Consider the following 57,671-nt stretch of genomic DNA (forward strand, 5'->3'; position numbering starts at 1 on the left):
TCCGACCCGGTGATGGTGGCGCTGGCGGACACGGCCCGGCGCTTCCCGATCCCGATGGAGGCGTTCATCGAGCTCGCCGACGGGTGCGAGAGCGACGTCCGGGGCGCCACCTACGAGACCTTCGAGGATCTGGTCGGCTACTGCCGGCTGGTCGCCGGCACGATCGGGCGGCTCTCGCTGGGCATCTTCGGGGTGGACGGCTCGGCCGGCGACGCCCGCTCGGCCGAGATCGCCGACGCGCTCGGTGTCGCGCTGCAGCAGACGAACATCCTGCGGGACGTCCGTGAGGACCTGCTCAACGGGCGGACGTACCTGCCGTCGACGGAGCTGGAGAAGGCCGGCGTCGTCCTTTCGGTGAACGCGGCCGGGCGCCTCGGCGGCCCGGAGGAGGCGCTCGTCGACTACCTGCGTGACTGCGCCGCCCGCGCCGACGAGTGGTATACCCGCGGCCTGGCCCTGCTCGGCCTGCTGGACCGGCGCAGTGCCGCCTGCTGCGGTGCCATGGCGGGCATCTACCTGCGTCTGAACCGGCGCATCCGCCACGACCCGACCGCGGTCCTCGAGCGCCGGCTTTCGCTGCCGGGCTGGGAGAAGGCCGTCGTGGCCGCCCGCAGCCTCGCCGGCAGATCGGAGTCCAGGGCGGCATGAGCGCACGGGGGGACACAACTACTCGGGACGGCGTGGCCGCCGCCGGCGGCCGGGGGAGGGTCGTCGTCATCGGCGGGGGACTCGCGGGCATCGCCGCGGCGCTCGTCGCCGCGGACGAGGGCGCCGAGCCGGTGCTGCTGGAGGCGCGTCCGCGGCTCGGGGGCCAGACGACGTCGTTCCAGCGGTCGTTCCAGGGCGGCTCGCTGTGGATCGACACCGGCCAGCATGTCTTCATGCGGTGCTGCACCGCCTACCGCGGCCTTCTCGCCCGCCTCGGCGTGACGCACCTGACCACCCTGCAGCCGAGGCTCGACGTCGAGGTCCTGATCGCGGGCTCGCTGACCCGGACCCGACTGCGCCGGACCCGGCTGCCGCTGCCCGCGCCGCTGCACCTGGCACCGGCACTGCTGGGCTATCGCGCACTGCCGCTCGTCGACCGGCTCCGGGCAGCGCTGGCCGCGTTCCAGATCGGTCGGCTGGACCAGCGCGACCCGAACGTCGACGGCGACTCCTTCGGCGGCTGGCTCGAGCGGCACGGCCAGAGCGCCGCCGCCACCGAGGCGCTGTGGGAGCTGCTCACCGTCGCCACCATCAACGCCCCGGCGTCCGAGGCCTCGCTCGGCCTGGCCGCCAAGGTGGTCCGCACCGGCCTGCTGGACGGGGCCGATGCGGGTGACCTGGGCTGGCCCGAGGCGCCGTTGCAGGAGCTTCACGGTGACGCGGCGGTGCGGGCGCTGACCGCCGCGGGTGGCACGGTCCGGACCGGCACCAAGGCCAGAGCCGTCGTCCGGACGTCCACCGGCTGGGAGGTCACCCTCGACGGGGGAGAGGTCCTCACCGCCGACGGTGTCGTGCTCGCGGTACCGCCGCCGGCCGCCGCCGGCCTGCTGCCGGAGGGCTCCGGGATCGACCCGGCGAAACTGCGCGCGCTGGGTGTCTCACCCATCATCAACGTGCACATGATCTACGACCGGCCGGTGCTGGACGTGCCGATGCTCGCCGTGGTGGGCTCACCCGTTCAGTGGATCTTCGACCGTACGGTCTCCTCCGGGCTGGCGAAGGTGGGGCCGCCCGGAGCGCAGTACCTCGCGCTGTCGCAGTCGGCGGCCGAGGAGTGGGTCGACCAGCCCGCCAACAGCCTGCGGGCGCTTTTCGTCGACGAGATGCGCCGGTTGTTCCCCGCGGCCAGGGATGCCGAGCTGCTCGAGGTGTTCGTGACCAGGGAGCGCACCGCGACCTTCCGCCAGGCGCCCGGCTCGCTCGGGTTGCGGCCGGTTCAGGCGACCGGTCTGCCCGGGTTCGCGCTGGCCGGCACCTGGACGGACACCGGGTGGCCAGCAACCATGGAAGGTGCTGTGCGTAGCGGGATTGCTGCTGCCCGTGAGACGCTCGCCACCATGGGGGTATCCGGGAGCACGCTGTCAACGACTGATGGCGGTCCGCCTGGGAAGCTCGGAGAGTCGCTGGGCGGCCTGCCGATCCAGTCGGCGGCGAGCCAGCCAGCACCGAGCCAGCCAGCACCGAGCCAGCCAGCACCGAGCCAGCCGCCGGCGGGTGAGCCAGCACCGGCCCAGCCACCGGCGGGCCAGCCGGCGGCGGCGCGGCCAGTGTCGGCCCAGACAGTGACCACCCAGACAGAGACGTCCAAGTCCACGGGGGGATTCCCGGTATGACCACAACGGTTCCGGAAGCGATCGAGCGCGGGCGCGACCTGACGGTGCCCGCCTTGCGCGCCACGGTGGACCGGCTCCACCCCCGGCTGCGCCATGTCGTCGCCTACCACCGCGGCTGGGTTGACGCGGCGGGTGAGCCCCTCTCCGGTAGCGGCGGCAAGCTCGTCCGGCCCGCGCTCGCCCTGCTGTCGGCGCAGGCCGCCGGCGCCCCGGCCGAGGTCGGGCTGCCCGCCGCCGTCGCCGTCGAGCTGGTGCACGACTTCTCACTGCTGCACGACGACCTGATGGACGGCGACACCGAGCGCCGCCACCGGGCGACCGCCTGGACCGTGTTCGGGGCCGACGGCGCCATCCTCGCCGGCGACGCGCTGCTGGGCCTTGCCACCCAGGTCCTGCTCGAGGTCGAGGGCGAGCCGGGCCGCCGCGCCGCGGTGATCCTCGGCGCCGGCGTCCAGGACCTCGTCCGCGGCCAGGCGGAGGACCTGCTGTTCGAGAGCCGCTCGGACGTCTCGGTCGCGGAGACCCTGCACATGGAGGACGGCAAGACCGGCGCGCTGCTGGCCTGCTCCGCCTCTCTCGGCGCGGTCCTCGCCGGCGCCCCCGACGCGGTCGTGGACGGGCTCGCCGAGTACGGCTCCCGGCTCGGCACCGCCTTCCAGCTCATCGACGATCTTCTGGGTATCTGGGGCGATCCGGCGGTCACCGGGAAGCCCGTGCTCAACGACCTGCGTTCCCGCAAGAAGTCGGTGCCGGTGGTCGTGGCCCTCGAGGCCGGCGGCAGCGACGCCGACGAGCTGCGGGCCTTCCTCACCGCCGAGGGCGAGGCGTCCGAGGCCGAGCTGACGCACATCGCCGCGCTGGTCGAGCGGGCCGGCGGACGCGACTGGACCACGGCCGAGGCGGACCGGCAGCTCAAGGCGTGCGAGAACGCGCTGCGGTCGATCTCGATCCCCGCGTCGGCCGAGGCGGAGCTGCTGGCGATGGCGCGGTTCGTGACCGAACGAGATCGCTGAGGGGGAGCGAGGTGGCAGTACCCGCCCGCCGGCCTCCCGGCGGTCATCAGCACGACCTGAACCTGCATCTGTATGACGAGGGGAGTCGTCGATGAGCCTGACTTCGGACCAGTCCTCGGCTGCCCCGACGGCCGCGCATCCGAGCCCGCAGGTTCCGGCCCCGTCGGGGGCGGCACCGGTCGAGGGCAGCACAGCGTTCGAGGCCGGCGCCGCAGTGCTGACCGGCGTACCGCAGCCACAGCCACAGCCACACCAGCAGCCACACCCGCCTGCGCAGCCACACCCGCATGCGCATTCGGCGTCCGCCACGGCGACCACGACCCCCGCGCAGTCCGCACCGGTGGCACAGCCGGCTGTGACCCACGCCGATCCGGTGGTGGACACCCTGTGGCGTGGGCGTGACCACCTGCTCGCCCTGCAGGCCGAGGACGGCTGGTGGAAGGGGGAGCTGGAGACCAACGTCACGATGGACGCCGAGGATCTCATGCTCCGGCAGTTCCTCGGCATCCTCTCGCCGGAGACGGCGGCCCAGACCGGCCGGTGGATCCGCTCCCAGCAGCAGTCCGACGGCGGCTGGGCGACGTTCTACGGCGGCCCGTCCGACATCTCGACGACCATCGAGGCCTACATCGCGCTCCGGCTCGCCGGTGACGATCGGCAGGCCCCGCACATGCGGTCCGCCGCGGAGCTGGTGCGGTCCTCGGGCGGGATCGCAGCCTCCCGGGTCTTCACCCGGATCTGGCTGGCGCTGTTCGGCGAGTGGTCCTGGGAGGACGTCCCGGTCCTGCCCGCGGAGCTGTCGTTCCTGCCGCCGTGGTTCCCGCTGAACATCTACGACTTCGCCTGCTGGGCCCGCCAGACCGTGGTGGCGCTGACGATCGTCGGCTCGCTGCGGCCGGTCCGCTCGTTCGGCTTCACCCTGGACGAGCTGCGGGTTCCCGCGCCGAAGCCGCAGAAGTCCCCGCTGCGCAGCTGGGCCGGCGCGTTCGAGCGGCTCGACACGGTGCTGCACCGCTACGAGAAGCGCCCGTTCCAGCCGCTGCGCCGGCTCGCGCTGCGCCGCGCCGCCGAGTGGGTGATCGCCCGGCAGGAGGCGGACGGCTGCTGGGGCGGCATCCAGCCGCCGATGGTCTACTCGATCATGGCTCTGCACCTCATGGGCTACCCGCTCAACCATCCGGTGATCTCGCAGGCGTTCCGCGCCCTCGACCGGTTCACGATCCGAGAGCAGACACCGGACGGGATGGTGCGCCGGATCGAGGCCTGCCAGTCGCCGGTGTGGGACACCGCGCTCGCGGTCGTCGCGCTGTCGGACGCGGGCCTGGGCGGCGATCACCCGGCGATGGTCCGGGCCGGTCAGTGGCTCGCCGACGAGGAGGTCCGGGTCGCCGGTGACTGGGCGGTGCGCCGCCCCACCCTGGCGCCGGGCGGCTGGGCGTTCGAGTTCGACAACGACTTCTACCCGGACGTCGACGACACCGCCGAGGTGGTCATCGCCATCCACCGCCTGCTCGGTGACGGGCACGGCCCGGTGGACCACTCCGACGGCTCCGGCCCCGGCTCGGCGGTGGCCGCTGCGGCGGCAGCCGTGTCGTCGGCCGGCGGCGCGGGCACGATCGCCGCGGCGAACCCGGAGCTCGCGCGCCAGCTGCGCGCCGCGGCGGAACGGGGCGTCGACTGGTCGGTCGGGATGCGCTCGTCCAGTGGCGCCTGGGGCGCCTTCGACGCCGACAACGTCCGCACCCTGGTCACGAAGATCCCGTTCTGTGACTTCGGCGAGGTGGTGGACCCGCCGTCGGCGGACGTCACCGCGCACATGGTCGAGATGCTGGCGCTGCTCGGGCGGTCGGATCACCCGATCACCCAGCGGGCGGTCCGGTGGCTGCTGGACAACCAGGAGGCGGGCGGCTCGTGGTTCGGCCGCTGGGGTGTCAACCACGTGTACGGGACGGGCGCGGTGGTGCCCGCACTGATCTCCGCGGGGGTCAGCGCCCGGCATCCGGCGATCCTCTCCGCCCTGCACTGGCTGGTCGAACACCAGACGGCGGATGGCGGCTGGGGCGAGGACCTGCGCTCCTACCGCGACGACGCCTGGATCGGCCGCGGTGAGCCGACCGCCTCGCAGACAGCCTGGGCGCTGCTGGCGCTGCTGGCCGCCGAACCGGAGCGGGGGAGCATTGAGTGGGAGTCGATCGAACGCGGCGTGCGGTGGCTGTGTGACACGCAGCGGCCGGACGGCACCTGGGACGAGCCCCAGTTCACCGGAACCGGCTTCCCATGGGACTTCTCCATCAACTATCACCTGTACCGGCTGGTCTTCCCGGTGACGGCCCTCGGTCGGTATGCGAGCCTCACCGGCAGGTCGGTCCGATGAGCATTCCGGCAGCAGACAACGGAGGAGCCACCGAGCACGGTGGCCCGTCCTCCTCCGCGCCGCGCGACGGTGCGACGGCCACCGGCCCGGCGGCGGGTACAGCCGCCGTCGGCACGGGCCCGCGCGCCTCGATCCCCGAGCAGGCCGGCGCAGTCCCGCCGGCCGGTGGGCCGTCACGCGCCGGCAGCGCCTCGCCGCTGGCGCTGGCCCGCTGGGCCGGCGGTGCCACCCGACCGGGCGCTGTCCCGGTCCAGGTGGCGGACGCCGACGCCCGGCCGGCCGCGGTGACCGGTCTGGCCGGTCTGACCGGTACCAGGGGCTCGTCGGTCCAGCCGGCGCCTCGCACCCCGCGGCTCGTGGTCGCGGCGGCGCTGCGTCTCGAGGCCTTCGCGATCGGCCGCGCGGACCTGCCGCCCGGCACCGTGTTCGTGCGCACCGGGATGGGCCCCGACCGGGCCCACCGGGCGAACCGGGCGGTGCGGGAGGCGCGGCCGGACGCGCTGGCGATCGTCGGCCTCGCGGGCGGGCTGTCGCCCGAGACCCGACCCGGCGACATCGTCGTCGCCAGCGAGCTGCGGCTGGCCGACGGCACGGTGGTCACCACCTGCCCGACCGCCCCGCTGCTCGCCGGTGAGCTGCGGCGGGCCGGCCTGCGGGTGCACGTCGGCCCGATGGTCTCCGTCGCCAAGGTCGCCCACGGCGCCGCCCGGGCCGAACTGGCCGCCACCGGCGCCATCGCGGTGGACATGGAGTCCGCCGCACTCGCGCCCGGGGCGGGCAACCGGCCGCTGGCCGCCGTCCGGGTCATCGTGGACACCTCCGAGGAGCCGCTCGGGCGGCTGGATCTGATTCGGCGCGGCGTCACCAGCCTGCGCACGATCAGCACACTTGGCCCGGCCCTCCGCACCTGGGTGGAGACGGTGAGCAACCGTCGCCTGCTGCTCGCCGAGCCCCGCGCGTTCTGCGCCGGGGTCGAGCGGGCCATCGAGGTGGTGGAGCGCGCGCTGGAGATCCACGGCGCGCCGGTCTACGTGCGCAAGCAGATCGTGCATAACACCCACGTCGTCGCCGACCTGGCGAGCCGCGGCGCGGTCTTCGTCGAGGAGCTGGACGAGGTCCCGCCCGGCGCGACCGTGGTCTTCTCCGCGCACGGCGTGGCCCCCTCGGTCTGGGACCAGGCCGGCGGCCGCGGGCTGGACGTCATCGACGCCACCTGCCCGCTGGTGGAGAAGGTGCACGCCGAGGCCCGGCGCTTCACCGCGCGGGGTGACACGGTGCTGCTCATCGGCCACTCCGGCCACGAGGAGGTCGAGGGCACTCTCGGTGAGGCCCCCGGCCAGATCCAGCTGGTCGAGTCGCCCGAGGCGGTCAAGGACCTCGCGGTCAGCGACCCCGACCGGATCACCTACCTCATGCAGACGACGCTGGCCGTGGACGAGGCGGAAGAGGTGGTGGACGCGCTGCGCGACCGCTTCCCGGCCGTCGTCGGCCCGGGCTCGGCCGACATCTGCTATGCCACCTCCAACCGGCAGAACGCGGTGCGCCGGGTCGCGGCCGAGGCCGATCTCGTCCTCGTCGTCGGCTCGGGGAACAGCTCGAACTCGCGCCGACTGGTGGAGGTCAGCGAACGCGAGGGGGCCGCGGCCTACCTCGTGGAGAGTGTCAGCGACGTCCAGCTCGAGTGGCTCCGGAACGCGCGGACGATCGGTATCTCCGCGGGTGCGTCGGCCCCGCCCCTGCTCGTCGAGGAGCTCACGACGGCGCTGTCGGGGCTCGGCTCGGCGTCGGTGGCGGTCCGTTCGGTGGGGACGGAGTCCATCTCCTTCCACCTGCCGAAGGAAGTCCGCCGGCCGTTGTCAGAACGGAAGTGAGGCGGCGCGCGGGCGTTCTCGTCCCGCGCGTCCCCTGCACCGGTGCCACCTGTGGCCCTACTGAGTCGCGTCGTCGGCGGCCCGGGCTCGAAGCAGAGCCCGGGCCGCCGACGTGTTCCCCGCCCGTTCGTGGAAAAAGCGCCGGGCCGGGCCGCTGTCGCGAATATGTCAGCTGCCCGGTCGGTGGTTCCGTGCCCGCCCGGCCCTGAATCGCGCAGGGTGACGAACGTGATTCAGAACGCCCGATCATGGCTACCGCCGGTAACGTGCTCGCCGTCCCGGGTTCTCCGGAGACGGGCCCGTGGGGCACCCACAGCATTGACGCAGTGGTCCCGCGTGGCTGCGGCAGCTTTTGACCGCGATGTGTGCCAGGACTCATTCTCTGATCGACATGCAGCCTGTACGTACACACTGTATGGTCGTTCCATAGACCTGGGTCGCCCCGTGAAGCGGCCGATGAAAGGGGGGCGTGAGCCGTGGCTGTCGCCTGGCGGTACTCACTCCGCGTTGGAACGTATCTGGCGAAGCAGAAGCTGCTCCGCCGGAAGCACTTCCCGCTCGTTCTGGAGCTCGAACCACTGTTCGCCTGCAACCTGTCCTGCACGGGTTGCGGCAAGATCCAGCACCCCGCATCCGTCCTGAAGCAGCGCATGAGCGTCGAGGACGCACTTGCCGCTGTCGAGGAGTGCGGTGCCCCGGTCGTCGCCATCGCCGGTGGCGAGCCTCTGATGCACCCGCAGATCCACGACATCGTCAACGCGCTCGTGAAGCGCAAGAAGTTCGTCATCCTCTGCACCAACGGGCTCCTGCTCCGTAAGAAGCTGAAGAACTTCACGCCTTCGCCCTACTTCACCTTCGTGCTGCACATCGACGGCCTGAAGGAGCGTCACGACGCGATCGTCGAGAAGCCTGGCACCTTCGACGAGTGCATCGAGGCCTTCCGGGCCGCGAAGGCGGCCGGCTTCCAGGTCGGCAGCAACTCGACCTTCTTCAACAACGACAGTCCGCAGGACGTCATCGACGTCATCAACTTCCTGAACGACGACCTCAAGGTCGACCAGATCCAGCTCTCGCCGGGCTACGCCTACGAGAAGGCTCCTGACCAGGAGCACTTCCTGGCGGTCGAGGAGACCCGGCAGATGTTCGCCAAGGTCTTCGGTGACGGCCGGCGCAAGCGGTGGCGTCTGAACCACTCGCCGGTCTTCCTGGACTTCCTCGAGGGCAAGAAGGAACTGTCCTGCACCGCGTGGGGCATCCCCAGCTACTCGCTGTTCGGCTGGCAGAAGCCCTGCTACCTCATGTCGGACGGTTACGTGACGTCCTACAAGGAGCTCGTCGAGACGACCGACTGGGACTCCTACGGCCGGGGCAAGGACCCGCGCTGCGCCAACTGCATGGCGCACTGCGGGTACGAGACCTCTGCCGTGCTGGCCACCATGGGCTCGCTGAAGGAGTCGATCCGGGCCGCCCGGATGGGCGCCTGAGCCTCCTGAGGCCCTCAGCTCGCTGAGGTCTTCGGCCTGCCGAGTTCCACGGCCTGCCGAGTTCCACCCGCACCACCACTGACGCCGCTCCGACCCGTTGGGTCGGGGCGGCGTTGGTGCTTTCCGGGAACTGGTGCTTTCCGGGAAGCCGCCGGGGAGACGGGTCCGGGGGCCCTGCCCGCTGCCGTTCGGGCGCCGCCGGAGCGGGTGCCTGACGGCAGCGGGCAGAGCCCGTGCTGTGGGGCCGTGGTCCCTGGGTCGTCGGGTCGTCGGGTCGGTTGGTTGGTCGGTCGATGGATGGATGTGGTGGAGGGTGCTGGCCGGCCCTGACGGGCCGGTCAGACGCCGTCGGAGGGGCGGGGTGCACCGGCGCTGACCGCCGGCTGGTCGGCCAGGTCGCCGCCGCGGCGGCCGAGGCCTCGCAGCAGGCGGTCCAGCACGATGCCGACTTCGGTGCGGGCCCGGTCAGGATCCGCCGCGCGTGCGGTGTAGAGGCTGGCCTCGGACAGCAGCGCGGCGACGAGCCGGGTCAGCGGAGCGACCGGCAGCGGGTCGATGCGCCCTTCGGCGGCGGCCCGCTCGAGCCACTCCGAGAGCAGCCGGTAGCCGTGCTGCTCGACCAACTGGTCCCAGGCGTCGTTGCCGAGGACAGCCGGGCCGTCGATGAGCACGATGCGCTGGAAGTCGCTGTCGGTCGTGGAGATGTCGAGCAGCGACTGGAAGCCGGTGCGCAGCTGCGTCCAGGCGTCGCTCGGCAGCTCGGCACCGCGGGCGAGCTCACCTGCGACGAGCTGCTCGGCGACCTCCATCGCGACCTGTTCCATCACTGTCCGGAACAGGTCCGCCTTGTCCCGGAAGTGGTGGTACAGCGCTCCTCGGGTGACCCGCGCGTCCGCGACGATCTCTTCGGTGCCGGTGGCGGCATAGCCCTGTTCGGCGAACCTGCGCCGTGCCGCGGCCAGCAGTACCTGACGGGTATCGGCCGTCTGTTCGGGCCGACGGCTGCGTGTCACCCCTTGATTATGGTGCAGGTTCGGCTGACGCACCGGCGGTCGTCCGCCACGCGGTCAGTTCCACGTTCTCGTCGAGATCGTCCCTGGTCCGGGCGGGGGCGGGCTGTTTCGTCATTACACGTTCGGAGGCCGTGACCCCCGCCGCCGTCTTCAGCGGGATCTCCGGAACGAACAGGATCGCGAGGAGCGCGAACAGGGCGAGCGGCACGCTGGTGAGGAAGACGTCGGCCACCCCCATCCCGTAGGCGTGGTGCACGACTTCGGCCACCGGGCCGGGCAGCGTTGACGGATCGGGTACGGAGCGTCCGTCCCCGAGGGTGTCGGCCGGCAGCCCACCGGCGCTGAGCCCGGTGACTGTCGCCCCGCTCACGCGGTGGGCGAGCAGCGCGCCGAGGGCGGCGACACCGGCCGAGCCGCCGAGGCTGCGGAAGAACGCGACGGTGGAGCTGGCCGTACCCAGATCGTCGGCGGAGGCCGAGTTCTGGGCGGCGAGGACGAGGTTCTGCTGGGTGGTGCCCAGCCCGGCGCCCAGCACGCAGGCGAACAGCGACACGGCGACCAGGCTGGTGCGGTCGGTGACCGTGCTGAGCAGGCCCAGCCCGGTGCCGATCAGAATCGTGCCCAGAATCAGGATGTGCTTCCACCGGCCGGTCCGCGAGATGATCCGACCCGAGACCATCGAGGCGATCGCCAGACCGGTCACCATCGGGATCGTGAGCACTCCGGACAGTGTCGGGCTCTCGCCCCGTCCCAGCTGGTAGTACTGGCTGAACAACAGGTTCGTGCTGAACATGACGGTGCCGACGCAGGCGCTGGCGATGATCGTCAGAACAATGGTGCGGTTGCGGAACAGCCGGAGCGGCACGATCGGCTCACGGGCCCGCGCCTCGACGGCGACCGCGATGCCGAGCACGGCCAGCCCGCTCCCGAGCAGGATCGCGGACTCGGCCGACATCCAGCCGAAGCTGTCGCCCGCCAGGGACGTCCAGATGAGCACGCAGCTCACCCCGGCGGCGATCAGGGTCGCGCCGAGGTAGTCGATGGAGACCTCACGGCGCACGACCGGCAGCCGCAGGGTGCGCTGGAGCACCACGAAGGCGACCAGGGCGATCGGCAGGCCGAGGTAGAAGCAGGCACGCCAGCCCAGGCCGGGGATGTCGACGATCACGCCGCCGATCAGTGGGCCGCTGACCGTGGCGACGGCGAACGTCGCACCGAGGTAGCCGTTGTAGCGCCCGCGCTCGCGGGGCGCGATCATCGCGGCCATCGCGATCTGAACCAGCGCGGACAGCCCGCCGACACCGATGCCCTGCACCACGCGGAAGGCGATGAGCATGCCCGTGGACGTCGCGAGGCCGGCGAGCGCGGAGCCGACGACATAGATCCCGAGGGCGGTCTGGACCAGCACCTTGCGGTTGAACAGGTCCGCGAGCTTGCCCCAGATCGGGGTGGTCGCGGTCATCGCGAGCAGCGTCGCGGTGACCATCCAGGTGTAGCTGGTGGAGCTGCCGTGCAGATCAGAAATGATCTTCGGTAGTGCGTTCGTGACCACCGTGGAGGAGATCATCGAGACGAACAGGGCGAGCAGCAGGCCGGTGAGCGCCAGCCCGGTCTCCCGCCTGGTCAGGCCGGCGGGGCTGGCGAGGCGCTGACGCTGCTCCTCGGACGCCGACGTGCGTGACGTCGACGTGCGTGACGCCGACGGGGGCTGGGGTGCAGACGGGGGCTGGGGTGCAGACGGGGGCTGGGGCGCAGACGGGGCGCGGGCGGTGCTGCCGGATGCGTGGCCGCCGGTCGGATCGGACGGCGGCGTCGTCGGGGTCGACGTGGGAAGCCTCCCTCGGTCGAAGGCCTTTGGTTGGTTGTTACAACTAAATTTTAGTCATAGAGGGCCCTGCTTGGCGAGATTGCTGAGCGAAAATCACCGCCGGACGGGTGTGACGTTGGGCTCCCACAACCCGCCCCGGGCGGGACGAGGCCTGCCGGGCCGGGCCGGGGGCGGCGTGCGGCGGGGCGGGGAACCGGCGTCCAGGGGCTGGTCGGGGCAGGTGGGCACCAGCCCGGACGGGTAGGCCGCGATCGGCTTTCGCGGGCCCGCGGGGGGTGCGCCTGTGGCATCCTCCCTGGCGTGCTCCCACTGCTGGTGATCGGGCTGATCTCGCTCGCGTCGTGGATCTTTCTGGCGCTGTTCCGAGGTTTCTTCTGGCGGACGGACCAACGGCTGCCCCGCGTCGACGGGTCGCGGCCGCCGGCACGGTGGCCTTCCGTCGTCGCGGTGGTCCCCGCCCGGGACGAGGCCGAGGTGCTGCCGGTGACGCTGCCCTCGCTGCTCGCCCAGGACTACCCCGGCTCGCTGAGCGTCGTCCTGGTGGACGACTCCAGCACCGACGGGACAGGCGATCTGGCCCGGAAGCTGGCAGCCCGGGCCGCGGCGGCCCGGCCGGGGCAGGCCGTGCCGTTGACGGTCATCGGCTCCAGCGCGCCGCCCGCCGGCTGGACGGGCAAGCTCTGGGCACTGCGCCACGGCATCGCCGCGGCGGGTCCGGCGGACTTCCTGCTGCTCACCGATGCCGACATCGCGCACGAGCCGGGCTCGGTGCGGGCGCTGGTCTCATCCGCCACCGGGCACCGGCTGGATCTGGTCTCCCAGATGGCCCGGCTGCGGGTCAGCACCGGCTGGGAGCGGCTCATCGTGCCGGCCTTCGTCTATTTCTTTGCGATGCTCTATCCGTTCCGGTGGTCGAACAGTCCGCGGTCCCGGGTGGCGGCCGCTGCCGGCGGGTGCTCGCTCGTGCGCCGGCAGGTACTGGCCTCGGCGGGGGGGATCGACGCGATCCGGGCCGCGGTGATCGACGACGTGGCGCTGGCCCGGATCGTCAAGAAGTCCGGCGGCCGAACGTGGCTCGGTCTCGCCGACCACGTCGCCAGCTGCCGGCCCTACCCGCGCCTGGCGGACCTGTGGGACATGGTCGCGCGGACCGCCTACGCGCAGTTGTTCTGGTCGCCGCTGCTCCTGGCCGGCACCGTGCTCGGCCTCGGTGTGGTCTTCGTGGCGCCCGTGGTGGCGACTGTCGCCGGGGTCGGCACCGGCAACGTCGCGGTGGCCGCCGCCGGCCTTCTCGCCTGGTCGATCATGATCAGTACCTTCACGCCGATGCTGCGGTACTACCGCCAGCCGGTCGGGGTCGCGCTGACGCTGCCGTTCACCGCCGCGCTCTACCTGGCCATGACGATGGACTCCGCCCGCCGGCACCGGGCCGGCCGCGGCGCGGCCTGGAAGGGCCGGACCTACGCGGCTCCCGAGGGCCGGCGTTCAGTGGCCGAAGGACAACGCTCCGGTCAGGGCGTCGAGCCGTCGGCGCAGGGTGAGACCGTCGTCCGCCAGCGCGGACACGAGGACGCCCGGCCCGCTCAGCGGCATGAGGGCGACACCGTTCCCTACCGGGCTGGCGAGCGCATCGAGGCCGGTCAGCGGACCGGCGAGGAGGACTGACCCGACCGCGCGGGCACCGGCGAGCACCGCCGGGCCGTGCACGCCGGGGACCTCCGGGCCCAGCCGGAGCTCCTGGCGCAGCAACGCCCGCCGCCGACCGGGCCCGGTCGCGTCGGCAGGGACGTCCACATCCACGTGGAGGGAGGTCGTCAGGTTGCCGCCCGGCTCGCCGAAGCGGCCCAGCAGGATCTCCTCGCGGTAGCGCAGCCGTGCACCCGCCGCGAGCGTGATCCGTGAGATCAGGCGGTGCCGGGCGCCGCGGGCGACGATCGTGGGCTCCGGCAGGAAGGCCAGCTCGCCGCCTGCCCCGACCTCGGCCCGCACGGTGAAGGTGGACGGCCCGGCGCCCCGCCCGGGCAGCGCCACGGTCGCCGCGACCGAGCCCACCACGAGGACGGCGCCCGCGCCCACAGCGATGTCGAGGCCCAGATCATCCCCGGCCAGCGGGCCGCCGGCGCCGCCGACGAGGTGGATCTCCACGACGTTCCCGGACCCGCCGGTGCGCCTGATCAGGACCGGGGTGGCCGAGCGGAGCTCGGTGACCCGCGCGGTGCCGCCACTGTCCAGCCCGACCCGCAGTCGCGCCCGCGCCCGCACCGAGGCGCGTGCCGGTGCCGGGCCCGCGGGTGGCGCTGGGGGCGGAGCCGTGTCTGTCGGTCGTGCGGAGCTGCCGGATGGCCGGGCGCTGGCGTCATGGGCGTGCGGGGGAGGACCCGGAACCATCGCGGAGAGGCTGCCGATCAGACCGGACCGGCTGGACTGACCGGTGCGGGCAGCTGGGCGAGGACCCAGTCGACCACCGCCGCCGCGCCGCCCTCGGAGCGCAGGTCGGTGAACAGGACCGGCCGCCCCGCCTGGCCGCCCCGCATGGCGGCGGCGTCTCGTGCCATCACACCCAGGTCGGCGCCGACCATCGGCGCGAGGTCGGTCTTGTTGACGACCAGCAGATCGCTGCTGGCGACGCCGGGCCCGCCCTTGCGGGGGACCTTGTCACCCCCTGCCACGTCGATGACGAAGATCTGCCGGTCGACCAGGCCGTAGCTGAAGGTCGCCGTGAGGTTGTCGCCGCCGCTCTCGACCAGGACGAGGTCGAGCCGCCCCAGCTCGGCCTCAAGGTCCTCGACGGCGTCGAGGTTGGCGGTGATGTCGTCCCGGATCGCGGTGTGCGGGCAGCATCCCGTCTCGACGGCACGGATCCGGGCCGGGTCGAGGACCCCGGCGGCGCGCAGGAAGTCGGCATCCTCGGTCGTGTAGATGTCGTTTGTCACGACGGCGAGCCTGATCCGCCCGGCCAGGGCGCGGCACAGCGCGGCGACCAGGGCGGTCTTGCCGCTGCCGACCGGCCCGCCGACGCCGACGCGCAGCGCGCGGCCGGCCGGCGCCCCCGCGGCCGGCCGGCCCGGGGGGCTCTGCCAGCGAGGAGCCCCCGCCGGGCCCTCTCCGCCCGAGGCCATCGCACCGCCACCGCCGGCCAGGGCCCCGTTCAGTGCCGGGCCACCGCCCAGGTGGACCTGATCGTGATCAATGTGCACTGATCGCTCCCTGTCTCCGCCTGCTCCCCATCTCCGCCTGCTCCCCATCTCCGCCCGCCGCGGTGAGCGTAACTCCGGGCACCGACATGTCCGCCTCCTGCCGGCCTGCCGGGTGGGTCGACGGCCGCACTGTGATCCCGTCAGGAGGTGAACATGCGGACCTGGGCCGTACGGTGCCGTTCGGCGAGCAGGTCCAGATGCGGCGCGCTGCCGGCGGGAAGGTCGGCGGCAGGGCCGAGCGCCGCGGCGTCCGCCGCGGCGGCGGTGCGGTCCACCGCGGCCGCGATCTCGGCCAGCACACCGGTGACCGCCAGCGGGTCGAGACCGAGCAGCCGGACGGCGGCAGCCGCGGGACCGTTCACCGAGGCGTGCGCGGCCGCGAGAGCGCCGTCGCGCGGTTCGAGCCCGGCGGCGGCGGCCACCACGCCGAGTGCCACGCAGTGGTGCGGAGCGGCCGGCGCCGAGGGCGGCACCGGCCAGGCCACCCGTGCCACCCGCATCAGCGCCCGGCCCTGCGCCCGGCTCGCGTCCCGCTGGGCCGGGGAGGGCGTGCGGGCGTCGACCTCCGCGTCGAACACCGCGAGGACATCCGGCAGCCGGGTCGCCTGGTCGGCGTCCGCGGCGGTCGCGCGCACCACCCGGCAGACGGCGGCCGCGAAGGCGGCGGCGAGCAGCCCCGCGGTCGCCAGCCGGCCGCGCAGGAACTCGGCCAGACTGTCCAGCCCGGTGATGGCACCACTGACGACCGCCGCCTCCACCCCACCGGAGTGCGCGTGCCCGCCGGCGGGCAGTCGGCCGTCTGCCAGGAGCAACAACGCGGCTCGAGCTTCCACGTGACCTGGCGTCTCTACCGCATCCATCCGCCCATCCTTTCCCACCGCCCGGGTCCCGCCGAGGACGGGCCCTGCCCCCGCCGGGGTGCGGCCCCGGTCGCATCAGCGACAGGGCGGAAACGGTCGGCATCCGGCTGTGGCACTGTCGACGCGCGTTGCCGGTCCGAGTAGAAGGCGGTTTACCGTGCGCGATTCCGGGTGGTCTCCCAGGCCGGCGGGCTGGGTCCCGCCGCTGATCGTGAGCGGGGAGTACTGCGTCGTGCGGCGCGGCCCGGTGTAACACTGCTTTTCTAGGCTGTGCGGGGCGCCATGAGACCGGGCGCCGAGGCACTGCTGGAGGCAGAGATGGCATTGTCCGTGGTCACACCGTTCGCCGAACCGGGGGTGTTCCGGCCGGGTGCCGGCCCCGGCTCCGGCCCCGGCTCCGGCTCCGCCGCCGGCGTGGCCATGGACCTCGACGAGATCGAGGCGTTCTACCGGCGGTACGGCTTCGTGGTCCTCCGCGACCTGCTCGGGGAGGACCTGGTCGGCCGGCTGGAGCGGGAGTGCGCGGCCGCCCAGGCGGGGGTCCTCGGAGGCGAGCTGCCGGCCCGCCACGGCTCGACCCAGTACCTCGACACCCGGTACCTCGACGACGCGGAGAGGGCCGGCGGTTTCGTCAACTACGTCGAGCACATCGAGGAGCTCGCGCCCGCCGTGCCGGAGACGACCGGCCACCCGGCAGTGATCGCGGTGGTGCGCCGCCTCATCGGAGACCGGGCCTGGCTCAGCGGCGAGGACAAGACCGGCGTCGTCTACCAGGACGCCCGGCCAGGCCGCGAATCGAGCTACACCCGCATCGGCTGGCACACCGACTGGCAGGGAATGCCCAGCCTGGACGTCTGGCCTGGCCTGGCGTTCACCGTCCACATCGACCCCACCAGCCCGGCGAACGGTTTTCTGCGTCTCGTCCCCGGCAGCCACCTGTGGGCGACACCGGCGCCGTACCGCAATGTCAACGGGGTGCGGGTCCCGGATGACGCCCGTCCCGCCGGCGGGTACACCGACGTGGCGCCGCCGTTCGAGATGCCCCTGGGGTTCGAGCGGGTGCCCGGTGAGGTCGTCCTCTACGCCGAACGCGGGGACCTCCTGCTGCACGACGGTTACCTGTGGCACTCGGCCGCGCGGGCGACCGATGACACCGCGGTGCGCCGGCACGTGCGCGGGTCGTTCTTCGGCGGGGACGAGTCGTCCTACCGCAGGCAGTTCATCAAGAACGCCGCACGCTGATGCCGGGGGCGGGCAGCTCGCGGCGGGCCAGGTAGCGCTCGCGCAGGTGGTGGATGTCCTCCGCGGGCAGCTCCACCCCGGCGGGCACCAGCAGATAGGCGTGCGGGGCGATCCGCTCGATGTGCCCGGAGAGGGCGTAGACGGCGCCGGCCGCGAAGTCCAGGAACCGGCGCTCCAACGTCTCGCCGCCGTGGTCGAGGTCGACCAGCATGGGAATCCCGTCGCAGAGCCGGTCGACCGGCTGGCGGAGCTCGTCGTAGGTCGTCGGAGCGACGGCCGGGACGGTGGCCCGGGCCCGGGCTTTTCGGGGCATGGTCGGGTCCATCGGAGCGCCTCTCGTGAGCCGGGCCATGGCGAACGCCCATGATTTCCGACAGAAGGGGCGTCCGGACAGCGACACGCCGGAGCGGGACCACTACCGGCAGCATCTGGTCCCACCCGGCGTACCCGGCGCGACAGCGGTGGGACGAGCCGTCCGGCCGCGAGGAGATCGGAACAGTCCGCGACGAGCTCAGAACAGGAAGTACCGCTGCGCCATCGGGAGCTCGGTGGCCGGCTCCGGTTCGATCACCTCGCCCTCGACGCGGACGGTGAAGGTGTCCGGCTCGACCTCGATGCGCGGTGTCGCGGTGTTCTCCGGCAGGTCGGCCTTGCCGCGCCGCCGCACGTCGGCGGTGGCGACCATCGGCGTGGCCAGGCCGAGCCGGGCGTCGAGGCCGTCCTCCAGCGCCGCCGGGGCGACGAACATCAGCGAGCCCGCCGCCGCCGGCCCGGGGGCCGCGCCGAACATGGGCCGGGGCAGCACCGGCTGCGGGGTCGGGATCGACGCGTTCGCGTCGCCCATCGCCGCCCAGGTGATGAACCCGCCCTTGATGACCAGCGACGGCCGCACCCCGAAGAACGCCGGGTCGTAGAGCACCAGGTCGGCGAGCTTGCCCGGCTCGACCGAGCCGATCTCGGCGTCCAGGCCGTGCGCCACCGCCGGGCAGATCGTGTACTTCGCGACGTAGCGCCGGGCCCGGTTGTTGTCGGCGGCGCCGTCGCCGGGCAGCGGGCCGCGGCGGCGCTTCATGACGTGTGCCGTCTGCCAGGTGCGGGTGACGACCTCGCCGATGCGCCCCATCGCCTGCGAGTCCGAGCCGATCATCGAGATCGCGCCCAGGTCGTGCAGGACGTCCTCCGCGGCGATCGTGGACGGCCGGATCCGGCTCTCGGCGAACGCGAGGTCCTCGGGCACCGCCGGGTTCAGGTGGTGGCAGACCATCAGCATGTCGAGGTGCTCGTCGAGGGTGTTGACCGTGTGCGGGCGGGTCGGGTTCGTCGACGAGGGCAGGATGTTGGAGCGCGAGGCGACCGTGATGATGTCCGGTGCGTGCCCGCCGCCGGCACCCTCGGTGTGGTACGCGTGGATGGCCCGGCCGGCGATGGCGGCGAGCGTGTCCTCGACGAACCCGGCCTCGTTGAGGGTGTCCGAGTGCAGCGCGACCTGGACGCCGGCCGCGTCCGCGACGCGCAGGCAGGCGTCGATGGCCGCCGGGGTGGTGCCCCAGTCCTCGTGCAGCTTGAAGCCGGCGGCGCCGGCCCGCAGCTGCTCCCACATCGCCTCGTCGCTGACCGTGTTGCCCTTGCCGAGCAGGGCGACGTTGACCGGCCAGCCGTCCATCGACGACATCATCCGCGCCAGGTTCCACGGTGACGCGGTCACCGTGGTCGCCTTCGTGCCCTCCGCCGGCCCGGTGCCGCCGCCGATCAGGGTGGTGATGCCCACGCCGAGAGCCTCGGGGACCTGCTGCGGGCAGATGAAGTGCACATGGGTGTCTACCGCGCCGGCGGTGAGGATCTTCCCGTTCCCGGCGATGATCTCGGTACTCGGCCCGATCACCAGATCCGGGTGGACGCCGTCCATGATGTCGGGGTTGCCGGCCTTGCCGAGGGCGGCGATGCGGCCGTCGCGGATGCCGACATCCGCCTTCACCACACCCCAGTGGTCCAGGACGATCACCCCGGTGATCACCACGTCGGGTGCGCCCTGGGCCCGGGTGGCGCGGGCCTGGCCCATCGACTCGCGGATGACCTTGCCGCCGCCGAACACCGCCTCGTCGCCGGTCCCCGCGTGGCCGGGGCCGCGGCTGAGATCCTCGGTCACCTCGATGAACAGGTCGGTGTCGGCCAGGCGCACCCGGTCGCCGACGGTCGGGCCGTACAACGTGGCGTAACGGAAACGGGTCAGCTCGCTCACGGGCGCTCCGTTCTCGTTACGCCGCTGTCTGCCCTCGTGCCACCGCTGTCTGCGTCCGGCTGGTCGAGCGGGCCGGCCCACTCCGGGCGCAGGCCGGGCACCACCCGGGCCCCGGCCAGCGCCACCAGCTCGACCTCGCGCTCGGCACCCGGCTCGAACCGCACCGCGGTGCCCGCGGGGACAGCCAGCCGGTGCCCCCAGGCGGCCTCCCGGTCGAAGTCGAGAGCCGGGTTCGCCGCCGCGAAGTGGTAGTGCGACCCGACCTGTACGGGCCGGTCACCGGTGTTGCGCACCACCAGGGTGCGGACCGGCCGCCCCGGGTTCAGCGGGACCGACCCGGCGGCGGTCACCACCTCGCCGGGAATCACGGAATCGGCTCGTGGACGGTGACCAGCTTCGTGCCGTCCGGGAAGGTGGCCTCGACCTGCACCTCGGCCAGCATCTCCGGGACGCCGTCCATCACGTCCTCGCGGCTCAGAACCGTGCGCCCGGCGGCCATGAGATCGGCGACGGTTCGGCCGTCCCGTGCACCTTCCAGCAGGTAGGAGGTGATCAGGGCCGTGGCTTCGGGATAGTTGAGGCGCAGGCCCCGTGCTCGGCGCTCCCGGGCCAGGCCGGCGGCCACGTGGATGAGCAGGCGTTCCTGTTCATGCGGGCTGAGCAGCACGAGCGCGGAGCCTACACCCACCCTCTGCCCGGCCCGCCGCCAGCCACGTGACGCACCGGCGGCCACCCGGTCGCGCGCTGTCGGCGGTGGCCCGTTGGTGGGTGGCCCGTCGGTGCCTTTCCCGGCCGGAATCCCGCCGCCGGCGGGTCCCCCTTCTCCACGCCGGGACCGGCCCCGCTGCGGTCCGCCGGTGGAGCTGGTTACTGATATTTCACCTGACGGCGACGGCGGCGATACCACTGTTTTCTAGCGTCCGTGGAGCTGTTCGGAAGATCTCGGTCTGGATCGGTCTGGATGAGGCGGAGCAGGTTCTGGAAAGCAGGGGCCTGAACGAGCTGGTCCGGGCCGTGCCCATCCGGGTGGACGGCCTGTTCACGATCACCGGCGAGCTGATAGAGGAGAACATCAGGGCGCTCGGGATCGCCGGCGTCCACGTCACGGCCGAGGAGCTGTTCGACCTGTCCCTCACCAACGAGGCCCACGAGGCGAGGTCGGATCTCCTATGACGACATCGGCCACGCCGGTGGCGGGCCGCGATCTCGGCGCCGCCCCTGATCCTTCCTCCGCCTCTGCCTCCGCCTCTGCCTCCGCCTCTGCCTCCGCTCCCGCCCCCACCCGGGCGCCCGACGGGTCGGGAGTGAGCGTGGCCGGGCTCCGCAAGGAGTTCCGCCTGCGCCGCGGCCGGGTCATCGCCCTCGACGACGTCACCCTGTCGATACCCGAGGGCTCGTTCCTGACGCTGATCGGGCCGCCGGGCTGCGGCAAGTCCACCCTGCTGCGCATCCTGGCGGATCTGGAGGCGCCGACGTCCGGCCGCGTGCTGGTGCGCGGCGAAGCGCCTTCGGTCGCCCGGCGCGCGCACCACCTGGGCCTCGCGTTCCAGGACGCGGCCCTGCTGCCGTGGCGGTCGGTCGAGGCGAACATCCGGCTGCCGCTGGAGGTCGGTGGCATGAAGGCCGAGCGCGGAGTGATCAGTGATCTGATCGCGCTCGTCGGGCTGACCGGGTTCGAGCGCGCCCGGCCCGCGCAGCTCTCCGGCGGGATGCGGCAGCGGGTGGCGATCGCCCGCGCCCTCGTCGTCGAACCGAGGGTGCTGCTGCTGGACGAGCCCTTCGGGGCGCTGGACGACATGACCCGCCAGCGCCTGAACTTCGAGCTGCTGCGGATCTGGCGCGAGCGGGCGACCACCACTGTCATGGTGACCCACTCGATCCCCGAGGCGGTGATCTTCTCCGACGCGGTGGCGGTGATGAGCGCCCGGCCGGGACGGATCACCGCCCGCGTGCCCATCGACCTGCCCCGGCCGCGCACGCCGGAGATGCTGCGCACCGCGCGGTTCCACGAGCTGCACGACCTGCTCTCCACCGTGCTGTTCGCGGGCACGGGGCCCGTCGAACCGGCCCCCACCGGGCGGAGAGCGCCGGGATGACCGACCCGAGTGCCACGCCCACCTCACCCGCGTCCTGGGTGTCGGTGTCGGTACCGGGCGCGCTTACCGAGCCGCTGCCCATCGTCGCTGCCGCCACCGCCACCGCCACCGCCACCGCTACTGCCGCTGTGGCCGGTTCCGCCCGCTCGGGCTCCGCTGCTGCCACGGCCACCGTCACGGCCGTCGTCCCCGTCGTCCCCGTCGTCCCCGTCGCGCCCGTCGCGCCCCGGGCGTCCGGTGCGTCCGCGGCCGCTCGGCGGCCCGTACGGGTGAGACGGGCGCAGCCGGCCCGGACCGGTGGAGTGGCCGGGGTCGTCGGGCTGGTCGCCGGCTGGTGGCTGCTCGCGGTCACCCTGCTCGACCGCGGCGGTGTCGTTCCCACCCCGTGGGAGGTGGCCCGGGCACTGTGGGACGACCACGAGCTGCTGTGGCACTCGGCGCGGGCGACGACGTCGGCCGCCGCACAGGGCTGGCTCATCGGCAACGGCCTGGCGATCGGCCTCGCGATCATGTTCGTGGGCGTCCCCGTCATCGAGCGGGCGTTCCTGCGGATCGGGGTCGCCTCGTCCTGTCTGCCGATCATCGCGGTCGGCCTGATCCTGACCACCGTTCTCGACGGCACCACCCCGCAGAAGGCCCTGGCCGGGATCTCGGTGTTCTTCACCACCCTCGTCGGGACCCTGCTCGGCCTGCGAGCACCTGACCAGGCGACGTTGGACGTCGTCCGGGCCAGTGGCGGCGGCGTCCTCACCCGGCTGCGGTACGTCCGGCTGCGTGCCGCGTTGCCGAGCACGTTCGCCGCGCTGCAGATCGCGGCCCCGGCCGCCGTCCTCGGCGCGATCATCGGGGAGTTCCTCAGCGCCGACCGGGAGCTCAGCGCCGACCGGGAGCTCAGCGCCGGCCGGGGGCTCGGCATCGCCATGATGCAGGCTGAGCAGGCTCTGGATGCTCCCAGCACCTGGGCGCTTGCCCTCGTCACGTCAGCCGCCGCAGGCCTCGGCCACACCGTGATCGGTCTCCTCGCGCGGCTGCTCGTGCCCTCGGCACCTCAGTGGCAACCTGGACGGCGTCCGATGAGCCACGCCGCCGTCGCCGCCGTCGCCGGCGGCCGTCCGCCGGCCGGGGCGGTCGCCACCCGGATCGGGCGGACGCTGCTGTCGGTGGTCGCGTCCACCGCCGTGATCGTCGGCCTCTGGTACGCCCTCATCGAGGCCTTCGGACTGAACAGGCTGGTCGCCAAGGATCCGCAGGCGGTCTGGCGGTACCTGTTCTCCGGGCCGGACGCCGCCGAGAACCGGGATCTGATCCTCGCTGCCCTGGGGCGCACCCTCGGTGACGCGGCCCTCGGCTACACCGCCGGAACGGTCGCCGCGCTCGGGGTCGCCATCGCCGTCGTGCTGAGCCGCCCGGTGGAACAGGCCCTGATGCCGGTGGCGATGATGCTGCGGCCGGTGCCACTGGTGGCGGTGACCCCGCTGCTCATCCTCGTCCTCGGACGTGGCCCGCTGGCCGTCGCCGCGATCGCGGGCATCGTCGTGTTCTTCCCGTCGGTGGTGAACCTGGTCGCCGGGCTGCGGTCGGCACCGGCCGCGGCCGCCGATCTGGTGATCGCCCACGGCGGGGGGCCGTTCACGGTGCTGCGCCGGATCGCGCTGCCCAGCGCACTGCCCGCCCTGCTCGTCTCGGCCCGTACCTCGGTGCCGGGCGCGATGGCCGGGGTGCTGCTCGCCGAGTGGCTGGCAGCCGGTGCGGGCCTCGGTCACCTCATGCAACGAGCGCAGCAGGCCCTCGACTACGGCGCGGTGTGGGCCTCGGTGGTCGTGATCACCGCGGCGAGCGCGGTGATCTACGCGGTGGTCGGGCTGGTGGAGGCGATCGTCCTTGCCCGCTATGGCCCGGCGCCGTCCCGGCGCGGCTGAACCGAACCGCGAAGGAGGACGGTGTACCCGCGGGCTGCTTTCCAACGGCAGTCACCTGAAGCGACCGGGCGCCGGCCTTTTCGGTCACCTGCTGTGATGTGGCGGACGTGGCACTGCTTGCTTTTGGATACCTGCCTACGCGAAGTCCGGTTCTCGTACGAGAATGCGGAAATACAGCAGTGCGTCAGAACGTGCCTGGGTGGTGGCGTCACGGCGTGGTCAGGGTCGACCCGTCACAACGAAGGCTCAGCGCGTGAATGTGTGACCGGGTGGCCGGCGGGGTCGACACCGGTGAGTTCCGGAGGACGTCATGACCGCTGAGCGGGACGTCGACCCCACGGTCGACGCCTTCTACTCCAGCGCGGCGCCCGTCGGCGCGGCACCCGCGAGCATTGTCTCCGGTGGCCTGGCGCCCGGGTCTCCCGCACCGCTGGCCGTCTCCACACCAAGCACTGCCCCCACGTCGGTGGCCGTGCCCGCACCCGCGACGGTGCCGGTGACGGCGCCCACGGTGGGGCGCGGGCGGTCGCCGTCCGGGCCGCTGCGCGGGCTGCCACCGCTCGCGGCCCCCGCGGCGCCACGGGGGCCGGCCCGCCGCCGTCCGGTGCCCAGGGACGGTCGCCCCGGAGGCACCACCGTGGGCCGCCCACACCGCCCGGGACAGGCGGCCGCGCCGGGTGCCGACATGCTCGCTCCCACCCCGGCGGAGATCGACCGGTTGCGGAGCATCGCGATGGGGCAGGCGGACGCGGACTTCGCCATCCGCGGCGGCGTCGTGCTCGTCGTCCAGACCGGTGAGCTGCTGCGGCGCGACGTGCTCATCGCCGGCCGGTACATCGCCGCGGTGACCCGGCCGGGGCTGGTCGGCGCCCGCCGGAGCCTCGACGCGGCCGGCCGGTTCGTCCTGCCGGCCTATGTGGACGCCCGCACCTCGGTGGAGCGAACCCTCCTCACACCGGGCGAGCTGGCCCGTCTGGTCGTTCCCCGCGGGACGGTGACGGTGCTGACCGACCCGGCGCAGATCGAGCAGATCTACGGCCCGCAGGGCCGGGCGCTGGTCCTGCGCACCGAGACTCCCGTCCGAGTGCTGCCCCGCGAACCCGGCGCGCCCTTCGACCTTCCTCCGGGCCTCCCGCTGGACGTTCCGCCGGCCGGGGCGGCTCCGGAGATCGGTGTCGAAGGGCTGACGGTGTCGCAGGCCGTGCCACGGCAGGCCGGCCCCTCCGGCCCGTCGCCGGAGGTACCCGGCCTGCCGGCGCTGCCCGCAGCACCGGTGCCGCCAGCAGTGCCGCCAGCAGTGCCGCCGGCAGTGCCGGCGTCGGGTGCGTCCGCCGCCCGGCTTCCGGGGCAGCATCTCCCCGATGCTCATCCGGATGCCGGGGTGTCTCCGCAGGACGGCGGGATCGTCTTCACCCATCTCGACGACCAGGTCCGGGAGGCGATCAGGGCCGGTGGCAACGTGGCGGACGCTGTCCGGGCCGCCACCCTGGCCCCGGCGCGGGCCTTCGGGCTTGACCAGGTGCTGGGCCTGGTCGCCCCTGCCCGCCTCGCCGACCTGCAGATCGTGCGGGACCTGACCGCGAGCGTCCCGCCGGACGTGGTCATCGCCGGCGGCCGGATCGCCGCCGAGCGCGGCCGGGCACTGTTCGACAACCTCGACGAGACACCGCGGTGGTCGCAGTCATCCGTGCGGCTGCCGGCGGGGCTCTACACCGGGTCCTTCACGTCACCGTGCATGCACTGGGGCGGTCGGCGGGACACCCAGCTCGGCATCGTCGACGTCACCGCCGTGGGGGCCGCCGCCGAACGGCCGCGGATCACCCGCACCCGGGTCGAACCGACCCTGCGCGACGGCATCGTGGTCACGGATCCGTCCCGTGACCTGCTCAAGACCACGGTGCTCGACCGCAGCGGGCGCGCTGATCGGGTGCGGGTCGGCATGGTCCGCGGGATCGGGCTCGTCCGGGGCGCGATCGGGGCGACCGCCGTGTCCGCCGCCGGTGACATGGTGATCGTCGGTGCCGGCGACGCTGACATGCTCACCGCCGCCCGCGCGCTGGAGGGCATGGGCGGCGGCTTCGTGGTCGTCGAACGCGGCTGGGTGCTGGCGGCCTGCCCGCTGCCCGTGGCCGGCCTGATGAGCGACGCCCCCTGGGAGGCGGTACTCGGCCAGCTGGCCGCGGTCGAGAACGCGGCACGCGAGCTCGGCTGCCACCTCGCCGCCCCGATGCGCACGATCTCCCAGCTCGGCCGGGAACTGTACGTCCGCCCCTGAGGGGAACGTGCCCGGGGCCGGGGTTTGTCGGACGGAGGCCGCGGCCAGGCCTGGCGGTCAGCTCCGGCGGGGTCAGCGCCGGTGGAGACAGCTCCGGCGGGGTCAGCCCGGTGAGGCGGCGCGTGGCTCCGGATCGGGTCCCTGTGGCTCCCGATCCGCCGGGCCCGGGCCGGGGCGAGGGGCCGGCGGCGCGGGTCTGGCCCGGAGCTGGGCGGTCGCCTCGCGCAGCGCGCGCCGCACCTGGGCCGAGGGGAGCCAGACCCGGGTGCCGCGGTCGCCGCCGATCTCCATCAGGCCGCGGGTGAGCATGCCGGACAGGTGCTGGCGGGCCCGGTCCTTGTCGCAGCCGAACAGGGTGGCGACCTCCGCGGTCCGCAGCGCGCGGTCGCGCAGCGCGGTGCTCAGCACGATCAGGTCGGGCAGCTCCAACGGGCTCCCCGCAGCTGCTCGGCCGAGAGTGAACAGGGCGAAGGTGAGATCCGCGGGCTGGGTGGGCAACACGGCGACCACACCGTCCGCCGTCGAACGGCGCAGGTCCGGCGCTGCCAGCCCGGAGCGGAGCTGGGCGGCGTGCGCCCGGCGGATTCCCCGCCCGGACCGGTCGGTGATCCCGGCGCGGCGGAACGCGTCCGCCAGCAGCGGGCTGCGCGGCACGGGTGGCGGCGAGAGCAGCCCCGGCGAGGCCGTGCGGCTCGCCAGCGGATCGCCGGGTGAACCCGAGCCCGAGCCCGAGCCGGAGCCCGAGCCGGCGAAGCCGCCCGGGCTGGAGATCTCGATGCCCTCGCTGGTCCACTGCACATGGACGGCCCCGGCGATCCCGTAGTCGCGGTGGACGAGGGCGTTCGCGAGCAGCTCGCGGAAGGCCTGCTCGGAGTGGGCGGGCACGCCCGCGCGGACCAGCTCGTAGCGGATCTCCCGCTCCGGATTGCGCGCACGGAACCGGGCCAGCAGCTCCTCGGCGAGCCGGAGCAGCGGCCAGTGGAAGAAGTCGTTCATCTCCGTGCCGGGATCGCCCGTCTCCGGACCGATGACCTGGATCGCGGCCTCGTGGTTCGGGACATGCCGGCGCAGGGCGTCCGGGCGCCCGAACAGCAGCACCGCACCCGCGAGGACGCGCGTGCGCCCGCCCTCGGTCACGACCACGCCCAGCGAACGGGCGATCTCCTCGTCCGACATGGCCGCGAGCGTGCTGTCGCCGCGGCCGCCGGTGGCCCCGACGAGCCGGCGGAGCCGGTCGAACTCGCGCGGGTCGAGATCCCGGAGGTCGGCGGACGTCCGGCGCGCCATCAGGTCAGCGCTGTGCGGCGGCTCCGACGGCGGCCCTGCCGGCCCCGTCGCCGCCGGGGAACCGGCGAACGCGCAGGCGTGAGGCGGAACGGGTGCCCCGAGGGGGAGATCCCTCCGTGGAAGCGTGTTGTCGGCCTCTGCCGTCAGCTCGGCGCTGTCGCGCACCAGGCACCACCTTCCGGACCGCCCGCCCCCTGGTCGGGTCACCCGGTTCCGTGGCCAGACCAGCCGGATCACATGGTAGATCCCGGCTCCGCGCGGACGTGGCCGGTTCGGTGTCGGATATCCGCCGTGGGCGTGAGACGGGCCGCGGCGGAGCGCACGACCAGGGCGGCCAGCACCCGCCGCAGCGCCACGCCCGCGGCGTCCGCGCGGATGCTCACCTCCTCCGGCACCGCCCCGCCGCCGGAGGTGAGGCCGCCGCCCGGCCCGCCGTCGGTGTGCAGCGGCAGGCCGTCGAGGGTGAACTGCTCCTGCAGCGCGAGGTCCTCGTCGAGCACAGCCTGCTCGAAGCCTGCGGCCTCGGCCAGCCGGGTGGGATCACCGCCGAGGTCGTCCCGCATGATCCGGGTGTACACGGCCGTCGCGTCGACGTCCTCCGGCTGCAGGCAGAAGAGAATCGTGTTGGTCATACCGGCGGCGGGGTAGTCGAGCCGCAGCCGCAGCATGAACGGCGGCCGGTAGACGTACGTCGAGACCCGGCGCTGGACGAGCGGGCGCAGCCCCGCCGCCACACCGGGATCCTCCGGGTTCGAGACATCCTGCTCCAGGCGGACGACGAACCCGGCACCGTCCGCCTGCACGCGGTACGGCCCGACGACGGCCCCCTCCCCGGCGCCGATGGTGGCGGCGTGGACGAACGGCAGGTGCGCGGCGTCGAGGAAGTTGTCGGCGAGCAGCCCGGCGCAGGCCGTCGTGCGCGTGGTGGGGAGCCAGGCGCTGTCGAAGCCGGGCTCGTCCGCCTCGGGCAGCTCGACGATGTCGGAGCACGGCTCCTCCGGCGCCAGCCACACCAGGCCGTGGCGCTCGGCGACCCCCCAGGGGGTGACAGCCCGGGCCCGCCGCGGAGCGGGCACCCCCGGCCCGAGCGCGGGCACCGCGGTGCACTCCCCGGAGGCCGCGAACCGCCAGCCGTGGTAGCCGCAGACGAGCTCGCCGCCGTCCACCCGGCCCGCCGACAGCGGGGCGAGGCGGTGCGGGCACCGGTCCACGAACGCGGTGAGGCGCCCGTCGAGACGGGCCAGCACCCAGTGCTCGCCGAGCAGACGAACACCCAGCGGCGCGTCGGTGATCCCGGACGAACGCGCGACCGGGTGCCAGCCGTGCCGCAGCGCCGGATCGACGTTCGTCAGGCGACCGGTCAACACGCTCCCCTTCCAGGTATTTCACCACCGAAACGATTCGGTGTTTCCGAAAGGCGTCCATCATGTAACGGCACACCATTGTCGGTGGTGCTGTGTCGGTGGTGATGCGGGTGGTCCGCCCGGCGTGGCTCAGCTCGCTTTCTTCCGGCCGCGGCCGCGCGGTTCCCGGCCGGCTGTGGGTTGAACACCGCCGTAACGTCGCGCCACTATCGTCGGCTCCATGACGACGCCCGGTGGTCCGTCGACCGTTCTGCACCGGCCCGGGACGGTCGGCGAGGCTGTCGCCTCCCTCACCGCCGAGGTGGAGGCCGGCCGGGACGTGCGGTTGCTGGCCGGCGGCACGGACCTCGTCCCCGCGCTGCGCGCCGGGGGCCGCGGGCCGGCGGCGATCGTCGCGCTGCGCCGGGTGCTCGAGCTGCGGGTGCGCGGCGCCAGCGCGGACGCCCTCACCGTCGGTGCCGGTGTCACCTACGCCGACCTGGCGGGCTGGTCGCTCGCGCCGGGCCTGGCCGCCGCGTCCCGGGTCGTCGGTTCGGTGCAGATCCGCAACTGCGGAACCGTCGGTGGCGCGCTCGGCTCCGCCAACCCGCGTGGTGATCTGCTGACGTTCCTCGCCGCCGCCGAGGCGGAGATCCTGCTCGCCTCGGCACGCGGCGCCCGCACGACGGACGTCGGCGGCTTCCTGCGGGACGGGCCCGCGCCCGGGGAGCTGGTCACCGCGGTGCGGGTGGCCCGCCCGAGCGGTCCGCAGACCTATCTGAAGATCGGCGGCCGGCAGGCGGCGTTCCCCGCGCTGGTTTCCTGCGCGCTCCTGGTCGACCGGGTGCGTGAGCGGGTCTGCTGCGCCGTCAGCGGCGTGGCCACCGGCCCGTGGCGGGTCGCGGCGGCCGAGCGGCTGGCCGGCGACGAGGTGGACTGGTCGACCGGGACGGCGCCGCTCGCGCTCGCCCGGCGGTTCGGCGAGCTGGCCGCCGGCGGCCTGCGCGCCGCGCCGCCGCTGCCGGAGGACCCGCGGCATCCGGCGGACTACCGCGTCCACGCCGCCGGCGTGCTCGCGGCACGCGCCTTCGCCCGCTGCCTGGCCGGCGTCCGCCGCGGGGACCCGGCGTGAGCGCTGGCCCCGCCGGTCCGGTGGACGGCGCAGAGGGAGACGACACCGAGGGCGACGACGGCTGGGAACCTCTCCAGTACCACCTCAACGTCGACGGAACCCGGCGTGTCGTCTCCGGTGCCCGGCTGGAGGAGTCGCTGCTGACGGTGCTGCGGGAAAGGCTCGGCGTCACCTCGGTGAAGGACGCCTGCGAGCAGGGCCGGTGTGGTGCCTGCTCCGTGCTGCTCGACGACCGGCTGGTGACGGCCTGCACGGTCCTGGCCGCCGACGCCGTGGACGCCCGCGTGCTGACCGTCGCCGGGCTCGGTGCGAGCGGCCCGGCGGCCCGGATCCAGGCCGCGTTCCTCGCCCATGGCGCGGTCCAGTGCGGGTTCTGCACACCGGGCCTGGTTGTGGCCGTCACCGACCTGCTCGGACGCCGTCCCGCCGCCGGAGAGCAGGAGATCCGGGAGGCGCTGGCGGGGAACATCTGCCGGTGTACCGGCTACGGCCGGATCCTCGCGGCGGTGCGGGACGTCCAGGCCGGCCGGCGGGCTCCCGGTGACAGCGGGGCGCCCGGTGCCAACGGGGCGCACAGGGCGGGTGGGGCATGACGGGGCGTGCGGGAGTGGTCGGCGGGAACCGCGGAGTCGGGTCCTCGGAGCTCCGCCCGGACGGGGCGGCCAAGGCCGGCGGGGTCTTCGCCTATGCCGGTGATCTCCAGGTTCCCGGCATGCTGCACGCCCGGACGCTGCGCTCGCCGCACCCGCGGGCGCGGATCGGGCAGGTCGACACCGCCGCGGCCCGCCGGCTCGCCGGTGTCCTCGCCGTCGTCACCGCGGCGGACGTCCCTGGAGTCGCCACCTACGGGTTGATCAGCGCGGACCAGCCGGTGTTCGCCGCCACCGAGGCGCGCTACGCGGGCGAGCCCGTGGCCGCGGTGGCCGCGGTCGACGCGGCGACGGCGCGGCGCGCCCTGGCGGCCATCCGGGTCGCGTACGAGCCGCTCCCGCCGCTCGTCGATCCCGGCCTGGCCGCCGGGCCGGGCGCCGAGCCGGTCCATCCGGACGGCAACATCTACCGGGAGATCACGCTGACCCACGGGGACCCGTCAGCCGAGGGGCCGGTCGCCGTCGAGGACAGCTATCTCGTCGGCATGCAGGACCAGGCCTTCCTGGCGCCGGAGGCGGCGCTCGTCGTCCCGGCCGCCGACGGCGGGCTCGACCTGCGGGTGGCCACCCAGTGGCTGCACTCCGACCGGGAGCAGATCGCCGCCTGTCTGGGGCTGCCCGAAGCACTGGTCAGGCTCGAGCTGGCCGGTGTCGGCGGCGCGTTCGGCGGGCGTGAGGACGTCACCCTGCAGATCCACGGCGCGCTGCTCGCCCTCGCCACCGGCCGGCCGGTACGGATCGCCTACGACCGGGTCGAGTCGTTCCTGGGGCATCCGCACCGCCACCCGGCGCGGATGTGGTTCCGGCACACCGCCACCACGGCGGGCGACCTGGTCAGCGTGCACGCACGGATCCTCATGGACGGCGGGGCGTACACGTCGTCGTCGCCCGCGGTGCTCGCGAACGCCGTCACCCACGCTGCCGGGCCGTACCGGGTGCCGAACGCGCGGCTCGACGGCACCGTCGTCCGGACGAACAACCCGCCGTGCGGCGCGATGCGGGGGTTCGGTGTGCCGCAGGTCGCGTTCGGCCACGAGGCGCAGATGGACCGGCTGGCCGATCTGCTGGGCCTGCACCCGGTAGCGCTGCGCACCCGCAACGCCCTGCGGCCGGGGGATGTGCTGCCGACCGGGCAGATCCTCGGCGCGCCGCTGCCCGTCCGGGAGGCGATCGAGGCGGTGGCGGCGCGTCCGCTGCCCCCGCCGCTCACCGCCGCGGCCCCGGAGACCGCCCTGCCCGGCGGCCGGGCGACCGCCGCGACCCACAGCCGCGTCCGCCGCGGCGTCGGCTTCGCGCTCGGCTACAAGAACCTGCTCTTCTCCGAGGGCTTCGACGACGCGTCCACGGCGCGGGCCCGGCTCGCCCTCGACGGCGACGGTGTTCCGTTCGGGACCGTTCACAGCGCGTGCTCGGAGGTGGGGCAGGGGTTCGTCACCGTCGCCGGGCAGATCGCGCGTACCGAGCTCGGCGTGGAGCGGATCGAGCTGTCGCCGGCGGACACCGGCATCGGCAGCGCCGGCTCGACCAGCGCCTCCCGGCAGACCTGGATGAGCGGCGGCGCGGTTCGCGGGGCCTGCGTGGCCGTGGTCGACCGGCTGCTCGCCCGGGTGGCTCGTTCGCTGGGTCTGCCGCCGGAGGTGGTCGAGTCGCCCCGGCGGTCGCTGGTGATCGACGGCGGCGAGATCATCGGCACCGAGACGGGCACCCGGCTCCCGCTGGCCGAGGCTCTCGCCGCCGGCGGGCCGGTGGAGGCCGAGTACACCTTTCACCACCGGCGCACGACCGCACTGGACGAGCGCGGCCAAGGCGATCCGCATGTGGCCTTCGCGGCCGCGGCGCACCGCGCGGTGGTCGACGTCGATCTCGATCTCGGCCTGGTCCGGGTCGTCGCGATGGCGCTGGCGCAGGACTGCGGCACGGTGATCAATCCGCTGTCCCTGCGCGGCCAGGTGGAGGGCGGCACCGCCCAGGGGCTGGGTCTGGCGGTGATGGAGGAACTGGTCACCGTGGGGGGTGTGGTGACCAACCCGACCCTGCACGACTACCTGCTTCCGACCGCCGCCGACGTGCCCGCCCTCGACTTCGTCGCGCTGACCTACCCGCAGCCGGACGCCCCCTACGGCGTGAAGGGCGTCGGAGAGGCCCCCACCTGCACGGCGACCGCCGCGGTCGTCGCCGCGATCCGCGACGCCGTCGGCCGCGACCTGCGCCGCGTACCGGTCCGCCCGGTGGACCTGGTCGACCTGTGAGCGGGCTGCCTCCGGAGCTGCCGGAGCTGCCCGAGTCGCTTCAGGTGATCCGTTCGAGCCGGGTCGTGCTGCCGGACGGGGAGCGCCCGGCAGCGGTCCACGTCGCTGCCGGGCGGGTCACCGCCGTCACCGGGCCTGCCGACATCCCGCCGGGCCGCCTGGTCACCGATCTCGGCAGCCTGGTGCTGATGCCCGGCGTCGTGGACACGCACGTCCACGTCAACGAGCCGGGGCGCACCGACTGGGAGGGCTTCGCCACCGCGACCCGGGCCGCCGCCGCCGGCGGCGTCACCACCATCATCGACATGCCGCTGAACGCCATCCCGCCGACCACCTCGGTGCGGGCACTGACTGCCAAGCGGGCGGCGGCGGCCGGCCAGGTGGCGGTCGACGTCGGCTTCTGGGGCGGCATCATCGGCGCCGACGCCCGTCGCCTCGACGACCTCGCCGCGCTGCACGACAACGGGGTGTTCGGTTTCAAGGCGTTCCTCGCCCCGTCCGGTGTCGAGGAGTTCCCCCACGTCAGCCTGGACGTCCTGGCCGCCGCGTCCCGGCACACCGCCCGGATGGGCGCCCTCACGGTGGTCCACGCGGAGTCGCCGTCCGTCCTCGCCGGTGCACCCCCCGCCGCGGGCCGTGCGTTCGCGAGCTGGCTGCGGTCCCGGCCACCGGCGGCGGAGCGGGCCGCGGTTGCCGCGCTGGCCGCGCTCGCCGCCTCGACCGGGGCCCGGCTGCACGTGCTGCACCTGGCGGCCGCCGAGGCGCTCGGGGACATCCTGTCTGCCCGCGAGGCGGGGCTGCCGCTGACCGCGGAGACCTGCCCGCACTACCTGACCTTCGTCGCGGAGGAGGTGCCCGACGGCGCGACCGCCTTCAAGTGCGCGCCGCCGATCCGCGAGCGCCCGAACCTGGACCTGCTGTGGGACGGCCTGGCCGAGGGCCTGCTCGCCGGCGTCGTCACCGACCACTCGCCGTCCACGCCCGCGCTGAAGTCGCTGGACACGGGTGACTTCGGGACGGCCTGGGGCGGTATCGCGTCCGTCCAGCTCGGGCTGTCGGCGGTGTGGACCCAGGCGCGGCGGCGCGGCCACGGCGTCGCGGACGTCGTGCGGTGGATGTGCGCGGGTCCGGCGGACCTCGCCGGTCTGGGCGCGCCCGGCCTCGGCACGGAGGGCGCGGGGGCGGCACCCCGCGGATCCAAGGGACGGATCGCCGTCGGCGCGGACGCGGACCTGGTCGTCTTCGACCCGGACGGAAGCTTCCTCGTCGAACCGTCCCTGTTGCGCCACCGTCATCCGTTGACCCCATACGCTGGGCGAACGCTGGATGGCCTGGTGCTCGCGACCTACCTGCGAGGGCACCGGGCGGACGGCGACCGGCCGGTCCGCGGCCGGCTGCTCGAACGACCGTAGGGCCCACCCGCCGCCGCAGCCGAAGGAGCCCCACAGTGACCGACGCACCCGATCTGACGAATCTCGTCGACCTCGCCGCCGCCCGGTTCGGCGGGTCCGTCGTGGCGGTGAACGACGAGTTCTTCGCCCTCGCCGAACGGATGCTGCTTCCCGAGGCGCCGGTGACCCGCCCCGGCGTGTTCACCGAGCGGGGCCAGTGGACCGACGGCTGGGAGACCCGGCGCCGCCGGGACGTCCCGCCCGGATCGGACTGGGCGATCATCCGTCTCGGGTCGCCCGGCATCGTGCACGCGGTCACCGTCGACACCACCCACTTCACCGGCAACGCGCCGGAGGCGGTCGAGCTGCACGGCGCCACGCTGGCCGGCTACCCGTCCGCGGAGGAGGTCGCCGAGGACTCGGTCACCTGGGTGCCGCTGGTGGGCCGCACGCCCGTCGCCGCTGACGCGGCCAACGTGCTGGTCGTTCCGGAGGAGGCCAGGTTCCGCATCAGCCACCTGCGGCTGACCATCCATCCCGACGGCGGGGTGGCCCGGTTGCGGGTGCACGGGGTGGTCGTCCCGGACCCGCGTCTCCTCGACCGGGTCACCTCGGATCTCGCCGCCGCCTATCTGGGCGGTGTGGTGGTCGCGGCCAGCGACATGCACTACGGTGACCGGCACAACCTGAACGCCTCCGGCGACGCCCGCGTCATGGGCGAGGGGTGGGAGACCCGGCGCCGGCGCGGGGAGGGGCACGACTGGGCCGTGATCCGCCTGGCGACGGAGGGCACTGTCGTGCGGGCGGAGGTCGACACCCGGCACTTCCGCGGCAACGCCCCGCGCGCCGTCGCCCTGTGGGCAGCCAACGCCCCCGAGACCGGCGACGACGCGCTGGCCGCGGACGGGTTCGCGGCGATCACGGGCTGGCGCCCCCTGTTGCCCCGTACCAGGGTGCAGCCGAACACCCGGCACCTGTTCGACCTGGAGGTCCCGGTCGAGGCCACCCACGTCCGTGTCGACGCCGTCCCGGACGGCGGCCTGGCCCGGCTGAGGCTGCTCGGCGCCCCGACCGCGGCGGGTCGGGAGGCGCTGGCCATGCGCTGGTTCGACTCGCTGGCCCCGGCCGCGGCCCGCGAGGAGCTGCTGGCCTGCTGCGGCTCCGAGGACTGGGCCGACGCCGTCACCGCCCGCCGGCCCTTCGGCCGGCTCGCCGCGCTCCTGCCCGCCGCCGAGCAGGAGTGGTGGAACCTGCCGGAGTCGGCCTGGCTCGAGGCGTTCACCGCCCACCCCCGGATCGGGGAGCGGCCAGGACCCGCGCCGACTCCGCCCACCTCCTCGCGGGCCACCGTGGTCACGATCGACGCCCCGCGACGGGAGCAGGCCGCGCTCGAGCAGGCGAGCGAGGAGATACGGGCCGCGTTCACCGAGGGGAACGCCTCCTACGAAGATCGTTTTGGTTTCATCTTCCTGGTCCGTGCCGCCGGGCGTGGCGCGGAGGAGATGTTGGCCCTGTTGCGGGAGAGGATGGCCAACGACCCGGCCGCGGAACTTCGCGTGGCCGCCGGTCAGCAGGCCGAGATCACGGCGCTGCGGCTCAGCCACCTGATCACCGGCGGCTGACGGCCCGGCGCCCTGCTCCCGGCTCCGGAACGAGGGCGCCGCGGGCGGGCGTGCCGGGCGGCGGCCGGAGATGGTGGTGTGCGTGAGCCTGTCAACCCATGTCCTGGACACCGGCTCGGGCCGGCCGGCGGTTGACGTCCCGGTCCGGCTCGAACGGGCCGTGCTGACCCTTGACGGTGCGGTGAAGGGCTGGCGCCCGGTCGCCGAGACGGTCACCGACGGGGACGGCCGGGCAACGGACCTGCCCGCCGACAGCACCGGCACCTGGCGGCTGATCTTCGACACCGCGCACCACTCGGAGTTCCACCCCGAGGTCGCGATCGTCTTCGTGATCAGGGACGCGTCCGAGCACCACCACGTTCCGCTGTTGCTGGCGCCCTACGGTTACACCACCTACCGCGGCAGCTGAAACCGAGGCCGGCCCCGTGCCGGCTGGTCAGGGGCCTGGCTGGTCCTGGTCAGGGGCCCGGCTGGGCGGTGGCGCCGGCGGTTGCGGTAGGGGTGGCGGTTGCGGTCGTGCCGAAGGCGCCGGTCGTGCCGGTGCGGCCGCCCAGCCGGGCCACGGTCGCCAGGTCCAACCCGGCGGCGCGCAGGCCGGGCTCGTCGAGCAGCCGGGCGTCCAGGGCCCGCAGAGCATGCCCTGCCAGCGCCCGCGCTGTCGCGGGCTCATCCGCCACCGATCCGCGGGAACGAGCCGCCGCGTAGTCCGCGAGCCGGCGCAGGGCGTCCGGCAGGCCCGTGAGCAGGCAGCCCGCGACAGCGGCATGCCGGCTGACCAGCTGCGCCGGATGCAGGTCCCAGCCCTGGTACAGCCCGCGCGACCAGGCACGGCGGATCAGCCCGGCATGCCGGCGCCAGCCGGCGTGGACCTCCGCGGCCGGCCCGACGGGCAGCAGGTTGCACGAGCCGTCGGCCACCCGCAGGCCGGTTCCCGCCGCGGTGAGCTGCATCAGCGCGGTGGCCAGCTCGACCGCCGGATGGTCGCTGGCCTGGTTGGCCGCACTGACGCCGAGCGCGGCCGAGTAGTCGTAGGTGCCGACGTGCAGCGCGGCCAGCCGCCCGGGCGCGGCGGCGGCCAGCGCCGGCAGGGCCAGGACCGCGGCCGGGGTCTCGATCTGCACCTCCAGCGGAATCGGCGCGATCCCGAGCCGCTGTTCGAGCGCCGCCAGGACGTCGCCGAACACCGCGACCTGCTCTGGCGCGCTCACCTTGGGCAGAGTCACCACCAGACCCGGGGGCGGGCCGTCGGTGCCGGCGAGGGCGGTGAGGAACAGGTCGAGGGTGCGCAGGCCGCGCCGGCGCACGGCCGCGTCGAGCGATTTCGGGCGCAGCCCGTAGACGGCCGGCAGCGTCCCCGCCGACGCCGCGGCACGCAGTGCCCGGGCAGCCGCGATGGCGTGCGCGTCCTCGACGGCGTCCGGCCGGATGCCGTAACCGTCCTCGAAGTCGACCCGCAGATCCTGGACCGGCTCGATGGCCAGGGTGCGCACGACGTGGGTGTGGATGTCCTCGGCGCTCGGCGCCGCGGCGGCGCCGAGCGTGACCTCCGCGAGCAGGCCCGGGTCGGGCGCGTGCCGCGCCAGCGCCTCCCGGGCCGCCCGGCCCCACGCGGGAACGACGTCCGGCGTGAGCTGGTCGGCGGGCAGGTAACAGGTGTGGACGGGCTGGCGGGTCCCCGGATCGCCCGGGAAGCGCGCGGCCAGGACGGCATCGACGCGGGCGAGGCTCCCGGTGAGTGCGGCAAGCACCTCGTCGGGCAGGGTCACGTCGGTTCCGTCCCCGTCACCGCCGGGGCTCACAGCTGCTGGCATCGGGCGAAGGACGGACAGCTGGCGTAGGAACAGCTGGCGTAGGAGAGGAGTACGCCGCCGCCGGCGCTTTCTGCGCCGATCGGGGGATTCGGCGGGCGGCGCCGACGGCGGCTGCCTGGGGCGCGATCCGTGCGCGGCCCGACGCAGGTCGGCTGCTGAGCTGCACGTTTCCGTCTACAGGATACTGCGCCGCAGTACTCCTGCCCAACCTGGGCCAATGCGGTCGAGTCGCTCGAGGTCACGGGGTGGCACCGGCCTTCTCGAACGCGCCCTGGACCCCGCGGGAGATCTCCCGGTGGCGGCGGAGCATCTCTGTCAGATCGGGGTGCACCGGCATTCCGTTCTCCACCACGAGGCGCCCGGCCACGACCGTGTGCCTGGCCGCTGTGGGCCCGCACCGCAGCCAGGCGTCGACCGGGTCTGACAGCGCCCCGGCGAACGCGACCCCGTCCATCGGCCAGACCACGAGGTCGCCGGCCGCGCCGACGGAGAGCTCGCCGATCTCCCCCGTCCGGCCGAGGCAGGCGGCCCCGCCGCGGGTGGCCATCTCCAGCGCGTCGCGGGCGGACATCGCGCCGGCTCCGTGCCGGAGCCGGCCGAGCAGCATCGCGGTTCGGGCCTCCAGCCAGAGCGAGGCCGCGTCGGCCGAGGCGGAGCCGTCGCAGCCCAGGCCGACCGGCACCCCGGCCGCGCGGAACTCGGCGATCGGCGCGAGCCCGCCACCGAGGATCATGTTGCTGCTCGGGCAGTGGGCCACCCCGGTTCCCCAGGAGCCGAGGCGCACGATCTCGTCGGCGTCGGGGCAGATGCAGTGCGCGACCCAGGCCCGGTCGCTGCCCCAGCCGACCTCGGCGAACTGGTCGATCGGCCGCCGCCCGAACACCGCCAGGCAGTAGTCGTCCTCCTCGGGATCCTCGGCCAGATGGGTGTGCAGGCGCACGTCGAGCGTCTCCGCCAGCTCCGCGGTGGCCTTCATCAGCTCGGGGCTCACCGAGAACGGGGAGCACGGCGCGAGTGCCACCCGGATCATCGCCCCGTGGGAGGGGTCGTGATGCCTGGCCACGAGCCGGGCGGAGTCGGCCAGAATCTCGTCCGGGTCCTGCACGACGGAGTCGGGGGGAAGACCGCCGTCCTTCGCCGAAAGCGACATCGAACCGCGGGTCGGGTGGAACCGCATCCCGAGCAGGCGCGCCGCCGCGATCTCGGCCGAAACGAGATCGCCGCCGCCGCGCGGGTGGACGTAGAGATGGTCCGTGGACGTCGTACAGCCACCCAGCGCCAGTTCCGTCAGGCCCACGTAGGCGGAGGTGTGCACCGCCTCCTCGTCCAGCCGGGACCAGAGCGGGTAGAGCGTTTTCAACCAGGTGAAAAGCGTCCCGCCCAGCGCCGGGGCGAAGGAACGGGTGAGGTTCTGGTAGATGTGGTGATGCGTGTTCACCAGCCCCGGTGTGACCAGGGCGCCGTCGGCTCGCAGCGTGCGGGTCGCGGCGGGCGGCGGCTCGGCGGGGCCGCCGATCGCGGCTACGAGACCGTCGGTGATCGCCACCCAGCCACCTGGAATCTCGCGGCGGGCGGCGTCGACGGTCGCGACCAGTTCCGCGCCCGTCACCAGGAGATCGGCGACGGGGCTGGCAACGGGGGAGCCCACAGCCGGGCCGGGTGCGGTCATGGGCCCGATTCTGCTGGTACGGAGTTTCGTGGGGGTGACACCGGTACCGGGGTGAGAGCAGGAGCGGGAGCAGGGGTGGCAGTGGAGCAGGGCAGCAGGTTCATCGTCATCGACGATCCGGCGGACCCGCGCGTCGCGGACTATGTCGCGCTGACCGACGTGGCGCTGCGCCGGCGCAGGGAGCCGGCCGAGGGTCTGTTCATCGCCGAGGGCGAGCGGGTGATCGAGCGGGCGCTGCGCGCCGGCTACCGACCACGGTCGGTGCTGGTGTCCCCGGCGCGCCTCGCCGGGGTTCCGGAGCGGATCTGGGCGGAGCCGGCCGCCGGCGACCCGCCGCCCGTGTTCGTCGCCGGGCCGCCCGTACTCGAGGCGATCACCGGTTTCGAGGTCCATCGCGGGGCGTTGGCGTCGATGTGTCGGCGCCCCGCGCTCGCCCCCGCCCAGGTTCTCGCCGCCGCCCGTCGGGTGCTCGTCTGCGAGGACCTGGTCAGCCACACCAACCTCGGCGCGATCTTCAGATCGGCGGCGGGCCTGGGCATGGACGCCGTCCTGCTGAGCCCGCGGTGCGCCGACCCGCTGTACCGCCGGTCGGTGCGGGTCTCCATGGGGGAGGTCTTCGCCGTGCCCTACGCCCGGCTCGACCCATGGCCCGGCGCACTGGATCTGGTGCGCGCCGCGGGTTTCGAGGTGGTGGCGCTGACCCCCGCCTCCGACGCCGAGGAGCTGACACCGGCCTGGGGAGCGGCGGCGGACCGGGTGGCGCTGCTGCTGGGGACGGAAGGCGCCGGGCTCAGCGAGGCGACGCAGGCGGCAGCGACGAGGAGGGCACGGATCCCGATGGCCCACGGCGTGGACTCGCTCAACGTCGCCGCCACCGCCGCGATCGCCTGCTACCTGCTGGGCATCCGGTCCCGCTGACTGCCGGGCACCCGTTGCCGCTGGCCGTCCGTTCGGCTCGCGCTGGCCGTCCCGTTCTGCGCGCCGGCGCCCCGCGCAGCATGCTGGCAGCATGACCTCCGACGGTGGCCCGGTCGCGGACGAGGATCCCGGGCCGGACGCGCCGGGCTATGCCGGGCTGGCGACGTTCGCCGGCCTGCCCTGGATGCCCGGCCTCGGTGAGCTGCGCGAGCGCCGGCCCGACATGGCCGTCGTCGGCGCGCCGTTCGACATCGCGACCACCCACCGACCGGGTGCCCGGTTCGGCCCGCGGGCACTGCGCGCCCAGGCGTACAACCCCGGCACCTACCACCTCGACCTCGGAGTCGAGATCTTCGACTGGCTGGACGTCGTCGACGCCGGTGACGCGCACTGCCCGCACGGCCTCACGGAGGCCTCCCACCGCAACATCCGGACGAAGGTCCGGCAGATCGCGGAGCTCGGCATCAGGCCGCTGATCCTCGGAGGTGACCACTCGATCACCTGGCCGGCGGCGAGCGGGGTCGCCGAGGCGGTCGGGTGGGGCGAGATCGGGCTGCTCCACTTCGACGCGCATGCCGACACCGCGGACATCATCGACGGGAACCTGGCGTCGCACGGGACGCCGATGCGCCGACTGATCGAGTCCGGCGCGGTGCGGGGGCGCAACTTCGTCCAGGTGGGGCTGCGCGGCTACTGGCCGCCACCGGACGTCTTCGCCTGGATGCGGGACCAGGGGATGCGCTGGCACCTGATGCAGGAGATCTGGGAGCGCGGCAGCCGCGAGGTCATCACCGAGGCGATCGCGCAGGCGGTGGACGGCTGCCGCGCGCTCTACCTGTCGGTGGACATCGACGTGCTCGACCCGGGCTTCGCCCCCGGCACCGGCACGCCTGAGCCCGGCGGCATGACGCCGGTGGACCTGCTGCGGGCCGTCCGGCAGATAGCGCTGGACACGCCGATCGTGGCGGCGGACATCGTCGAGGTGTCGCCGCCGTACGACCACGCGGACACGACGGTCAACAGCGCCCACCGGGTGGCCCTGGAAATCTTCGCCGCGCTCGCGCACCGCCGCCGAACCGAGGCCGGCGAGACGCCGGACCTGCCCGGGAAGGCTCCCGACAGCTGCTGACCCTGCCCACAACCAGACCCTGCCCACAACCAGACCCTGCCCGTGGCCGGGACGGATCCCCTCAGGCCGCGGTGGGCTCCTTCAGCGCGAGTATCTCGCGGGCCGTTCCGACCTGCAGGATCCGTCCCTCGCTCAGCACGGCGACCCGGTCGGCGAGTGCCAGGGCCTCGTCCCGGTCGGCAGTGGAATGCACGACGGTGATACCGACCTGTCGCTGCACGGTCCTCAGGTCCTCCCGAAGCGCGGACCGCAGCCGTCCGTCTACGGATCGAAGAGGGTCGTCGAGTACCAGGATCCGCGGGCGGACCACGAGGGCACGGGCCAGAGCCACCCGCTGCTGTTGTTCACCAGAAAGCTGAGGGGGACGCCGCCGCGCGTATTCCGACATTTGGACGGCAGCGAGTGCGGAGCGCACCCGGATCGACGTCTCCGCGCGACCGGGTGTCGCCCGGGCGCCGGCATGACGCAGCCCGAACGCCACATTTGCGGCGACATCCAGGAAGGGAAACAAGGTATAACCGCCGAATATCGCGCTGACCGTGTGACGGTACGTGGACGAGCCGCTCGCATCCTCGCCGTCGACGAGAACCCGACCGGATGACGGCTGGTCGGCTCCCGTGAGCAGCCGGAGAGCGGCCGTCTTGCCGCTCCCCGACGGACCATGGAGACAGAAGTACTCACCGGCGTTGATCGTCAGACTGACCTCGTCGAGTGCGGTGACGTCGCCGAACCGCCGGCGCACTCCGACAAGATCGATCCGGCCGGTGCGACGGCCGCTTTCCGCCATACTCACCCCCAGCTGCCCCGACCTGCCCTGATGCGGACGGGGCGGAAACGACAGTCTCATCTCGGCCCGGGCTGGTATCGCCCGCCCCGCCGCCCGCGCGGGCCCGATCGCCCGCGGATGGAGTCTGTTGGGCCTGCGGTTGTCTGACGCTCCCCGCCCGGACCTGCGCGGGGCCTGCGCCGCGTGCGCGGGGCCGCCGGGTGGGAGAACGTCACCGCTGATCGGAAACGTGATCAGGAACGCGGATCGAGGTGGAGCGCATCCTCTTCCGCGGTGCGCCGCCATGCCTGCTCGTCAGCGGATCGCCGCCGCTGGTGGGCCCCGTCAGGGCCTTCCACGACCTGGTCCGGACCGGAGTCGTCGAACATCGAATCTCCGGACGACCTGCCGGTGAGAAAATCAACATCCTCGTCGCGCCCCGCACCGGCACCGTCCGTCTCCGCGTACGGATCCGGATCAGGGACCTCCGCGGCGAGCTGTCGATCAAAGGACGACGAGCGCTCCTCCCGCGGCGTGAGTGGATTGCGGATCAGGCTGCTCGGCCGGTCCGGCGGATCCCAGCTGTCGTCGAGGGGATCGAGACCGGCATCGGTCGTCCCCAGATCGTCGCTGTCGGTGATCTCGGCACGTTCCAGCGGGGAGCTGCCGTCGAGGTCACGGACGTCGACGTCGGGCTGGCTGTCCGAGGCGGGCCATGTCATCGCTGCCTCCTGTTCCGGGTACAACGGCCGAGCTGTTGCGGCATGAACGCGGACGGGGCGACCGGATCACGCGATGCTCCGACCGCTCCCGACCATGGCCCTTCCCGAGCACGACCGGGCTAACCGGGCCATCTGTCCAGTACTCGGCGGCGTTGCGCACCCCCGATGCGGGAAGGGGAGGGGATAACGTATAGCGTCCCCAAATGTGGCTACTGTTGCTGAGCGGATTCTCGGGCAGCTCGCGCTGATTCCCGAGGGACAGGATGACGGCTCGCTGGCAGCGGCGATCAACGCGAATCGCGCAACGGTCAACCAGGTCTGCCGCCGCCTCGCGGCGCAGGGCGGCCTGGAGCGGGGCCCGGGCCCCGGCGGCCTGATCGTCAACAGGCTGCCGGCGAGGGCTGGTTCCGCGGCGGCCTCCGCACTGGCGGCGGAACCAGCCTCGGAGGCGCTTCCGGCCGCCTCGGAAGTGTTGCCCGCACCCACTGTTCTGCCCGCACCATCCATGGGCCCGTCAGAGCCGGAGCCTGTGGCTGTCGAGCCGGAGCCTGTGGTCGTCGAGCCGGAGCCTGTGGCTGTCGAGCCGGAGCCTGTGGTCGTCGAGCCGGAGCCTGTGGCTGTCGAGCCGGAGCCTGTGGTCGTCGAGCCGGAGCCTGTGGCTGTCGAGCCGGAGCCTGTGGTCGTCGAGCCGGCCGAGGTCGCGCCGGATGCGGCTGTACCGGATGAGGCCGTACCGGTCGCTCCGGTTCCCGGGCAGGAGGTGGCTGACGAGACCGTCGTCGGCGCTTCCGTCCGGGCTGTTGATCCCGAGGATCACCTGGATCCGGAGGGTCGAGACCACGCGACGGATGACGAGGGCGCCGCGGATCCGGCGTCCGAGGTGGTCCGTGCGGAGAACGTCGAGGTGGTCGCCGTGGCCGTGCCGGCGTCCCCGCCGATCGCGCCGGCGGCCGTGAACAGCGGCCCGGCGCGGGACGGTCTCGCGGACGTGGACGCGGTCGCCGCGCTCGGTCAGATGATCGCGGCGATCGACGAGACGGTCGCGGCGATCGCGGCCACGGCGGCGCCCCGGCCCGTGACCTCGGTGCCGGTGGAGGTGCCCGCGTCACCTCATGATGGCGGTGCCGGCGCCGGTGGCCACGAGGGGAACGGGCGGGTGGTCGACGTCGTTTCGGCCGACGTCGTTTCGGTCGAGGTCGAGGCCGAGGCCCCGGCCGCCGCGGGACCCGCGGCGGCGGAGCCGGAGGCCGGTCAGCCGCCGGCAGCCGACGGCAGTGCGGAGGCTGCCGGCAGTGAGGCTGCCGGTAGCCCGGTCACACCTGCGGTTCGCCGGACGTGGTGGCGGCGGTTGTTCGTACGCGGCAACGGATGAGCTGGTGGCCCGGTGCGGAGTCCCGCTGCCAGCGGTGACGTTCTCACTGTCGGTAGCCTGGCCGGCGTAGCCCGCGCGGAGCTCGTGGCGTGTGAGCGTCATCGATCAATCAGAGGAGTGCATGTTCATGCGAGCGAGAGCGCTCGTCGCCGGGGTTGTGCTGTCGTCTCTGGCGCTTGTCGCCTGCGGCAGCCGCGCGGGTGATTCAGATCAGTCGTCGAACGGTTCGCCGACCGGCGGCACGTCGGCCAACACCGCATCGGACACGGGCGTGACACCGACCGAGATCAAGGTCGGCACGATCGTCGGTATGAGCGGTGGCCTGGGCCCGGACACGTTCTCGGCGTCCTTGTACGGGGCGCGCGCCTACTTCAAGGCGCTGAACGCCCGCGGTGGTGTCAACGGGCGCATGGTCAACCTGGTGTCCTGCGACGACAAGAGCACCGGTGACGACAACGTCGCCTGTGCCCACGAGCTGGTCGACGACGAGAAGGTCTTCGCGCTGGCCGGTGTGACGGCGTTCGACTACGCCGGTGCCCAGTACATCGACGCGGAGGGTGTGCCGGACATCGGCGGCCAGCCGGTCTCGACGCAGTACGACCAGTACGAGCACCTGTACTCGATCTACGGCAGCGACTACCCGCGTGACGGCCGCCGGCCGGGCTTCGACGGGCAGCTGTACGCCGGCACCGAGAACTACCGCTGGTTCAAGGAGAAGCTCGGCGCCCAGGTCGCGGGTGTGGTCTCCTACAACATCGCGCAGTCGCAGCGGTACGCGACGGTGATCGCCGACGGGCTGCGTGCCGAGGGATACCAGGTCATCGAGGAGCAGATCAACCTCAGCGCCCCGAACTGGGCCGCGGCCGCGCAGAACATGAAGAACCGCGGGGTCCAGATCGTGTTCGACGCGATGGAGGACACCGGCAACAGCCAGCTCTGCTCGGCCATGGAGCAGCAGGGCCTGAACCTGCAGGCCAAGGTGACCACCTCGCAGGGCATGTCGAGCACCCTCGGCCAGCTCTACGCCAACTCGCCGAAGTGCCGCAACACTGTCTACGCGACGACCCAGTCGGCGACCTTCTCCGACGAGTCGATCCCGGCGGTCAAGGAGTTCCGGGACGCCGTCGCGACGCACGAGCCGGACCGTGTCGACAAGATGAACCAGTGGATGCTCGAGGGCTACGCGTCCGCGCAGTGGCTGACCGACGCGATGGAGTCCTGCGGTGCCGACCTGACCCGCAGCTGCGTCGAGGAGTACATGAACCGCGACGAGCCCTACGACGGCCACGGCCTGCTGACCGCGCGCGACTTCGTGAAGGATGAGCAGCCGCCGGCCGAGCTGCGGAACTGCCTCAACGTGGCCCGCTGGCAGGACACCGCGAACGGCGGCCGGGGCGGCTGGGTCACCGAGGGCGGCGACATGAACGCCAACTGCTTCACCGTGCGGAACCTTCCGTACCCGGCGGCCTGAGCCGACGGGAGCGGCGCGTAACACGCGCAGAACGGCGAACGCCGCGTGGCCCTCGGGCCACGCGGCGTTCGTGCTGCCGGTGTCGTGTCGCTGTGTCGGCGCCTGGTCCGGTCGCGGTCGGGCTCCGGCGCGATGCTGTCAGGAGTGAGTGCTGTCAGGAGTGAGTGCCGGCGGCCAGCAGCTCGCTGGCACCGAGCTCCGCCGGGGTGCCGGCGAAGGTGATCTCGCCGCGGTGCAGCACGTACACCATGTCGGCCAGGGCGAGCGCCTCCTCGGTGTACTGGTCGGCGAGGATCACCGTGGTTCCCGCGTCGGCGACCGTCCCGAGCCAGGCGAAGAGCTCACCGGCGACCTTCGGGGACAGCCCGAGCGAGAGCTCGTCCACCATGAGCACCGACGGGCGCGCGAGCAGGGCACGGGCCAGGGCCAGCATCCGCCGCTCGCCGCCGGACATGGAGCCGGCCCGCTGGTTCAGACGCTCCTGCAGCCGGGGGAACGCCTCCAGAGCGGGGGTGATGTCCGGGTGGCCGCTGGCCTCGGCGATGACCTGCAGGTTGTCGCGGACGGACAGCGTCGCGAACACGGCCCGCTCGTCCGGGACGAGCATCAGGCCGCGCTTCGCCCGGTTCGTCGTGGTCATCTTCGTGATCTGCTCGCCGCGCCAGCTCAGCGTGCCGCCGCGCAGCGGGATGAGGCCGGCGAGGACGCGCAGGGTGGTGCTCTTGCCCGCGCCGTTCGCACCGAGCAGCGCCGTGACCGCCCCGGACGGGATGGCCATCGTGATCCCGTGCAGGACCTCGATGGTGCGGTAGCCCGCGCGGGCGCCGTCCAGGAGCAGCTCGACGGCGGGCAGGTCACCCGTGCTGGCGGCACCGCTGCTGCCGTCGTCGACGGCGGGCGGGGCGGAGCCGGTGGCGGAGTGCGCGGCGGCGTTGTCGTCGGCGTGGTTGCCGGAGGTCGAGGTCACCCGGTTCTCCAGGGGCGTGCCGCTCATCGGGCGGCCGGGAAGGCAGGCTGGGGAAGCGGGGGCGAAATCCCGTTCGGCGGCGAGACCCCGCCCGGGGGTGGCGCGCTGGTCGACTTCGAGGCCAGCGGGCCCTGGGCCAGGTAGACCGACCGCACGGTCGGGTCGCTGCGCACCACGTCGGGGGCGCCTTCGGCGACCACCCGGCCGCCGACCATCGCGTACACCCGGTCGACGACCGCGAACACGAGGTCCACGTCGTGGTCGACGAGCAGGATCGCCACGCCCTCGTCGGCGATCCTGCGCACCAGTGCCGAGAACCTGTCGGTCTCGGCGGCGTCCAGGCCGCTCGCGGGCTCGTCCAGGAGCAGGACGTCCGGGCGCGCGCACAGGGCACGGGCGAACTCGACGAGCCGCAGCGCACCGGTCGGCAGGGTGCCGGCGACGGCCTCGCGGATGTCCGCCAGCTCCAGCGAGTCGAGGACCTCGTCGACGACGGCCAGGGCACTGGCGCGCCCGCGCGCCTTCAGCCCGAGCAGCCCACCGGCGTAGTCGCGGCGCCGGTTCTCCGCGGCGACCAGCAGGTTGTCGGCCACGGTGAGACTGGGGAACAAGGACGGCACCTGGAAGGTCTGCACCAGCCCGCGCCGGGAGCGGGCGTCCGGACTCATCCGGGTGATGTCGCGCTGGCCGAGCAGCACCTTGCCGCCGTCCGGCTGCTCCACACCGGTGAGCAGACTGAACAGTGTCGACTTCCCGGCGCCGTTCGGGCCGATGAGGCCGGTGATCTGGCCTCTCGGGACGTCCATGCTGACGTTCTCGACGGCGGTCAGCCCGCCGTAGCGGCGGACGAGGTCACGTGCCCGCAGGTCGTTGCGGCTCATCAGACACCTCTCTCGACCGGGAGGCCGGGCAGGCGCTGGAGGTGCCCGGCGCGGTTCTGGCCGTCGGTGGAGCCGTCCGCCGCGGCCCGCATGCTGGGCAGTGCCTCCAGAGCCAGACCGCTGCGGGCGGTGTGGGTGGCGACCGCGGTGAGCAGTGCCTCCCCGAAAGCCGTCGGGGCGGGTGCCCCGGCGGGAAGCACGACGCGGACGGCGCTGCCCGCGGCGCCCGCCCCCCCCGCGCGGCCCGCGCCGCCCGAGCTCGCGGCGACGCCGGCTCCGGTCAGCCGGCTGGCCGCGGCGCGGTCGGTGTGCGGCGACGGGACGAACTCGTCCGCCAGCACCCGCGCGACCCACGCGATGCCACCGCGGACGGCGGACATGAGGCCGCCCGGCATCCAGCCGAGCGCGAGCGCGAGGATGCCGACGGCCAGGATCGACGAGCCCGCCGGGGCGAGCACGTCGATGGCGACGATGAAGCCCGCCGCGATGATGGCGCCGGCGGCGCTGTCCGCGCCGAAGACGATCACTGCGGTGAACCACAGCAGGCTCTGCAGCGGTGCGAAGTCGTCGGTGGCGAACGACGACGCGCTGAAGGTGATCAGCCCGCCGCCGAGGGCGGCCACCACCGAGGAGATGGTGAACGCCAGCAGCTTGAGGTTGCGGACGTCGACACCCACGGCCGCGGCGCCCTCGGTGTGGTCTCGCACCGCCAGCAGCGCTCGGCCGAGCCGGCCGTGGTGCAGGTTGCGCACGACCAGCAGGCCGATGGCGAGGCAGACCAGCTCGAAGAAGTAGAAGGCCTTGTCGTTCAGCTCGGCGCCGAACAGGGTCAGCGGGTCGACGTACAGGCCGGAGGCGAAGTCGGGCTGCTCGAAGACGAACCGGCTCACGACCGCGCCGACGGCGAAGGTCGTCAGCGCCAGGGTCAGGCCGCGCCGGCGGATCGCGGGCCAGCCGGTGATCAGCCCGATCGGCGCCACCATCAGTGCGCCGAGGAACATCGCCCAGATGCCGGGGATCTCCGGCAGCCCGAAGAAGTCGCCGTTGGCGAGTTTCAGGGTGAACAGCGCGCCCAGGCCGGCGTACCCGGCGACGCCGAGGGAGAGCTGGCCGCTGTACCCGGTCAGGATCACCAGTGACAGGAAGACCAGGGCCAGCGCCGGGACCATGAACGCCGAGCGCAGGTCGGCCGGGGCGAAGGTCAGGGGCGCCAGCAGCAGCGCGGCCCCGCCCAGCTTCCCGAGGATGTCCCGGCGGGCCTCATGCCGGCTGACCGGGCCGGACGGAGGCGCGCCGCGGCTGGAGAAGCTCCCGGTGGCGCCCGAGTCACCGTTGCCGAGCTCCCGCAGTTTCGGCACGACGAGGAGCAGAACCAGCAGCGCGACGATGAACAGGTTCGACTGCAGGACGGTGAAGATCGTCCCGAGGTCGCCGTCGAAGGTGAACTGCTTGAGCTCGCTCTGCGCGACGGCGATCCCGAGCGCGGTCAGCACGGCGACCGGCAGGCTCGCCAGCCGGGCGGCGACGACGACCGCGAAGGTCTCCAGGACGAGCAGTGTGAGCCCGTACGGGTTGAGCCGGAACTGCGGTGCCAGCAGGATGCCGGTGAGCCCGGCCAACGTGGTGCCGAGCGCCCAACCGGCCGCGGCCACCTTGTCGGCGGGCACCCCGGAGAGCTCGGCGAGCTGCCGGTCGTCGACCACGGCGCGGACCTGACGGCCGAACCGGGTCTTCGCGGCCAGCAGGCCGAGGACCACGCAGAAGACGACGACCAGGGCGAGCTCGGCGAGGGCGTCCACCCCCACCCGGGTGTCGCCGAGGAGAGTGACGGACTCCCGCGGGAAGATGCTCGGCGCGTCGGTCCGGCTGCCCAGGCCCCAGATACCGGCGGTCATGCCGAGCGTCAGCACCAGGACGCCGAGGCTCGCGACCAGCGATTCGGCGGCTGAGGCGCGCCGCCGGGCGAGCGGGCGGAAGACGAGGCGTTCCAGCAGAAGGCCGATGCCGGGGGAGAGCACCGCGAGCGCGATGATCGCGGCCAGCCAGACCGGCAGCCCCCACTCGACGACCATCTCGCGGAAGACATAGGCCACCAGGGTGGCGATGCCGCCCTGGGCGAAGTTCAGAACGCCGTTGGTCCGGTAGGTGACCAGCACACCAATGCCGGACAGAGCGGCGATCGCGCCGAGGGAGATACCGGTCAGCGCAAGATCGATACTGGTCATCCGGTCACTCCGCGGATGGTCGCGGGAACGGGGCGGTCAACGGGCCCGTGCCCCTGTCGACGGTGCCCATCGCCTCTGCCGGACCCGCTCAGAACCGCTGGCCGGACACGGCGGCGGCGTTGGCCTGCCCCGTGACCGGGTGACCCTGCACGCTGTGGCCCGGCCCCCCGTGGCCGGGAGCGGCCTGGGTGCTCGGAGCACCCGCGCGGTCCGCGTCGGCCGCACCGCTGGCCGCCGCGGCGATGATCAGGGTGTGCAGGTCGTCCATCTGGCTGGCGAGCCGGCTCTGGGTCGCCTGGGTGGCATCCACCCGGTCGGCGACCAGCAGCGCGCAGCCCACCAGGACCAGTGCCAGCCCGCCGAAGCCGCCGGACACCACGTACGGCAGCTGGTAGGCGACTTCGGTCTCCTTGGAGACACCCAGGTAGCAGCCGAGGAGAAGGACTCCGCCTGCTGCCGCGACCACCCACCCCCGCAGCGCTCGCACGACATCGACGACGAGGCGCGACGTCGGTCGCGCTCCGGCGGCGGCAGCGGTCTGCTCGTCCACTTTCGTCTCCCCCAAGGAGCGTGTCGGCTGTGCCCATCGCCGCGATGCGCCACGGGGCACGTCGAGCGTGCCCCGCTGTGCAACGGATCCCCGACGACAGCCGCCAGATTAGTGTGCGGAGCTCACCAGGTGGAGTGTCAGGTTGCCGCGAGGGCTGTTCCCGGCAGGGCGTTGCCGGGAACAGGACATCCGTACGGATGCCTCTCTGGGAGGATATGACCTGCTTTAAAAGGACTTTCGGGGCGTGTCGTCTCAGGTGCGTGTCGGCAACCGGTCACCGTCTGTTGGACAGATTTTTTCTGTCCAATGACGATCTGCCAACCGTCGGTGGTGAAGACCACCGGAAAGTGGTGGTGGCCCGTGTCAGGCCTCGGCGCGCCCCGCCTCTGCCCGCCGGCTGCTTCCGGTGAGCCCGCGCACCGCCTGGAACTCGTCGACCGCCCGGAACTCGTCGACCTGCTCGAGCTCGTCCAGCTCGCTGGGCTGCCGGGGGCGCGGCGGCGCGAACACCGGTGCGGAGACCGCGGCGCAGCGCCCGTCGGTGAGCGGGTCGCCGTACGCCTGGCCGCTGTCAGCCCGGGCTGTGCGGGGAGCGGGGACGACCGGCTCGCAGTGCTCGGCCCACACCCGGCGCCGGCCCGCGGTGGCGCGGTCCTCCACTTCCAGCGGGGTCGGCACGCCGTGCAGCACGGCCTGCAGGTGCGCCCACTCATGGGCGCGATCCCAGCTCGGGAACGACCCGAGGTGTTCGCCCTCGTAGTCGTAGACGTGGAAAGGACGGCCCACCTGCTCCCCTCTCCCCGGGGGGAGGACGCGGCCACCCGGCAGCGTGCTCCCGCTGATCAGTTTCGGTCGGTTCATCGTGTCACGCCGGCCCGGAGCCGATCGGGCATACCGGTGAAACCCGCGCCGGAATTCGGTCGGGTCGGCGTTTCCACGGGTGTGACGGGTGTGTCAGGACACGATCGGGACGTCGCTGCGGCCTGCCGCGACCGCTTCGAGCACGGCCGTCGACCGCCAGGCGTCCTCGACGATCTTCTCGATCGTCGAGGACGGTGAGTTCCAGCCCAGGTCGGCGCGGATTCGCCGGCTGTCGGCGATCAGCGCCCGCGGCTCGGGCACCGCCGGCAGCGTCACCCGGGGCAGGTCGCGCCCGGTCACGCCTTCCACGGTCGTCAGCACGTCGGACACGCTCACTCCGACGCCGGATCCGACGTTGTAGACCGTGCAGCGGCCGGGCACGGTGGCCCGCAGCGCCGTCAGATAGGCCCGGGCCATGTCGACCACGTGCACGTACTCGCGGATCGACGCGCCGTCGCCGTTCACCCGGAAGGCGTCGCGGCGCCCGGAGGCCACCCCGAGCGCCGCCGGGATGATCCGGCTGCTGTCGCGGTCGGTGTGCGAGCCGACCGCGCCGGCAACGTTGAACGAGCGGAGCACGACGGCGCCGAGCCGGCCGGTCGACGCCTGGTAGGCCACCGCCTGTTCGGCGGCGAGCTTCGAGGCACCGTAGGGACTGGTCGGCACCGGGGTGCGGGTCTCCGGGATCGGCGAGGTGCCGGTGTCCCCGTAGACGGCGCAGCTTGAGCCGAAGACGAACCGCGGGGCGACCCCGGTCGCCCGGGTGCCCGCGTCGAGGGCGGCCAGCAGGTTGAGGGTTCCGGTGACGTTCGCGGCGTAGTACCGCAACGGTGTCTCGCGGGATTCCCGCACCCGGGTCAACGCGGCCAGATGGCACACCCCGTCGAACCCGCGGCTGACACCGGCCGCGGCGAGCTGCCGCGGGTCGAGGAGGTCCGCCTGGACCACCTCGACCATCCGCGACAGTCTCACCCGCGCCGAGGCGTCCCGGACGAGGGCGGTCACCTGGTGTCCGGCGGCTGAGAGCAGGTCGGCGGTCACACCGCCGACGAACCCGGAGGCGCCGGTGACGAGGATGCGCACAGAAACCTGATCAGACCGCTGCCCGCATGCGCAGGCCCGGCAGGAGCGTCTCCCGATGGCGCCAGGCGAGCTCCAGGCAGGCGGCGGCCGACGGAGCCAGCGGCTCGGTGTCGACCAGCCGGCGCAGCGAGGCCTGGGTGAACGGGATCCCCTCGTGGGCCTGGCGGCCCGGCCCGGTCGACACGACCGACCCCTCGGCGTTCGTGCGGACCATGTCCGCGAACAGCGAGTCGAAGGTGTCGGCCTCCACGACCAGCACGGTGAGGATCTCACCGAACAGGGTCAGGGCGTCCAGGCCCATCCCGAAGCAGAAGACCCGCAGCGTGCCGGCGCGCCGGGCCTGCTCGAAGGAGCGGAACGGCTCGTCGGCGTCGTAGTCGATCGGCCGCGACGAACTGCCGTCGTGTTCCGCGTTGCCGAGCAGCTCCTCGCTGAGCTCACGCATCACGTTGCGCCACAGGTCGAAGTCGGCGTCGTGGTGGAACGGCGTGATGCCGGACGGCTGGAACACCCCGGCGGGCAGCACGTGGTAGACCCCGCCCGCGGTGGCGACCGAACCCGCGCTGCGGCGGTGCAGCACGAAGCTCGCGCTGCCCCGGTCGAGGCGGATGGTCAGGGTGTTGATGGACGGCAGCGCGACCCGACCGGCCAGGTCGAACGGGTCACCGATGCGGCGCCGGAACGGCAGCGCGGGCCAGGCGAGCTCGCCACCCATCATCGCCGCGGCGGTCTCGTGCGCCACGGTCTCGCAGACGTCGACCGCGTCGAAGTAGGTGGTGTGGCCGAAGGTGAGGGTGGGGGCGGCACCCTCGGTCTCGGCCTCGGTGACGTCGAGCAGCCGGAAGCTGAGCCGGTTCTCGAACAGGGTGGGCCGGTCGAGGTCGCGCATGGCGCGGGTGTAGCGCTGGTAGCGGGACTGCGCGCCGCCGTCGCCGACGAGCGGGCGGGTGGCGTCGGCCTCGGGCTCGCTGCCGCTGATCGCCGCCTCGGCGGCCGACTCCTCCCACCGCAGGCCGATGTCGTTGATGTCGACAGGGGTGTCCCACACCCAGCCGGGCCGGGCGAGCAGGCCGTTGCCCAGACGGTAGGTCTCCGGGTACAGCCGCGCGGCCGCACGGGCCAGGCTGATCCGGTGGTGGTTCAGGTGGTCCCGGGTCAGCCGCCAGGCGCGCTGGCTGCCGGCGACCTTCTCCACCGCCGAGCCACGTGGTGGCTCACGGCGGCGGTCCGCCAGACCACCGGGGGCGAGTCCGACGTCCTCGGGCGACAGCCCGAGGTTGCGTGCGATGTGGCGCAGCGTGGAGATGTCGTGGATCGCTCGCCGACCGCTCTCGACCTTCGACACATAGGACTGGTCGAAGCCGAGGAGATCGGCGAGTTGCTGCTGGGTCAGGCCATGGGCCTGCCGGTACGCCCGTAGCAGCGACCCGATTCCCACACTTGTGGGAGTCGGCCGCGGTGGGGTCCACAGCCAGGTTTGTCCAGTCACCCGCTGTCCTCTCGTCCGGCGTCGGAGTAACGCGAAGTGAGCATAACGAGTCAGGCATCTGGTGGCGGGTGCTCATAAAACGTGCTGTGCGCATTATGTGTCATTTATAGCGGACCGCGACATCGTCGATACCTGCTGTTATTGGTGGCCGGACGGGGCGAACTCACAGTGCGACGTTCTGGCGCCGTGGCGGGCATCGGTGGCGGCCCGCCGGGGGAGCACGTCTCGGCCATTCGGACCGGATCTGAGGCCTTCCGGCCCGCCGTGACGAGGGTCACCGGTTGGCGGCCCCGTCCGCCAGGTCAAGGAAGACCACGATGACGATCAGCGCAAAGACCCAGCGCAGCAGGCCCATTCGGCCCCACACCTCGCGGATGAGGCCACGCCCGGCGCGGTGGCCGGCCCAGAGGAGGGCGAGCAGTGCGCCACCGACGACGACCAGGAAAACCCCGGCATAGCTACGGTCCACGCCCCTGACGATCTCATGGGTGGGCGGTTCTTGGGACAGTAACTGAGTGGGTACACGCGTGATCGCGCGTAACGGGCCGACTGAAGGTCCTTGTTGTGATTCACGAGCCCCTGATCGACCGAAGATGGCTACTCTGAGTCAACAGTGCGTGTGTCGTGAATCACATGGCCTGGTGGGTGTTTCGGGCCGCTGTCAGGCATACCCAGGGGTGCGGCGGGGTATGCAGGGGCCCGCACTGGCGCCGCGGGGTGCCGGGCCCGCCGCGCGGGCTACCCCGGACCGGTCGGGGCAGCCCGGATGGAGTAGCCCCGGGTAGTCCGGACGGATGGTTCGGCGCAGTCCGGACGGTAGGTAAGGGGAGCCGTGCCGCCGGTTCGCCCGATGTGGTGCGCCGGGCCGTTGTCATCCCTACCCTGGTCCGGATGTCCACGGTCCCGAGGTCGACGGCGTTCCTGACCGACCACTACGAACTGACCATGCTGCGTGCCGCCCTGCGCTCGGGCGCGGCCGGGCGCAGAGCGGTCTTCGAGGTCTTCACCCGGTCGCTGCCCGCCGGCCGCCGGTACGGCGTCGTCGCCGGGACCGGCCGTCTGCTCGCCGCGATCGAGGACTTCCGCTTCGGCGCCGCCGAGATCGAACACCTGACGGCGTGCGGCGTCGTCGACGCGGACACCGCCGACTGGCTCGCCTCCTACCGCTTCCGCGGTGACATCACCGGCTTCGCCGAGGGCGAGCCCTTCCTCCCGGACACCCCGGTCCTGGTGGTGGAGGGCACGTTCGCGGAGTGTGTGCTGCTCGAGACGCTGGTGCTCTCGGTGCTCAACCACGACAGTGCGATCGCCGCGGCCGGCGCCCGGATGATCGCCGCGGCGGGGGAGCGGCCCTGTCTGGAGATGGGCGGGCGGCGCACCCACGAGCAGGCCGCGGTGGCCGCCGCCCGCGCCGCCTACATCGTCGGCTTCGCCGCCACCTCCAATCTGGAGGCGGCCCGCGACTACGGCGTGCCCAGCGTGGGCACCAGCGCGCACGCCTTCACGCTCGCCCACGACAGCGAGGCGGAGGCCTTCGCAGCGCAGGTGGCGGCCCTCGGCGCCGACACCACTCTGCTGGTCGACACCTATGACGTCCACGCCGGCATCGCGAACGCCGTCGCCGCGGCCGGTGCCGGGAAACTCGGCGCCATCCGCCTCGACAGCGGCGACCCGGCCACGGTCGCCCGCGCGGCGCGTGCCCAGCTCGACGAGCTCGGCGCGGCGGCGACCCGGATCGTCGTCACCGGCGACCTCGACGAGCACGTGATCGCCAGGCTGGCCGCCGCACCGGTCGACAGCTACGGCGTCGGCACCAGGCTGGTGACCGGTGCGGGCGCCCCCACCGCCGGCTTCGTCTACAAACTGGTCGAGGTCGACGGCCGTCCCGTTGCCAAGGCCTCGATCGGCAAGCGGACCCGCGGCGGTCGCAAGGACGTCCTGCGCCGTCTCGGCCCGGACGGGACGGCGGTGGCCGATCTGGTCATGAGCCGCCCGCCGGCTGACGGGTCGCCCCCGCCCCCGCCCCCGCCCCCGGTCTGGTCGCCGGCGGCGGCGCCGGCACCGTCTCCAGCTCTGGCGCCGGCCGCGCGGGGGGCGGACCGTTCTCTCCTTGTACCTCTGGTGCGCTCGGGCGGGCTGGTGGACGGCGCCCTTGTCGGCGCCGCGGGTGTCGCCCGGGCCAGGGAACATCACCGGTCGGCGTTGGAGTCGCTGCCGGCGGGTGCCCGTGACGTGGCCTTCGGCCGTCCCTGCCTGCCGGTTGTCTTCGCAGGGGAAGGCGTGCGGGCGTCCGCCTGACCGTCCGTGGGCGGGGGTGCCGGCACAGGTGCCGACAGACCCCGCCAGACTTGACCGGTGGCCCGGGTTCCGCCGACGAACGTCGCGTCCGGGGGGTCCGGAGCGGCGGGCGCCCCGGACCGGTCAGCCGGTCCCGGTGCGGACCGGGCCCGGATCCCGGCGGTCGCCGTGAGCGTGGACGTCGTGCTCCTCACTCTTCGCGCGGGTCGGCTGTGCGTCCTCGTCATCCAGCGGGCCGGCGAGCCGTTCCGCGGGTCCTGGGCGCTGCCCGGTGGTTTCGTCGGCCCGGACGAGGATCTCGACACCTCGGCCCTGCGGCAGCTCGCCGAGGAGACCGGGGTCACCACCGCCGGGCACCTGGAGCAGCTGCGGACCTACGGCTGCCCGCAGCGCGACCCGCGAGGCCGGGTCGTCAGCGTCGCCTACCTGGCGCTGCTCCCGAACCTGCCCCAGCCGACGACCGGGCGGGACGGCCCGCGGGCCCGCTGGTGGCCCGTCGGCGACCTGGACTCCGCGGACGGCCCGACCCTGGCGTTCGACCATCCCCGGATCGTCGTCGACGGGGTCGAGCGGGCGCGGAGCAAACTGGAGTACACACCCCTGGCCGCAGCCTTCTGCGAGGAGCCGTTCACCCTCGCGGACCTGCGCCGGGTGTACGAGGCGGCCTGGGGCGTCGCGCTCGATCCGCCGAACTTCCGGCGAAAGGTCCTCTCCACCCCCGACTTCGTCGTCGCTGTCGGCCAGCGGGCCTCCCCGCGGGGAGGCGGGCGCCCGGCCGAGCTCTACCGGCGCGGCACGGCGACCGCGCTGTACCCCCCGCTGCTGCGCCGTACTGTCTGACGGCCGATCCTGACCAGCCATCCGAATCCGGCCTTCGATACCGGCCGTCCAGCCACCGCGCGGCGGACTGGGGAGCGATGTGGTTACCGTGTGCGACAGCAGGGCTGCCGTCGCGAGTTGGTGAAGGGGAGGGGTAACAATAGACCCCGTGTCCGTCACCGCCGTGTCGCCGGTCGAGGTCGAGGACGTCGAGGACGTCCCCGAGGAAGACCGCCTCTGGGTCACCATCGTCTGGAACGACCCGATCAACCTCATGTCGTATGTGACGTACGTCTTCCGAAAGCTGTTCAACTACAGCGAGACGAAGGCGACCAAGCTCATGCTCGACGTCCACCACAAGGGCCGTGCCACTGTCACATCCGGCACCCGCGAGGAGATGGAGGCGGCCGCGGAGCGGCTGCACACCTATGGGCTCTGGGCCACCATCGCGCAGGACTGACCGCCCGGGCCGCAGCCGGGCGGGCGGGCCGGGTCGTTCCGGCGCAGCCCGCGGCGGCGGCTCGGGCGGCGGCTCGGGCGGGTCCGAAGGCGGCCCGGCCAGTGGCCGGGGTCCCGTCCTCGGTGCGGGGGGCGGCCCCGCTTCCGGGGCCCGTCGGTGGTGTCGGCGTGGTCCCCTTCCGTGGGTGCGGCGCGGGCTTCGGGTGATCGGCGTGACCAGACGGTGGCTGCGGGTCGTAGGCTGGCTGCCGGTGCCGCCGGGCCCGCCCGCGGGTGCCCGCCGGCGGCTGGCGGCCTGGTGGCAGCGGATCATGGCCTGGCGGACGACGACAACCCTGGGGCGGAGGCGTGTGAACGGGTTCCGGCGAACCGGCGCCGGCATCGAGCTGCGGCTTCCCCAGCTCGAGTCGACGCTGCTCACCGAGCTGCTGGAGCAGGTGGAGGGGCTGCTGCAGCCGCCCCCGGTCGACGATCCGCTGGAGGCGCTCGTCGGCCTGCGGGACACCGCCCCGCCGCCGCCGGAGGACCCGGCGGTGGCCCGGCTGCTCCCTGACCCCTATCCGGACGACCCGATGGCCTCCGGTGACTACCGCCGCCGCCGGACAGATGACGCGCTGGCCCGTCGCCGCGACGCGGCCCGGCGGGTGCTGGCCGCCGTGCCCGCCCCCGGAGCCGTCCTGGTGCTCGACGACGAGTCCGCCCAGGACTGGCTGACTGTCCTCAACGACCTGCGTCTCGTGCTCGGGACCCGGCTCGGGCTCACCGACGACGAGTC

The 57,671-nt window shown here is 73.4% G+C and carries 49 protein-coding genes and 1 pseudogene (2 of these 50 cut by a window edge); 26 read left to right on the top strand and 24 right to left on the bottom strand.

Annotation, left to right across the window (positions count from 1 at the left end):
- From hpnD to hpnH, 6 genes are all read left to right on the top strand, one after another.
- A protein-coding gene (gene hpnD, locus B207_RS0126295) for a presqualene diphosphate synthase HpnD (protein WP_018639659.1) crosses the window boundary here: on the top strand, window positions 1-648 show its 3' portion. The gene continues 255 nt to the left of window position 1, outside the view; the window shows 648 of its 903 coding nt (coding positions 256-903); the start codon falls outside the window, past its left edge; its stop codon occupies window positions 646-648.
- Complete coding sequence (gene hpnE / locus B207_RS0126300) at window positions 645-2,321, top strand: hydroxysqualene dehydroxylase HpnE (RefSeq protein WP_026311468.1); 1,677 nt, start codon at window positions 645-647, stop codon at window positions 2,319-2,321. Before hpnD ends, hpnE begins: the two co-directional genes overlap by 4 nt.
- Complete coding sequence (locus tag B207_RS0126305) at window positions 2,318-3,334, top strand: polyprenyl synthetase family protein (protein ID WP_018639661.1); 1,017 nt, start codon at window positions 2,318-2,320, stop codon at window positions 3,332-3,334. Before hpnE ends, B207_RS0126305 begins: the two co-directional genes overlap by 4 nt.
- A 91-nt stretch (window positions 3,335-3,425) precedes the next feature.
- A complete protein-coding gene (locus B207_RS0126310) occupies window positions 3,426-5,708 on the top strand; it encodes a terpene cyclase/mutase family protein (RefSeq protein WP_018639662.1) in 2,283 nt (760 codons plus the stop codon).
- A complete protein-coding gene (gene ispH / locus B207_RS0126315) occupies window positions 5,705-7,579 on the top strand; it encodes a 4-hydroxy-3-methylbut-2-enyl diphosphate reductase (protein ID WP_018639663.1) in 1,875 nt (624 codons plus the stop codon). Before B207_RS0126310 ends, ispH begins: the two co-directional genes overlap by 4 nt.
- A 476-nt stretch (window positions 7,580-8,055) precedes the next feature.
- Window positions 8,056-9,063 carry an adenosyl-hopene transferase HpnH gene (gene hpnH / locus B207_RS0126320; protein ID WP_018639664.1) on the top strand — a complete coding sequence of 336 codons (1,008 nt, stop codon included), beginning with the start codon at window positions 8,056-8,058 and terminating at the stop codon, window positions 9,061-9,063.
- Window positions 9,064-9,401: 338 nt separating this feature from the next.
- Here hpnH and B207_RS0126325 read toward each other — a convergent pair whose 3' ends face one another.
- The gene (locus B207_RS0126325) at window positions 9,402-10,076 is read right to left on the bottom strand and encodes a TetR/AcrR family transcriptional regulator (RefSeq protein WP_018639665.1); all 675 of its coding nucleotides are present in this window, start codon (window positions 10,074-10,076) and stop codon (window positions 9,402-9,404) included.
- A 7-nt stretch (window positions 10,077-10,083) separates the two neighbouring features.
- Window positions 10,084-11,643, bottom strand: a complete 1,560-nt coding sequence (locus tag B207_RS35760) for an MDR family MFS transporter (RefSeq protein WP_051102676.1) — start codon at window positions 11,641-11,643, stop codon at window positions 10,084-10,086.
- Between the two features lie 576 nt (window positions 11,644-12,219).
- On the opposite strand from B207_RS35760, the pseudogene B207_RS0126335 reads away from it, so the two are divergent.
- Window positions 12,220-13,311 (top strand): annotated as a pseudogene (locus tag B207_RS0126335) (glycosyltransferase); the annotation flags it as partial.
- A 78-nt stretch (window positions 13,312-13,389) separates the two neighbouring features.
- Here B207_RS0126335 and B207_RS41975 read toward each other — a convergent pair.
- From B207_RS41975 to B207_RS0126355, 3 genes are all read right to left on the bottom strand, one after another.
- Window positions 13,390-14,166, bottom strand: a complete 777-nt coding sequence (locus B207_RS41975; protein ID WP_407671471.1) for an urease accessory protein UreD — start codon at window positions 14,164-14,166, stop codon at window positions 13,390-13,392.
- A gap of 143 nt (window positions 14,167-14,309) precedes the next feature.
- On the bottom strand, window positions 14,310-15,101 hold the full coding sequence (gene ureG / locus B207_RS0126350; RefSeq protein ID WP_018639670.1) for an urease accessory protein UreG: 792 nt from the start codon (window positions 15,099-15,101) through the stop codon (window positions 14,310-14,312).
- A gap of 140 nt (window positions 15,102-15,241) precedes the next feature.
- The gene (locus B207_RS0126355; protein WP_051102677.1) at window positions 15,242-15,961 is read right to left on the bottom strand and encodes an urease accessory protein UreF; all 720 of its coding nucleotides are present in this window, start codon (window positions 15,959-15,961) and stop codon (window positions 15,242-15,244) included.
- Between the two features lie 318 nt (window positions 15,962-16,279).
- Here B207_RS0126355 and B207_RS0126360 point away from each other — a divergent pair, with 318 nt between their 5' ends.
- On the top strand, window positions 16,280-17,203 hold the full coding sequence (locus tag B207_RS0126360) for a phytanoyl-CoA dioxygenase family protein (protein WP_026311472.1): 924 nt from the start codon (window positions 16,280-16,282) through the stop codon (window positions 17,201-17,203).
- Here the strand turns inward: B207_RS0126360 and sepF are convergent.
- The 4 genes from sepF to B207_RS0126380 all read right to left on the bottom strand — a co-directional run bounded on the left by sepF (window position 17,184) and on the right by B207_RS0126380 (window position 20,109).
- A complete protein-coding gene (gene sepF / locus B207_RS0126365) occupies window positions 17,184-17,516 on the bottom strand; it encodes a cell division protein SepF (protein WP_230205232.1) in 333 nt (110 codons plus the stop codon). The genes B207_RS0126360 and sepF overlap by 20 nt on opposite strands.
- A gap of 198 nt (window positions 17,517-17,714) precedes the next feature.
- Complete coding sequence (locus B207_RS0126370; protein WP_018639674.1) at window positions 17,715-19,442, bottom strand: urease subunit alpha; 1,728 nt, start codon at window positions 19,440-19,442, stop codon at window positions 17,715-17,717.
- A complete protein-coding gene (locus B207_RS0126375) occupies window positions 19,439-19,810 on the bottom strand; it encodes an urease subunit beta (protein ID WP_018639675.1) in 372 nt (123 codons plus the stop codon). The genes B207_RS0126370 and B207_RS0126375 overlap by 4 nt, the downstream gene beginning before the upstream one ends.
- Complete coding sequence (locus tag B207_RS0126380; RefSeq protein WP_026311474.1) at window positions 19,807-20,109, bottom strand: urease subunit gamma; 303 nt, start codon at window positions 20,107-20,109, stop codon at window positions 19,807-19,809. Before B207_RS0126380 ends, B207_RS0126375 begins: the two co-directional genes overlap by 4 nt.
- A 347-nt stretch (window positions 20,110-20,456) precedes the next feature.
- On the opposite strand from B207_RS0126380, the gene B207_RS40145 reads away from it, so the two are divergent.
- From B207_RS40145 to B207_RS0126405, 4 genes are all read left to right on the top strand, one after another.
- A complete protein-coding gene (locus B207_RS40145; RefSeq protein WP_154675641.1) occupies window positions 20,457-20,615 on the top strand; it encodes a hypothetical protein in 159 nt (52 codons plus the stop codon).
- Between the two features lie 131 nt (window positions 20,616-20,746).
- Entirely contained in the window at window positions 20,747-21,538 is a 792-nt protein-coding gene (locus tag B207_RS35765; protein ID WP_018639678.1) for an ABC transporter ATP-binding protein, read from the top strand.
- Window positions 21,535-23,457 (top strand): ABC transporter permease, encoded by a 1,923-nt coding sequence (locus B207_RS42635; RefSeq protein WP_018639679.1) that lies wholly within the window; start codon window positions 21,535-21,537, stop codon window positions 23,455-23,457. Before B207_RS35765 ends, B207_RS42635 begins: the two co-directional genes overlap by 4 nt.
- Before the next feature lie 310 nt (window positions 23,458-23,767).
- Window positions 23,768-25,732 (top strand): adenine deaminase C-terminal domain-containing protein, encoded by a 1,965-nt coding sequence (locus B207_RS0126405; protein ID WP_018639680.1) that lies wholly within the window; start codon window positions 23,768-23,770, stop codon window positions 25,730-25,732.
- 102 nt (window positions 25,733-25,834) lie between these two features.
- Here B207_RS0126405 and B207_RS0126410 read toward each other — a convergent pair whose 3' ends face one another.
- Window positions 25,835-27,184 (bottom strand): ATP-binding protein, encoded by a 1,350-nt coding sequence (locus tag B207_RS0126410; protein ID WP_018639681.1) that lies wholly within the window; start codon window positions 27,182-27,184, stop codon window positions 25,835-25,837.
- 68 nt (window positions 27,185-27,252) lie between these two features.
- Window positions 27,253-28,383: a Rieske 2Fe-2S domain-containing protein gene (locus B207_RS0126415; protein WP_051102682.1), complete on the bottom strand. Its 1,131-nt coding sequence runs from the start codon at window positions 28,381-28,383 to the stop codon at window positions 27,253-27,255.
- 220 nt (window positions 28,384-28,603) lie between these two features.
- Between B207_RS0126415 and B207_RS0126420 the strand changes: the two genes are divergently transcribed.
- The 6 genes from B207_RS0126420 to uraH all read left to right on the top strand — a co-directional run bounded on the left by B207_RS0126420 (window position 28,604) and on the right by uraH (window position 35,815).
- The gene (locus B207_RS0126420) at window positions 28,604-29,494 is read left to right on the top strand and encodes an FAD binding domain-containing protein (protein ID WP_018639683.1); all 891 of its coding nucleotides are present in this window, start codon (window positions 28,604-28,606) and stop codon (window positions 29,492-29,494) included.
- Entirely contained in the window at window positions 29,491-30,087 is a 597-nt protein-coding gene (locus B207_RS0126425) for a (2Fe-2S)-binding protein (RefSeq protein WP_018639684.1), read from the top strand. The genes B207_RS0126420 and B207_RS0126425 overlap by 4 nt, the downstream gene beginning before the upstream one ends.
- A complete protein-coding gene (gene pucD, locus B207_RS0126430; RefSeq protein ID WP_051102678.1) occupies window positions 30,084-32,393 on the top strand; it encodes a xanthine dehydrogenase subunit D in 2,310 nt (769 codons plus the stop codon). Before B207_RS0126425 ends, pucD begins: the two co-directional genes overlap by 4 nt.
- Window positions 32,390-33,805, top strand: a complete 1,416-nt coding sequence (allB, locus tag B207_RS0126435; RefSeq protein ID WP_018639686.1) for an allantoinase AllB — start codon at window positions 32,390-32,392, stop codon at window positions 33,803-33,805. Before pucD ends, allB begins: the two co-directional genes overlap by 4 nt.
- Window positions 33,806-33,840: 35 nt before the next feature.
- Complete coding sequence (locus tag B207_RS0126440; protein WP_018639687.1) at window positions 33,841-35,406, top strand: allantoicase; 1,566 nt, start codon at window positions 33,841-33,843, stop codon at window positions 35,404-35,406.
- 82 nt (window positions 35,407-35,488) lie between these two features.
- A complete protein-coding gene (uraH, locus tag B207_RS0126445; RefSeq protein WP_026311475.1) occupies window positions 35,489-35,815 on the top strand; it encodes a hydroxyisourate hydrolase in 327 nt (108 codons plus the stop codon).
- Between the two features lie 49 nt (window positions 35,816-35,864).
- Here uraH and B207_RS0126450 read toward each other — a convergent pair whose 3' ends face one another.
- Window positions 35,865-37,217, bottom strand: a complete 1,353-nt coding sequence (locus B207_RS0126450; protein WP_035742369.1) for a DUF6986 family protein — start codon at window positions 37,215-37,217, stop codon at window positions 35,865-35,867.
- Between the two features lie 238 nt (window positions 37,218-37,455).
- Window positions 37,456-38,886, bottom strand: a complete 1,431-nt coding sequence (locus tag B207_RS0126455; protein ID WP_018639690.1) for an 8-oxoguanine deaminase — start codon at window positions 38,884-38,886, stop codon at window positions 37,456-37,458.
- Between the two features lie 81 nt (window positions 38,887-38,967).
- Here B207_RS0126455 and B207_RS0126460 point away from each other — a divergent pair, with 81 nt between their 5' ends.
- Both B207_RS0126460 and speB read left to right on the top strand, forming a co-directional pair.
- Window positions 38,968-39,804: a TrmH family RNA methyltransferase gene (locus B207_RS0126460; protein ID WP_018639691.1), complete on the top strand. Its 837-nt coding sequence runs from the start codon at window positions 38,968-38,970 to the stop codon at window positions 39,802-39,804.
- Window positions 39,805-39,895: 91 nt separating this feature from the next.
- Window positions 39,896-40,933 (top strand): agmatinase, encoded by a 1,038-nt coding sequence (speB, locus tag B207_RS35775; RefSeq protein WP_018639692.1) that lies wholly within the window; start codon window positions 39,896-39,898, stop codon window positions 40,931-40,933.
- A 61-nt stretch (window positions 40,934-40,994) separates the two neighbouring features.
- Here the strand turns inward: speB and B207_RS0126470 are convergent, their stop codons facing one another.
- From B207_RS0126470 to B207_RS40160, 3 genes are all read right to left on the bottom strand, one after another.
- A complete protein-coding gene (locus tag B207_RS0126470) occupies window positions 40,995-41,720 on the bottom strand; it encodes an ABC transporter ATP-binding protein (RefSeq protein ID WP_018639693.1) in 726 nt (241 codons plus the stop codon).
- Between the two features lie 233 nt (window positions 41,721-41,953).
- A complete protein-coding gene (locus B207_RS0126475) occupies window positions 41,954-42,421 on the bottom strand; it encodes a hypothetical protein (protein ID WP_018639694.1) in 468 nt (155 codons plus the stop codon).
- 514 nt (window positions 42,422-42,935) lie between these two features.
- Entirely contained in the window at window positions 42,936-43,238 is a 303-nt protein-coding gene (locus B207_RS40160; RefSeq protein ID WP_195905358.1) for a hypothetical protein, read from the bottom strand.
- Between the two features lie 63 nt (window positions 43,239-43,301).
- Between B207_RS40160 and B207_RS39025 the strand changes: the two genes are divergently transcribed.
- The gene (locus tag B207_RS39025) at window positions 43,302-43,793 is read left to right on the top strand and encodes a hypothetical protein (protein WP_018639696.1); all 492 of its coding nucleotides are present in this window, start codon (window positions 43,302-43,304) and stop codon (window positions 43,791-43,793) included.
- 127 nt (window positions 43,794-43,920) lie between these two features.
- Window positions 43,921-45,264, top strand: a complete 1,344-nt coding sequence (locus B207_RS0126485) for an ABC transporter substrate-binding protein (protein ID WP_026311476.1) — start codon at window positions 43,921-43,923, stop codon at window positions 45,262-45,264.
- Between the two features lie 154 nt (window positions 45,265-45,418).
- Here the strand turns inward: B207_RS0126485 and B207_RS0126490 are convergent, their stop codons facing one another.
- The 8 genes from B207_RS0126490 to B207_RS0126525 all read right to left on the bottom strand — a co-directional run bounded on the left by B207_RS0126490 (window position 45,419) and on the right by B207_RS0126525 (window position 53,789).
- Complete coding sequence (locus B207_RS0126490) at window positions 45,419-46,231, bottom strand: ABC transporter ATP-binding protein (protein ID WP_018639698.1); 813 nt, start codon at window positions 46,229-46,231, stop codon at window positions 45,419-45,421.
- A 23-nt stretch (window positions 46,232-46,254) separates the two neighbouring features.
- Window positions 46,255-47,112, bottom strand: coding sequence for an ABC transporter ATP-binding protein (locus B207_RS0126495; protein WP_018639699.1), 858 nt, complete (start codon window positions 47,110-47,112; stop codon window positions 46,255-46,257).
- Entirely contained in the window at window positions 47,112-49,337 is a 2,226-nt protein-coding gene (locus B207_RS0126500; protein ID WP_018639700.1) for an ABC transporter permease, read from the bottom strand. Before B207_RS0126500 ends, B207_RS0126495 begins: the two co-directional genes overlap by 1 nt.
- Before the next feature lie 88 nt (window positions 49,338-49,425).
- Complete coding sequence (locus tag B207_RS0126505) at window positions 49,426-49,887, bottom strand: hypothetical protein (RefSeq protein WP_018639701.1); 462 nt, start codon at window positions 49,885-49,887, stop codon at window positions 49,426-49,428.
- Between the two features lie 363 nt (window positions 49,888-50,250).
- Window positions 50,251-50,748 (bottom strand): hypothetical protein, encoded by a 498-nt coding sequence (locus B207_RS41985; RefSeq protein ID WP_230205235.1) that lies wholly within the window; start codon window positions 50,746-50,748, stop codon window positions 50,251-50,253.
- A gap of 93 nt (window positions 50,749-50,841) precedes the next feature.
- Complete coding sequence (locus B207_RS0126515) at window positions 50,842-51,831, bottom strand: NAD-dependent epimerase/dehydratase family protein (RefSeq protein ID WP_018639703.1); 990 nt, start codon at window positions 51,829-51,831, stop codon at window positions 50,842-50,844.
- A gap of 10 nt (window positions 51,832-51,841) precedes the next feature.
- Window positions 51,842-53,320 carry a helix-turn-helix domain-containing protein gene (locus tag B207_RS0126520; protein ID WP_026311477.1) on the bottom strand — a complete coding sequence of 493 codons (1,479 nt, stop codon included), beginning with the start codon at window positions 53,318-53,320 and terminating at the stop codon, window positions 51,842-51,844.
- Between the two features lie 274 nt (window positions 53,321-53,594).
- Window positions 53,595-53,789, bottom strand: a complete 195-nt coding sequence (locus B207_RS0126525; protein ID WP_018639705.1) for a hypothetical protein — start codon at window positions 53,787-53,789, stop codon at window positions 53,595-53,597.
- Window positions 53,790-54,211: 422 nt separating this feature from the next.
- Here B207_RS0126525 and B207_RS0126530 point away from each other — a divergent pair, with 422 nt between their 5' ends.
- The 4 genes from B207_RS0126530 to B207_RS0126545 all read left to right on the top strand — a co-directional run.
- Window positions 54,212-55,618 (top strand): nicotinate phosphoribosyltransferase, encoded by a 1,407-nt coding sequence (locus B207_RS0126530; RefSeq protein WP_154675642.1) that lies wholly within the window; start codon window positions 54,212-54,214, stop codon window positions 55,616-55,618.
- A 174-nt stretch (window positions 55,619-55,792) separates the two neighbouring features.
- The gene (locus tag B207_RS0126535; RefSeq protein ID WP_026311478.1) at window positions 55,793-56,458 is read left to right on the top strand and encodes an NUDIX hydrolase; all 666 of its coding nucleotides are present in this window, start codon (window positions 55,793-55,795) and stop codon (window positions 56,456-56,458) included.
- Window positions 56,459-56,606: 148 nt separating this feature from the next.
- A complete protein-coding gene (clpS, locus tag B207_RS0126540; RefSeq protein WP_018639708.1) occupies window positions 56,607-56,897 on the top strand; it encodes an ATP-dependent Clp protease adapter ClpS in 291 nt (96 codons plus the stop codon).
- Between the two features lie 310 nt (window positions 56,898-57,207).
- Window positions 57,208-57,671, top strand: partial view of a DUF2017 domain-containing protein gene (locus B207_RS0126545; RefSeq protein ID WP_051102685.1) — the 5' portion only. Its footprint extends 109 nt past the window's final position; only the first 464 of its 573 coding nucleotides appear in the window; the start codon lies at window positions 57,208-57,210; its stop codon lies beyond the right edge, outside the window.

The sequence above is a fragment of the Parafrankia elaeagni genome (assembly GCF_000374165.1).
GTDB classification, from domain to species: domain Bacteria; phylum Actinomycetota; class Actinomycetes; order Frankiales; family Frankiaceae; genus Parafrankia; species Parafrankia elaeagni.

What these genes read in the sequence shown, in the direction of transcription:
- ispH (WP_018639663.1), top strand. Translation starts at nt 5,705, where the DNA reads ATGAGCATTCCGGCAGCAGACAACGGAGGAGCCACCGAGCACGGTGGC.
- B207_RS0126355 (WP_051102677.1), bottom strand. Translation starts at nt 15,961, where the DNA reads ATGGATGCGGTAGAGACGCCAGGTCACGTGGAAGCTCGAGCCGCGTTG.
- B207_RS41985 (WP_230205235.1), bottom strand. Translation starts at nt 50,748, where the DNA reads ATGAACCGACCGAAACTGATCAGCGGGAGCACGCTGCCGGGTGGCCGC.
- B207_RS0126470 (WP_018639693.1), bottom strand. Translation starts at nt 41,720, where the DNA reads ATGGCGGAAAGCGGCCGTCGCACCGGCCGGATCGATCTTGTCGGAGTG.
- hpnE (WP_026311468.1), top strand. Translation starts at nt 645, where the DNA reads ATGAGCGCACGGGGGGACACAACTACTCGGGACGGCGTGGCCGCCGCC.
- B207_RS0126495 (WP_018639699.1), bottom strand. Translation starts at nt 47,112, where the DNA reads ATGAGCCGCAACGACCTGCGGGCACGTGACCTCGTCCGCCGCTACGGC.
- B207_RS0126455 (WP_018639690.1), bottom strand. Translation starts at nt 38,886, where the DNA reads ATGACCGCACCCGGCCCGGCTGTGGGCTCCCCCGTTGCCAGCCCCGTC.
- B207_RS35760 (WP_051102676.1), bottom strand. Translation starts at nt 11,643, where the DNA reads ATGATCTCCTCCACGGTGGTCACGAACGCACTACCGAAGATCATTTCT.
- B207_RS0126475 (WP_018639694.1), bottom strand. Translation starts at nt 42,421, where the DNA reads ATGACATGGCCCGCCTCGGACAGCCAGCCCGACGTCGACGTCCGTGAC.
- B207_RS42635 (WP_018639679.1), top strand. Translation starts at nt 21,535, where the DNA reads ATGACCGACCCGAGTGCCACGCCCACCTCACCCGCGTCCTGGGTGTCG.
- B207_RS0126310 (WP_018639662.1), top strand. Translation starts at nt 3,426, where the DNA reads ATGAGCCTGACTTCGGACCAGTCCTCGGCTGCCCCGACGGCCGCGCAT.
- B207_RS0126405 (WP_018639680.1), top strand. Translation starts at nt 23,768, where the DNA reads ATGACCGCTGAGCGGGACGTCGACCCCACGGTCGACGCCTTCTACTCC.
- B207_RS0126485 (WP_026311476.1), top strand. Translation starts at nt 43,921, where the DNA reads ATGCGAGCGAGAGCGCTCGTCGCCGGGGTTGTGCTGTCGTCTCTGGCG.
- B207_RS0126420 (WP_018639683.1), top strand. Translation starts at nt 28,604, where the DNA reads ATGACGACGCCCGGTGGTCCGTCGACCGTTCTGCACCGGCCCGGGACG.
- pucD (WP_051102678.1), top strand. Translation starts at nt 30,084, where the DNA reads ATGACGGGGCGTGCGGGAGTGGTCGGCGGGAACCGCGGAGTCGGGTCC.
- B207_RS0126530 (WP_154675642.1), top strand. Translation starts at nt 54,212, where the DNA reads ATGTCCACGGTCCCGAGGTCGACGGCGTTCCTGACCGACCACTACGAA.
- B207_RS0126360 (WP_026311472.1), top strand. Translation starts at nt 16,280, where the DNA reads ATGGCATTGTCCGTGGTCACACCGTTCGCCGAACCGGGGGTGTTCCGG.
- B207_RS0126305 (WP_018639661.1), top strand. Translation starts at nt 2,318, where the DNA reads ATGACCACAACGGTTCCGGAAGCGATCGAGCGCGGGCGCGACCTGACG.
- sepF (WP_230205232.1), bottom strand. Translation starts at nt 17,516, where the DNA reads ATGCCCCGAAAAGCCCGGGCCCGGGCCACCGTCCCGGCCGTCGCTCCG.
- B207_RS0126450 (WP_035742369.1), bottom strand. Translation starts at nt 37,217, where the DNA reads ATGCCAGCAGCTGTGAGCCCCGGCGGTGACGGGGACGGAACCGACGTG.
- B207_RS0126500 (WP_018639700.1), bottom strand. Translation starts at nt 49,337, where the DNA reads ATGACCAGTATCGATCTTGCGCTGACCGGTATCTCCCTCGGCGCGATC.
- speB (WP_018639692.1), top strand. Translation starts at nt 39,896, where the DNA reads ATGACCTCCGACGGTGGCCCGGTCGCGGACGAGGATCCCGGGCCGGAC.